Annotated in this window: 58 protein-coding genes and 1 tRNA gene (2 of these 59 running past the window's edge); 35 read left to right on the top strand and 24 right to left on the bottom strand. The window is 40.1% G+C overall.

Features of this window, described 5'->3' with window-relative positions; translation table 11 throughout:
• A protein-coding gene (locus GPM24_RS13205) for an SDR family oxidoreductase (protein ID WP_158827204.1) crosses the window boundary here: on the top strand, positions 1 to 941 show its 3' portion. Its footprint begins 52 nt before the window's first position; the window shows 941 of its 993 coding nt (coding positions 53-993); its start codon lies beyond the left edge, outside the window; its stop codon occupies positions 939 to 941.
• A gap of 451 nt (positions 942 to 1392) precedes the next feature.
• Here the strand turns inward: GPM24_RS13205 and GPM24_RS13200 are convergent, their stop codons facing one another.
• Positions 1393 to 1839 (bottom strand): hypothetical protein, encoded by a 447-nt coding sequence (locus tag GPM24_RS13200; RefSeq protein WP_158827203.1) that lies wholly within the window; start codon positions 1837 to 1839, stop codon positions 1393 to 1395.
• Positions 1840 to 2132: 293 nt separating this feature from the next.
• On the opposite strand from GPM24_RS13200, the gene GPM24_RS13195 reads away from it, so the two are divergent.
• From GPM24_RS13195 to GPM24_RS13175, 5 genes are all read left to right on the top strand, one after another.
• Positions 2133 to 2687: a hypothetical protein gene (locus tag GPM24_RS13195; RefSeq protein WP_158827202.1), complete on the top strand. Its 555-nt coding sequence runs from the start codon at positions 2133 to 2135 to the stop codon at positions 2685 to 2687.
• Positions 2688 to 2690: 3 nt separating this feature from the next.
• Positions 2691 to 3209 (top strand): DUF2199 domain-containing protein, encoded by a 519-nt coding sequence (locus GPM24_RS13190; RefSeq protein WP_158827201.1) that lies wholly within the window; start codon positions 2691 to 2693, stop codon positions 3207 to 3209.
• A gap of 117 nt (positions 3210 to 3326) precedes the next feature.
• Complete coding sequence (locus GPM24_RS13185; RefSeq protein WP_158827200.1) at positions 3327 to 3746, top strand: hypothetical protein; 420 nt, start codon at positions 3327 to 3329, stop codon at positions 3744 to 3746.
• A 118-nt stretch (positions 3747 to 3864) separates the two neighbouring features.
• The gene (locus tag GPM24_RS13180; RefSeq protein ID WP_158827199.1) at positions 3865 to 4188 is read left to right on the top strand and encodes a hypothetical protein; all 324 of its coding nucleotides are present in this window, start codon (positions 3865 to 3867) and stop codon (positions 4186 to 4188) included.
• Positions 4189 to 5066: 878 nt separating this feature from the next.
• Complete coding sequence (locus tag GPM24_RS13175) at positions 5067 to 5729, top strand: hypothetical protein (protein ID WP_158827198.1); 663 nt, start codon at positions 5067 to 5069, stop codon at positions 5727 to 5729.
• Between the two features lie 47 nt (positions 5730 to 5776).
• Here GPM24_RS13175 and GPM24_RS13170 read toward each other — a convergent pair whose 3' ends face one another.
• The gene (locus GPM24_RS13170) at positions 5777 to 6121 is read right to left on the bottom strand and encodes a hypothetical protein (RefSeq protein WP_158827197.1); all 345 of its coding nucleotides are present in this window, start codon (positions 6119 to 6121) and stop codon (positions 5777 to 5779) included.
• 53 nt (positions 6122 to 6174) lie between these two features.
• A complete protein-coding gene (locus GPM24_RS13165; protein ID WP_158827196.1) occupies positions 6175 to 6612 on the bottom strand; it encodes a hypothetical protein in 438 nt (145 codons plus the stop codon).
• A 44-nt stretch (positions 6613 to 6656) separates the two neighbouring features.
• Here GPM24_RS13165 and GPM24_RS13160 point away from each other — a divergent pair, with 44 nt between their 5' ends.
• The 10 genes from GPM24_RS13160 to GPM24_RS13120 all read left to right on the top strand — a co-directional run bounded on the left by GPM24_RS13160 (position 6657) and on the right by GPM24_RS13120 (position 18891).
• The gene (locus GPM24_RS13160) at positions 6657 to 7205 is read left to right on the top strand and encodes a DUF6438 domain-containing protein (protein WP_158827195.1); all 549 of its coding nucleotides are present in this window, start codon (positions 6657 to 6659) and stop codon (positions 7203 to 7205) included.
• A 141-nt stretch (positions 7206 to 7346) separates the two neighbouring features.
• Positions 7347 to 7532, top strand: a complete 186-nt coding sequence (locus tag GPM24_RS22430) for a DUF4304 domain-containing protein (protein ID WP_158827194.1) — start codon at positions 7347 to 7349, stop codon at positions 7530 to 7532.
• A 2-nt stretch (positions 7533 to 7534) separates the two neighbouring features.
• Positions 7535 to 7747 (top strand): hypothetical protein, encoded by a 213-nt coding sequence (locus tag GPM24_RS13150; RefSeq protein ID WP_158827193.1) that lies wholly within the window; start codon positions 7535 to 7537, stop codon positions 7745 to 7747.
• A gap of 76 nt (positions 7748 to 7823) precedes the next feature.
• Positions 7824 to 8168: a hypothetical protein gene (locus GPM24_RS13145; RefSeq protein WP_158827192.1), complete on the top strand. Its 345-nt coding sequence runs from the start codon at positions 7824 to 7826 to the stop codon at positions 8166 to 8168.
• A 131-nt stretch (positions 8169 to 8299) separates the two neighbouring features.
• Complete coding sequence (locus tag GPM24_RS22425) at positions 8300 to 8566, top strand: DUF8464 domain-containing protein (protein WP_500784476.1); 267 nt, start codon at positions 8300 to 8302, stop codon at positions 8564 to 8566.
• Between the two features lie 1171 nt (positions 8567 to 9737).
• The gene (locus tag GPM24_RS13140; protein ID WP_233268826.1) at positions 9738 to 10193 is read left to right on the top strand and encodes a discoidin domain-containing protein; all 456 of its coding nucleotides are present in this window, start codon (positions 9738 to 9740) and stop codon (positions 10191 to 10193) included.
• Between the two features lie 51 nt (positions 10194 to 10244).
• Positions 10245 to 13412 (top strand): SusC/RagA family TonB-linked outer membrane protein, encoded by a 3168-nt coding sequence (locus GPM24_RS13135; protein WP_233268825.1) that lies wholly within the window; start codon positions 10245 to 10247, stop codon positions 13410 to 13412.
• A 24-nt stretch (positions 13413 to 13436) separates the two neighbouring features.
• A complete protein-coding gene (locus GPM24_RS13130; RefSeq protein WP_158827191.1) occupies positions 13437 to 15242 on the top strand; it encodes a RagB/SusD family nutrient uptake outer membrane protein in 1806 nt (601 codons plus the stop codon).
• A 109-nt stretch (positions 15243 to 15351) separates the two neighbouring features.
• Positions 15352 to 16305: a hypothetical protein gene (locus tag GPM24_RS13125; RefSeq protein ID WP_158827190.1), complete on the top strand. Its 954-nt coding sequence runs from the start codon at positions 15352 to 15354 to the stop codon at positions 16303 to 16305.
• Between the two features lie 222 nt (positions 16306 to 16527).
• Positions 16528 to 18891, top strand: coding sequence for a TlpA family protein disulfide reductase (locus tag GPM24_RS13120; protein WP_158827189.1), 2364 nt, complete (start codon positions 16528 to 16530; stop codon positions 18889 to 18891).
• 559 nt (positions 18892 to 19450) lie between these two features.
• On the opposite strand, the gene GPM24_RS13115 is transcribed toward GPM24_RS13120, so the two are convergent.
• Positions 19451 to 19524: transfer RNA gene (locus GPM24_RS13115), tRNA-Ala, on the bottom strand.
• A 443-nt stretch (positions 19525 to 19967) separates the two neighbouring features.
• Between GPM24_RS13115 and GPM24_RS13110 the strand changes: the two genes are divergently transcribed.
• From GPM24_RS13110 to GPM24_RS13095, 4 genes are all read left to right on the top strand, one after another.
• Entirely contained in the window at positions 19968 to 21164 is a 1197-nt protein-coding gene (locus GPM24_RS13110; protein WP_199269741.1) for an MFS transporter, read from the top strand.
• A 207-nt stretch (positions 21165 to 21371) separates the two neighbouring features.
• Positions 21372 to 21557 (top strand): hypothetical protein, encoded by a 186-nt coding sequence (locus tag GPM24_RS13105; RefSeq protein WP_158827188.1) that lies wholly within the window; start codon positions 21372 to 21374, stop codon positions 21555 to 21557.
• Between the two features lie 27 nt (positions 21558 to 21584).
• Entirely contained in the window at positions 21585 to 21755 is a 171-nt protein-coding gene (locus GPM24_RS13100) for a hypothetical protein (RefSeq protein ID WP_158827187.1), read from the top strand.
• 47 nt (positions 21756 to 21802) lie between these two features.
• On the top strand, positions 21803 to 21958 hold the full coding sequence (locus GPM24_RS13095) for a hypothetical protein (protein WP_158827186.1): 156 nt from the start codon (positions 21803 to 21805) through the stop codon (positions 21956 to 21958).
• 78 nt (positions 21959 to 22036) lie between these two features.
• Here GPM24_RS13095 and lpxB read toward each other — a convergent pair whose 3' ends face one another.
• Positions 22037 to 23149, bottom strand: a complete 1113-nt coding sequence (gene lpxB / locus GPM24_RS13090) for a lipid-A-disaccharide synthase (protein ID WP_158827185.1) — start codon at positions 23147 to 23149, stop codon at positions 22037 to 22039.
• Positions 23150 to 23152: 3 nt separating this feature from the next.
• Entirely contained in the window at positions 23153 to 23416 is a 264-nt protein-coding gene (locus tag GPM24_RS13085) for a hypothetical protein (protein WP_158827184.1), read from the bottom strand.
• Positions 23417 to 23728: 312 nt separating this feature from the next.
• On the opposite strand from GPM24_RS13085, the gene GPM24_RS13080 reads away from it, so the two are divergent.
• Positions 23729 to 24379, top strand: a complete 651-nt coding sequence (locus GPM24_RS13080; protein ID WP_158827183.1) for a PAS domain-containing protein — start codon at positions 23729 to 23731, stop codon at positions 24377 to 24379.
• Between the two features lie 35 nt (positions 24380 to 24414).
• Here GPM24_RS13080 and surE read toward each other — a convergent pair whose 3' ends face one another.
• Positions 24415 to 25185 (bottom strand): 5'/3'-nucleotidase SurE, encoded by a 771-nt coding sequence (surE, locus tag GPM24_RS13075; RefSeq protein WP_158827182.1) that lies wholly within the window; start codon positions 25183 to 25185, stop codon positions 24415 to 24417.
• Between the two features lie 254 nt (positions 25186 to 25439).
• On the opposite strand from surE, the gene GPM24_RS13070 reads away from it, so the two are divergent.
• From GPM24_RS13070 to GPM24_RS13060, 3 genes are all read left to right on the top strand, one after another.
• Positions 25440 to 26243 carry a glycosyltransferase family 2 protein gene (locus GPM24_RS13070; protein ID WP_158827181.1) on the top strand — a complete coding sequence of 268 codons (804 nt, stop codon included), beginning with the start codon at positions 25440 to 25442 and terminating at the stop codon, positions 26241 to 26243.
• A gap of 73 nt (positions 26244 to 26316) precedes the next feature.
• Positions 26317 to 26763, top strand: a complete 447-nt coding sequence (locus tag GPM24_RS13065) for a response regulator transcription factor (protein WP_199269740.1) — start codon at positions 26317 to 26319, stop codon at positions 26761 to 26763.
• A 9-nt stretch (positions 26764 to 26772) separates the two neighbouring features.
• Positions 26773 to 27996, top strand: a complete 1224-nt coding sequence (locus GPM24_RS13060; RefSeq protein ID WP_158827180.1) for a sugar transferase — start codon at positions 26773 to 26775, stop codon at positions 27994 to 27996.
• 89 nt (positions 27997 to 28085) lie between these two features.
• On the opposite strand, the gene GPM24_RS13055 is transcribed toward GPM24_RS13060, so the two are convergent.
• On the bottom strand, positions 28086 to 28847 hold the full coding sequence (locus GPM24_RS13055) for a glycosyltransferase (RefSeq protein ID WP_158827179.1): 762 nt from the start codon (positions 28845 to 28847) through the stop codon (positions 28086 to 28088).
• Positions 28848 to 28855: 8 nt separating this feature from the next.
• Positions 28856 to 29662, bottom strand: coding sequence for a glycosyltransferase (locus GPM24_RS13050; protein ID WP_158827178.1), 807 nt, complete (start codon positions 29660 to 29662; stop codon positions 28856 to 28858).
• 80 nt (positions 29663 to 29742) lie between these two features.
• Between GPM24_RS13050 and GPM24_RS13045 the strand changes: the two genes are divergently transcribed.
• Positions 29743 to 31086 (top strand): lipopolysaccharide biosynthesis protein, encoded by a 1344-nt coding sequence (locus GPM24_RS13045; RefSeq protein WP_158827177.1) that lies wholly within the window; start codon positions 29743 to 29745, stop codon positions 31084 to 31086.
• 4 nt (positions 31087 to 31090) lie between these two features.
• Here the strand turns inward: GPM24_RS13045 and GPM24_RS13040 are convergent, their stop codons facing one another.
• Positions 31091 to 32203 carry an acyltransferase family protein gene (locus GPM24_RS13040; protein WP_158827176.1) on the bottom strand — a complete coding sequence of 371 codons (1113 nt, stop codon included), beginning with the start codon at positions 32201 to 32203 and terminating at the stop codon, positions 31091 to 31093.
• 159 nt (positions 32204 to 32362) lie between these two features.
• On the opposite strand from GPM24_RS13040, the gene GPM24_RS13035 reads away from it, so the two are divergent.
• On the top strand, positions 32363 to 33214 hold the full coding sequence (locus tag GPM24_RS13035; RefSeq protein ID WP_158827175.1) for a beta-1,6-N-acetylglucosaminyltransferase: 852 nt from the start codon (positions 32363 to 32365) through the stop codon (positions 33212 to 33214).
• On the opposite strand, the gene GPM24_RS13030 is transcribed toward GPM24_RS13035, so the two are convergent.
• Genes GPM24_RS13030 through GPM24_RS13015 form a run of 4 tightly spaced genes read right to left on the bottom strand, consistent with a single transcriptional unit; the run spans position 33209 to position 35758 of the window.
• Complete coding sequence (locus GPM24_RS13030; RefSeq protein WP_158827174.1) at positions 33209 to 33730, bottom strand: ATP-binding protein; 522 nt, start codon at positions 33728 to 33730, stop codon at positions 33209 to 33211. The two genes, GPM24_RS13035 and GPM24_RS13030, sit on opposite strands and share 6 nt — an antisense overlap.
• Positions 33731 to 33740: 10 nt before the next feature.
• Positions 33741 to 34064, bottom strand: a complete 324-nt coding sequence (locus GPM24_RS13025; protein WP_158827173.1) for an STAS domain-containing protein — start codon at positions 34062 to 34064, stop codon at positions 33741 to 33743.
• A gap of 3 nt (positions 34065 to 34067) precedes the next feature.
• Positions 34068 to 35210 carry a fused response regulator/phosphatase gene (locus GPM24_RS13020; protein ID WP_158827172.1) on the bottom strand — a complete coding sequence of 381 codons (1143 nt, stop codon included), beginning with the start codon at positions 35208 to 35210 and terminating at the stop codon, positions 34068 to 34070.
• Positions 35210 to 35758 carry an Asp23/Gls24 family envelope stress response protein gene (locus tag GPM24_RS13015; RefSeq protein ID WP_158827171.1) on the bottom strand — a complete coding sequence of 183 codons (549 nt, stop codon included), beginning with the start codon at positions 35756 to 35758 and terminating at the stop codon, positions 35210 to 35212. The genes GPM24_RS13020 and GPM24_RS13015 overlap by 1 nt, the downstream gene beginning before the upstream one ends.
• A 61-nt stretch (positions 35759 to 35819) precedes the next feature.
• Here GPM24_RS13015 and GPM24_RS13010 point away from each other — a divergent pair, with 61 nt between their 5' ends.
• Genes GPM24_RS13010 through GPM24_RS13000 form a run of 3 tightly spaced genes read left to right on the top strand, consistent with a single transcriptional unit; the run spans position 35820 to position 38579 of the window.
• The gene (locus tag GPM24_RS13010) at positions 35820 to 36731 is read left to right on the top strand and encodes a glycosyltransferase family 2 protein (RefSeq protein WP_158827170.1); all 912 of its coding nucleotides are present in this window, start codon (positions 35820 to 35822) and stop codon (positions 36729 to 36731) included.
• A 6-nt stretch (positions 36732 to 36737) separates the two neighbouring features.
• Positions 36738 to 37907 carry a glycosyltransferase family 2 protein gene (locus GPM24_RS13005; RefSeq protein WP_158827169.1) on the top strand — a complete coding sequence of 390 codons (1170 nt, stop codon included), beginning with the start codon at positions 36738 to 36740 and terminating at the stop codon, positions 37905 to 37907.
• 57 nt (positions 37908 to 37964) lie between these two features.
• Complete coding sequence (locus tag GPM24_RS13000) at positions 37965 to 38579, top strand: acyltransferase (protein ID WP_158827168.1); 615 nt, start codon at positions 37965 to 37967, stop codon at positions 38577 to 38579.
• 498 nt (positions 38580 to 39077) lie between these two features.
• Here GPM24_RS13000 and GPM24_RS12995 read toward each other — a convergent pair whose 3' ends face one another.
• The 6 genes from GPM24_RS12995 to GPM24_RS12970 all read right to left on the bottom strand — a co-directional run bounded on the left by GPM24_RS12995 (position 39078) and on the right by GPM24_RS12970 (position 47631).
• Entirely contained in the window at positions 39078 to 40292 is a 1215-nt protein-coding gene (locus tag GPM24_RS12995) for a glycosyltransferase (RefSeq protein ID WP_158827167.1), read from the bottom strand.
• 43 nt (positions 40293 to 40335) lie between these two features.
• A complete protein-coding gene (locus GPM24_RS12990) occupies positions 40336 to 41841 on the bottom strand; it encodes an O-antigen ligase family protein (RefSeq protein WP_158827166.1) in 1506 nt (501 codons plus the stop codon).
• 130 nt (positions 41842 to 41971) lie between these two features.
• Positions 41972 to 43180, bottom strand: coding sequence for a glycosyltransferase (locus tag GPM24_RS12985; protein WP_158827165.1), 1209 nt, complete (start codon positions 43178 to 43180; stop codon positions 41972 to 41974).
• 36 nt (positions 43181 to 43216) lie between these two features.
• Positions 43217 to 45379, bottom strand: a complete 2163-nt coding sequence (locus tag GPM24_RS12980; RefSeq protein ID WP_158827164.1) for a GumC family protein — start codon at positions 45377 to 45379, stop codon at positions 43217 to 43219.
• Positions 45379 to 46095: a TolC family protein gene (locus GPM24_RS12975; RefSeq protein WP_158827163.1), complete on the bottom strand. Its 717-nt coding sequence runs from the start codon at positions 46093 to 46095 to the stop codon at positions 45379 to 45381. Before GPM24_RS12975 ends, GPM24_RS12980 begins: the two co-directional genes overlap by 1 nt.
• A gap of 201 nt (positions 46096 to 46296) precedes the next feature.
• Complete coding sequence (locus GPM24_RS12970; RefSeq protein WP_158827162.1) at positions 46297 to 47631, bottom strand: APC family permease; 1335 nt, start codon at positions 47629 to 47631, stop codon at positions 46297 to 46299.
• 143 nt (positions 47632 to 47774) lie between these two features.
• On the opposite strand from GPM24_RS12970, the gene GPM24_RS12965 reads away from it, so the two are divergent.
• From GPM24_RS12965 to GPM24_RS12950, 4 genes are all read left to right on the top strand, one after another.
• On the top strand, positions 47775 to 48380 hold the full coding sequence (locus tag GPM24_RS12965) for a hypothetical protein (protein ID WP_158827161.1): 606 nt from the start codon (positions 47775 to 47777) through the stop codon (positions 48378 to 48380).
• Positions 48381 to 48498: 118 nt separating this feature from the next.
• Positions 48499 to 50379 (top strand): DNA topoisomerase IV subunit B, encoded by a 1881-nt coding sequence (locus GPM24_RS12960; protein ID WP_158827160.1) that lies wholly within the window; start codon positions 48499 to 48501, stop codon positions 50377 to 50379.
• A gap of 144 nt (positions 50380 to 50523) precedes the next feature.
• Positions 50524 to 51018: a cytidine deaminase gene (locus GPM24_RS12955; protein WP_158827159.1), complete on the top strand. Its 495-nt coding sequence runs from the start codon at positions 50524 to 50526 to the stop codon at positions 51016 to 51018.
• On the top strand, positions 51015 to 51674 hold the full coding sequence (locus tag GPM24_RS12950) for a GDSL-type esterase/lipase family protein (RefSeq protein ID WP_158827158.1): 660 nt from the start codon (positions 51015 to 51017) through the stop codon (positions 51672 to 51674). The genes GPM24_RS12955 and GPM24_RS12950 overlap by 4 nt, the downstream gene beginning before the upstream one ends.
• Before the next feature lie 58 nt (positions 51675 to 51732).
• On the opposite strand, the gene GPM24_RS12945 is transcribed toward GPM24_RS12950, so the two are convergent.
• A complete protein-coding gene (locus GPM24_RS12945; RefSeq protein WP_158827157.1) occupies positions 51733 to 52167 on the bottom strand; it encodes a nuclear transport factor 2 family protein in 435 nt (144 codons plus the stop codon).
• A gap of 166 nt (positions 52168 to 52333) precedes the next feature.
• Between GPM24_RS12945 and GPM24_RS12940 the strand changes: the two genes are divergently transcribed.
• On the top strand, positions 52334 to 52861 hold the full coding sequence (locus GPM24_RS12940) for a YdeI/OmpD-associated family protein (protein WP_158827156.1): 528 nt from the start codon (positions 52334 to 52336) through the stop codon (positions 52859 to 52861).
• Positions 52862 to 52973: 112 nt separating this feature from the next.
• Positions 52974 to 55640: a DNA gyrase/topoisomerase IV subunit A gene (locus GPM24_RS12935; RefSeq protein ID WP_158827155.1), complete on the top strand. Its 2667-nt coding sequence runs from the start codon at positions 52974 to 52976 to the stop codon at positions 55638 to 55640.
• Here the strand turns inward: GPM24_RS12935 and GPM24_RS12930 are convergent, their stop codons facing one another.
• The 3 genes from GPM24_RS12930 to GPM24_RS12920 all read right to left on the bottom strand — a co-directional run.
• Positions 55641 to 57071 carry a hypothetical protein gene (locus GPM24_RS12930; RefSeq protein WP_158827154.1) on the bottom strand — a complete coding sequence of 477 codons (1431 nt, stop codon included), beginning with the start codon at positions 57069 to 57071 and terminating at the stop codon, positions 55641 to 55643.
• Positions 57072 to 57180: 109 nt separating this feature from the next.
• Positions 57181 to 57522, bottom strand: a complete 342-nt coding sequence (locus GPM24_RS12925; protein WP_158827153.1) for a hypothetical protein — start codon at positions 57520 to 57522, stop codon at positions 57181 to 57183.
• 100 nt (positions 57523 to 57622) lie between these two features.
• Positions 57623 to 57671, bottom strand: partial view of an aldose 1-epimerase family protein gene (locus GPM24_RS12920; RefSeq protein ID WP_158827152.1) — the end only. It continues 818 nt past the right edge of the window; the window shows 49 of its 867 coding nt (coding positions 819-867); its start codon lies beyond the right edge, outside the window — the gene reads right to left on this strand; its stop codon occupies positions 57623 to 57625.

The following is a 57671-nucleotide window of genomic DNA, read 5'->3' as shown; positions in this document are numbered from 1 at the left end:
TAACCGGTGGAGCGGGCTTTATCGGTTCTAATATCGTAGCTTATCTGCTCAGGTACGGCGCAGGTAAAGTGCGTGTGCTGGATAACTTTTCAACCGGGTTTCGTAAAAATTTATTGGCGTTTGAGCATCATCCGGCTTTCGAGCTGCTGGAAGGCGACATTCGGGATGCGGACGTTTGTAGCAAAGCGGTGCAAGGTGTTGATTACATTAGTCATCAGGCAGCACTGGGTTCAGTACCTCGTTCGGTTAACGATCCACTTACTACCAATGCCGTAAATGTTACCGGATTTTTAAACATGCTCAGTGCTGTAAAAGAGAGTGGTAGGGTGCAGCGGCTTGTTTATGCGGCATCATCGTCAACTTATGGAGATAGTCAGGAACTGCCAAAGGTGGAAGAACGCATTGGGCGGCCTTTGTCGCCTTATGCGGTTACCAAGTATATAAATGAATTATATGCTGATGTGTTTGCCAAAACATATGGTTTAGAACTTATCGGATTGCGGTATTTCAACGTTTTTGGGCCAAAGCAAAGTCCGGCAGGTGAGTATGCTGCTGTAATTCCAATGTTTATCCAGGCCGTAAAAGAAAACAGGCCAGCATTTATCAATGGTGATGGGGAGCAAACACGTGATTTTACTTTTGTGCAAAATGCAGTTCAAGCTAACATTCGCGCTTTTTTTGTTGATAACGACGCTGCAATCAACCAGGTATATAATGTAGCTTGCGGCGAGCAGGTATCGCTTAATCAGCTTTGGTCGCTAATTACCGAAAATGAAAAAATATTCATCCAGGCACAACATCGCGCCGACCGGATTGGCGACGTACGGCACAGTATAGCCGATATTAGCAAAGCACAGCGTTTGCTTGGGTATGCACCCGATGTGATGTTTCAAAAAGGATTAGCAATTACTATGGATAGTTTTGGTGATGCTGATATTTAATTACGCTTTTACTGCTTTGGTAACTGCACCATTAGTAGCTTTCGCCAAATCATCACCTTTGGCTTTTATCATAACGACTGAATGCTGGTTTTTAACCTATAAAGCCAAATGGACACTATTGCTACTGAAACATAAGTTGCCATGTTGCAAAGGTCGGGCGGTAGATATGTTATTGTTATGCTGCTACAATAGCCAACTGTAATTATTACAAATGCAAGTAAGCTAAGTAAAGCTTTAATTTTAACCGTGGATTGTGATTTTTTAAGTAAGAGGAAGTTAACCAGCATGAAGAATAACAATCCACTAATTGCAATAATGCCAACATCCTTAATCAGGGCATAGAAGTAACTTAATATATCACTGGCGTTTAAACGAAATAGTATGATGCCTAAAACCATTGGTAGGAACAAAGTTGTCAGCTACACCTTAAAACTATATGTGAATGCTTGCTTCATGTGCCTATGTGTTCTATCGCTTCTACTGTTTGTTTATAAGGCTCAACCTTATAAAACCAAATTCCAGCAACTGTAACAGCATAATAACAGGCAAGCCAAGGTAATAAGCTTGGCCAGTAATTACTGTTGATGAGCGCGTGATAGTCCACGATAGCAAAAGACAATAGCACTATGGCCGTAGTGATAAACGTTATTGAAACCTTTAACCGCTTAACGGACTTCAGTTTTGCCAGTAGGAAATATACAATAAGACCTGTTAAAGCGTATGCGGGGCCGCATACAAAAAGTCCTGCAATGATAGTGTAAACCATGCTCGCATCAGCTAAATCAGACAGTCTGTAAATTAGAGGATCAGTAATGATAAGCACAATGCCTGTAACAAAAGGACCCAAGCAGGCGGTGGTTATCCATACTTTCAAACTATACATGAATGCTTGCTTCATAGGGTATTATAACATTTTCATTGACTTAATAAACAAATATAGAATCAAAGACCATTTTAACAGAACGCCACTGTAAAATAATATTGAGCCCAACCATCGGGGCTCAATTGGCTTTGAAAAAGGATATGCAATGACAAATAGGTAGAAGACTCCAGTTCCGATATTCATACTGAGCAACAGGATTACTAATAGTCCAAAAGCTGCTATATTGGTTTACAAGCACACGAATTTAAGTGAACCTATATATATTCATAACTTACTAATTGTTATTTTAGAGTCTTAAACTTGCTCACATGGCATTCTTACTCGGTAACTTTTTTCCCAATCAACCTTTCAACGAACCACTGTTAAGTTTAGATGATCCTAACTGGAAAAAGCTGGAAGGGGGTTATAAGGGTACAGCTTATGATGCCTCAACTGCTTTAAGGCAATTGCAACAAGCAGCTACACTGCAGCAGGCAATGCCTATTTACCAGGTACTATGGAACGAGTTACACCACCAGGGAGATATAGGTTTGGCATCGTTGTATGCGGTTCCTTATCTTGTCAGAATCGCTAAAGAAAGCGGCTTGGTAGACTGGAATGTGCTTGGTCTTGTAACGCTTATAGAGGTGCAGCGGGTTAATACCAGCACGCTCATACCTAGCAAACTGAAAAGCGATTATGATACAGCCATGCAGACTTTAAGAGGACTTGCAGCATCAGTACTGGAACAAGTATGGAAGCTGGAGTTAGCGTCAAGCGCCCTGGCTGCAATTGCGGTCTCCAAAGGGCAAGTAAAGCTTGCTAACGCCATCCTGAATCTGGATAGCGAAGATGCAATACAAGAATTTTTAGAATCTTATTGATATATGTCAGCACCCGTCACCTTTACCTGCTCGTGTTGTGGCCAAGTTTACGACGAAATGCCGTTATGCTTTGGCGGTCAGTATCCCGATTACTATTTTGATGTACCACCTGATGAACGTGAAGCACGGATTGAATTGTCAGAGAGCTTATGTGTAATTGATGACCATTACTTTCATAGAGGACGCATAACCATACCCATCATTGATTATGAAGAAGACTTAACGTTTAATGTATGGACAACGATAAGTAAAGCAAACTTCGAACTAAGGAGCGAGTTGTGGGACGATCCTAAACGCATTGAACAACAACCTTACTTCGGTTGGTTACAAACCCTGGTTCCTACTTACGGTAGTACATTAAATCTTAAAACCATTGCGCATGAAAGCGAAGTAGGTTACATACCCGCTATTAAAGTTACAGACGATCATCAGCTACGCTACGATCAGGAGCATGGTATAACATTTCAGGAAGCATTAAACAAAGTACAACAAATACTTAAAGAGTGGCACAAAGGTGGTTAATGATGCCCACAATAGTTTTGTAGCTATTTTTTTGAGGTTAGTTGGTTAAATTGTATATCACTTTCACTTTGATGTTACCAATTACTACTCTATAGTCTACAAGTAAAACAAATCAGTATGATTGAACCCATTAAAGGGAGAAACGTTGTCAGTATATATTCTAAACTTAATCGCAATGTGCATTATGGACTGCAAGTGCTATTTCAATTTGATAATGGTTTGTATTTATACTTTGACTCTGCAAGGTTTAAACTGATGCAAAATGATAACCCTGTCAAATCGAATGACTGGAATTTAATAGTTTATCATTGCTTGTCGGATGGTGTTACGATAGTTAACATTAAAGAAGATGAACTTACAAGTTATTTTTTAGAATTCTCTAACGGTGATATATTCTTCATCTTTCAAATGTTATATCATTCTGAGTTCTGGTACAACGATTTTAAAATTTTAAGCAATCACAGTAAGCAATATGATGAAGTAAGAGGGTATATGAATGAGGATTTCGTAGAAAATGCCATTATCTCTACTTGTTAAGTAAGTAATCCAAAATCTTGTTTTCTCACAAAGGTTACATGATTCATTCGCTCGCAGGTTCAGCTAACTTTAAGGTTACCTTTTTTTGCCGTTGGTATTAAAGGTAAAACCTAAACCCATGCAATTCATCCTGCGTATCATTAAAAAACATCTAGCAGCCATACTTGCTTATATAGCATATCTATGGCTACTCATCAGTCAAATAAAACTCCATTTCCGGTTTGCAGAAGCAAGTAGCCATATAGGTGAAGGAGAACGAATTGCTTGGGGTGAGGGTATAATGTATGGCTGGCTTCTGCTTATTGGCATAGGGGTTGGCACAGGAATAGTTATGTTTCTTAATGCAATGATATATAGGGATAATCGGTTATTTTATTTGTTCCTTAGCTTAGGCTTTATTGCACCTGTGGTTTTGCTTGTGGCAAATGAATTGAACCAATAATAGCAAACAGTTCAAAAAACTCGCTTCCAATTCACACATCAGATGAAAAAGTGAAAAGCGCTATTGAACATATTGCTCAAGGTAGCTGTACTCGCATTAATTAGTAGATACGTTATGCATGTAGTTGCTTGATTCTCTACTCTAGCTTCACGGTAACACATCGTTCACTTTGTCAAAAGTAGTACCTTGTAAATTATATAAAATTAGGTGTATTATTATTGAATATAACTTGTCTATTAGTAAAAGTATTTAAACTTTAAAGAGTGAAGAGTTCTATTGCATCTGATATTAAGTTAGCAGCGTTGTTTAATGTAATTTTCTGTTTGATATTTATCATCAGCTTTCTTCCATCTTTAACAGATGGAGAACAAACTACAGGAATGTTATTTTTGGCAATTATCATTATTGCCTTACTAACAACGGGCGTTTTTACATTGTTCGCATATGGCTTAAAGAACACATCATTAGCAAAAAATATATGGATGAAGGGCTTGTTGCTTTATGTGTGCTCATAACTGTCTGTATTCATTGTGATAGGCAGCATTCCAGCATTTGGATTACTTGAAGACACGACTGGCTTAACGAATTATCCGGATGTGATTATATTTAGACGTAATAAGGATTTTGCGTTGTCAGCGTCGTTCTTAATTGCGGCTTTTGCAATCATCTGTATAAAATTAGTTTCAATTTGGTTCTCTTCGAGGTCTCGCCCCCAATGTGAACAACTTGACCAATGACTTCTGAGGCTACACCTAAGTTTGATAAATCGTCTGAGCTGGTAAGAGTTAAGCAACTTATTAATTGTATTTCAAGGTAGCTTGTTTTGACATAAGCTATCTTAGTCAATTTGTGTATGTTAGTTTACTTATTTTAACTTCATGAGAGAATACAGCTTTGAATATACAAAGCAAGGTGCCGATATATTACTGTTCCTGATTTTCTTCGTAATACTAGGTTTGGGATTATGGTTGCTGCCGTTAATGTTTTTGAACAATCAGTATTCTGAAGTAATCCCGATACTACTTATCACCTTTTGTGTACTCTTTTTTTTCTTAAACAAAGGTAGGGTTAAGAGGAGTGGACTTGCGCAGCTATCTGATAGTTATGTGGAGTTAAAACTTGACAAGCTTAAACGAATACCATTTAGCGACTTAAGATACTATTCTCTTGAAAAGGGTAAGAATGGTGCGGTATTTATTTTTGGTTTCATTGATAAAACGAAGTTCAAGATTGGAGCAAATAACAACTTTTGCAATGACGATAAGTTCGAAGCCTTTCTTATGGATCTTCAATCAACCATTGAATTGTATAAACAAGCGAATGAGGTGAACATTACCCATTTGAAGTCAGTCTTTGCAAGAAAGAATATAGTTTATATATTGAGTGCGCTGAGTGTTGCTGTAGTTGCTGGATTCTGTTTTACAAACATGCCGGTAATGATATTACCGATAGTGATGGTTCTTCCATTGATTTTCGGCTGGATACAGTACTTTCAGTTCAGACAAAACAATGAACTGACAGACATAGGGATATGGGAATAATCAACTCCATACATCTAACGTCTGTGTGATGTTTAAGGTAGCCTCATTTAGAGGTTGTTGATCCTTAAGTGACGCTTAAGGCGGTTGAATGCTTGCGGGTGCTCTTTGTCATTTAACTTTAAGGTGATAGTTGGTGGTGGGACTTCATGTCCATCAGTTGTTTCATCAGACGTCGCAATTAGTTCAATACCACCAATCCAGCTTACATTTACCATCTTTTTATTGATAGCTTTATTACTGATGATATATTCTCGGTCTTTAACACTTAATAAATACACTGGAGGTACCTTGAGATGGGCTTCTGTCAACAATGAAGCGCAAATAGTATGGAATGAAGCGGTATCTGCTTGCTTTACTACCGCTTTTTGTGCTGACGCTTTACAAGTGAACAAGGCTACACAGGCTAGGATAAGAAGATGCTTCGTTACTGAATCGAATACTTTAGTTAGGATTTATTTTGAACTATCTTTAGCAGATGAGGAAAGTTGATGTACATGATAGGTTTGCCATCATCCCGGTCATTGTCCGTAAAGAGCTTGCCTGTGACAGACACTGTTTTACCCTTTAGATTTTTGGCTAACCGCTTACTATTCGCATCCATAAGAATAACCGTAAGTTGCTGAATAGGAAACGATGCACCTAGGTAAAGCAGCGTGTGCTTCTTCGTAATTTCAAGTCCATATACTTTACTCGTTACAATCACCTCCTCATATAGGTGTTGGCTAACACTATCAATGGATACTGGGTAAGGATCAAACTCGAAGATGATAGGAGGTGGAAATTTTACGTTAGTTTGTTTGACCTTTGCTTTCTTGTGATGCTGTGCCCATGACGTAGGCAGAAAGACAATCAATAAAGCTGCAATCATGATAAGGAGCTTCATGGTATGAAGATAAGGAAAGATTGCTACATTGCGGTAAGTAAACCATGAACTTACCAGCCTTCACTTTTAAAGCAAGCTTGCAGTTGTTTGCTGTGCTAACCAGCCTCTGTTTGTTAGCTGCTTGTCATCATAAAGTTCGAATAAACAAGGTTGAATTAGCAACAGGCCATTGTTACGGATATTGTCAGCCGACAGCCGTTTGCATAGATAGTGATTTTAACTACTATTATTACGGAGATACGATAACCCCTTTTTTGCAACGCCCTAATGATAAGAATCATGACCGTATAGAAGGATATTTTGTAGGTAAGATAAACAAACAACTATGGGACACACTCATTAATAAGCTTTATCAAATTGACTTCGAAAAGCTTGATGACGAATACCAACGCTCGGTTGATGACCAAAGTCTGGAGCTGATTGTTTATTACCAAAGCAAGACCAAGCATGTTAGAGCACAATCCGCCAGCCTGCCAAAAGATGTCAGAGGGGTGTTGTATTGGATTGCCAATAGCTATAAGCGCGTTAAGCTTATGCCAAGTAAAGACAATATGCGGTTTAAAACGTCTATTCACAAAGTACCTTGGTACTAACAGCTTCAAGCGTTTCTTTTGCAAACAGGTGTAAACATCTTAACTTGTAAAAGGAAAATGTGCTAACTTGAACCTTCAATGCGATTACTGGATAAAATCTTCAAAAGACACAAAAATGAGCTTTAGCAGATTCAACAAGTGATGACTTCCAAGCAATATAAGAACATCATCATCGCCAAGATTGATGAGCAACTCAGGCCGTATGGATATAAGCGCAATGGCAACACTTATGCTCGTTGTATCAACGAGCTGACCCATTTTATCAAGCTTCAAAGTAGTCAGAGTACCACAGCACAGCGACTTAAGTTAACTGTGAATCTAAGTTAATCATGAATAAATTGATAATCGGGCTGTTTCTCATTTCTGTACTGGCTTGTAACCAATTACCAGAACACTCGGTTAATCAACAGGTAAAAACAGATAGTGTAGCCATAAAGAAGATGTCACTTCAATCGCAGTCTCGGGTAACAGATACCATACCAACCTATACTGAGCAAACTTATAAACAGTATATCCCATCGACAGTTAAACATACTTCATAAAAGACTACCCGATTGGAAGCTGCCGCCGCCAAGTGTGTGGGAAAAGTTATGGTTTCATCAATATAAAAGGGGAAACATGCTAGTCAATTATGTATCTGCCGACTTTAATGGAGATCATAAATTGGATTATGCTTTGATATTGGAAGATACTAAAAACGACTTCGCCGTATGGGTGTTGCAGTCTGAAGGCAGTGCTTACCAAGCAATCAGGTTGCATGAGATTGAGGGTGCGACCTTGCCTATTGATATGGGTTTAGAACTGGTTCCAAAAGGGGAGCTCGATTATATTGACCTGGATGCTGATGATACGAAAACTATCACACTTAAATATCAGGCACTACAAGTTTCTTTCTTTGAAAGAGCAGCAGCAACATACTACTGGCAAAATGGGAAGTACAAATCCGTAACTACTGGTGATTAGTATCCTTGACTTGTGTACAAGTAAAACGAACGCCTATCTAATTCTTTAGAAGTTCACCAGTATAGTCAGGTACTTATAAAGGAAGAACCAAAACAGGCTGTCGAATCCGTAAATGAACTGGGAATACGGAACTGATACACTATCTGGCACAACGTGGCATCAGTGCCGCAATGGCTACATCTTATTTTAAGGAAGTGAGTTTTACCATAAACCACAACACTTATGAAGCGGTAGGCTTTGCGAACCTCTCTGGCGGGTACGAGCTGCGCAACAGTTGGTTCAAAGGTTCATCCTCGCCCAAGGATATGACCTTTCTGGATAACGGCTCCAAGTCGTGTTTTAGTTCCACCAAAACATCCGTGCGGAGGGCTTCGCACCGCGGCAAATTTTCCTTTTGAGACCAACGGGAGCAAAAGGAAAAATAGCAATGACTACACCAACAAAGTGAGGAGGATGCCGTAGAATCAGCACCTCAACCACAAGGACATAACCCCATTAAAAATACAGGGGGGACCTAAAGTCCGAAGCAAAAAAGACAATAATATTAAAGTAGGGGTATTGGCCCCCGACTGCTAACATTAGAATAACTTGGCGATATGAAAGTCTTAACAAGTTTGATCATGCCTGGAGGCATAAAATTAAAACGACTAATTGTTATGATGCACTTCGTTTCTTAATAAAAGCTAGTTTAATTAAATTATATAATTTAAATTTTCGACTACTACCTTTTACAGTAAGCTGATGAAGTTTACATTAATGAAACTGTTTTCGTTTACAAATACCGAATTAAGATGAAATTAATCCGCCTGTGTGTAGTTTGGTTGTGATTTTAATAGCTTTTTTGAGAAGCTCTGTGTGAAATTTGTATTTCGAAAGCATTATTTTTGAAAATATTATATTTTATATGAAATAATTCTGCAAACAGATGATTGCATAGATACGATGATACTAAATGGTAACATATTTTCTCATATAAGAACAAATCTTCCAAGTATTTACGCTTATCCATTATAGATAGAACAATATTTACTGATTTAAGAAAAAAAATTGAGTAAAACGTTTTATCATAACAATAATATTTTTAAATTTACAGAGTAACAAAAAACGCTATCATGATATATTAATGATAAAACGTTTTACCCTCTGTTTTTAAAAGCTAAATTATAATAACTAATTAATTTTTACTTGAACCCAACCTTAAACAGATATGATAAAAAACTTACATAAGAGAGTTATTTAATAACTAGTCGAACAACAAAATTTCCCTTTAAATAACGAAGCTTTTTTGTCGGTTATCGACAACATTCTGCTGTGACCAGCAAATCGCTCTACCAGTTTTAATGTAAAAGCAAAAAAAAGATCTGCCAAAGCGGACTGGAATACTATTGGGCAAACTTTTTTAAGAGGAGATGAAAAGCAAACAGCTGATTAATATACTATGACTTATAAATAACAACTAACAAACAATTTATGAACACTTTAAAACGAACCAAGCAAGTAATAGCAATGCTTTGCGTTGCTTTAATTTTTTGTTCAGGGTGTAAGAAGGACAAACAGCGAACATATGATTTGCTGCCACCCGATCCGGAAGATGTAACCAGTACCGGCACCCTATCGGTAAATTATGAAAATTCAGGAGGCCCAAATGCAGGTGAAGGATCCATACGGGTAACAGACAATGATCTAGGAACAAAATTCCTAATAAACCCTTACAATCCGGCGCTATACATGCAGCTACAATTTCGCGATGCGAAACGTGTCATTAGTTATGCACTTACATCAGGAAATGATGCCAATACCCGGGATCCAAAAAATTGGACACTCGCAGGTTCAAATGATGGAACTACCTGGACTACTGTGGATACTAAGACTGACGAAATCTTCGCATCTCGCGGGTTGACTAAAAATTACGCGATCACCAACGAAACAGCTTACACATACTACAGACTTAGTATAACAGCTAACAATGGAAGCTCCTTATTTCAGATGGCTGAATGGAGGGTAACTGCTATGCCCAAGCAATAAATTATATAATCAATCGAATAGATTTTTCAACCCACAAATCAAAAAGAAACTATGTCCCTAAATTTACTTAAGCAAATTGTGTTTAGGCGTATAGAAAATGGCAAAATGCTGTTCATATCAGCAATATGTATGCTATTGGCTATTCATGCACAAGCACAAACAAGCCAGCAAATACAAATTACAGGTACTGTAAAAGATGAACTTAATCTTACTTTGCCAGGTGTAAACGTTGTCAATTTAAATACCAAAAAAGCTACGGTTACAAATACGGATGGTAAATTTAATATACTGGCCAGCCGTGGCGACTCTATCGCTGTAACTTTTGTAGGTTACCGCCGATATGCTACAGCTGTAAAAGATGTTATTAACTTAAATATTATCCTGCAAGCTGCCACTAACAGCTTAAATGAGGTAGCGGTAGTTGGTTTCGGTCAGCAAAAAAAGAGCAGCTTAGTTGGTGCACAATCCACTGTTAAACTGGAGGATTTAAAAGTACCTGTTGCTAATCTAAGCGCTGCACTTGCCGGTCGTATTGCCGGTGTGGTAGGTGTACAACGTTCAGGCTTACCAGGGCAAAACGGTGCCGATTTATGGATTCGTGGTATATCAACCTTCAATTCACAGAATAGCGCTTCTCCGCTTATTGTGGTTGATGGTGTGCAAGGTCGTCAACTGGACAATTTGGACCCTGAGGATTTATCATCATTCACTGTATTAAAAGATGCTGCTGCTACTGCCGTTTATGGTATTGCTGGTGCCAACGGCGTAATTATCATCAATACTAAAAAAGGTAACTCTGGTAAACCTACTTTGATGTTTAATTACAATCAGGGTATTACTTCTTTTACTAAGCGTCCTGAGCTAACCGATGGCGTAACGTATATGATGCTTAGAAACGAAGCTCGTTTAGCCAGCGGGCAAAGCAAAGAATATAGCAACAACTATATCAACTCCACTATCCGCAATGACGATCCTTACTTGTATCCTAACGTAAACTGGATGGATGAATTGTTCGGTAGCACAGCTACAAACAGACGTTTTAATTTCAGTGCGCGGGGTGGCAGTGAAAATGCTACTTATTATGTATCTGGTGCCTATTATGATGAGGCAAGCTTGTTAAAAACAGATGCGCTGCAAAGCTATGATGCTGACACTAAGTTTAAACGTTACAACTTTACTTCTAACGTTTCTATGAACTGGACCAGTACTACAAAATTTGAATTAGGTGCTCAGGGAAATATATCCAACACCAATTATCCGGCTGTTAATTTGGATAATCCATACGGTAGCGTTGGTGATATTTTTACAGCAGTAATGCAAACCAACCCGGTATTATATCCAAAAATGTATCCAGGCAATTATGTACCTGGGGTAAGCAGCCAAGGTGCGCAGCCAAATCCTTGGGATTTAGCTACCCAGCGTGGATATACCAATTTGTTTAATAATCAGATTTATACAAACGCCAGGCTTACACAAGATCTTAAATTTTTAACGCCGGGATTATCATTTAATGCGCTTTATTCGTTTGATATCAATAACTCACATGGTATAAGCAGATATCGCAATCGTAACTTGTATGCTATCAATCGTGCTAATCCTTATAATGAAGACGGTACAATTAACCTGAACGTTATTAAACAAGACGGATACGATGATTTGAGATACAGGAGATACAATGGTGGCGAACGGCAGTACTATACGGAAGCTTCTTTTAACTATGACAGAAGCTTTGCTACAGATCATCACATTACAGCCTTAGCGCTTTTTAACCAGCGTGAGCGTGTTACCCAGTATGCTGGAGATGTTACAGGTTCTTTGCCTTACCGAAGCCAGGGTTTGGTTGGCCGTGCAACCTATTCTTATAAAGACACTTATTTCGCTGAAGGAAACTTTGGTTACAATGGTTCTGAAAACTTTGCACCTAATAAAAAGTTTGGCTTCTTCCCATCGTTTGGTGTGGGCTGGATTGTATCTAACGAAAAGTTCTTTGAACCGGTAAAAAATGTTTTTGATTATTTCAAAATCAGATATTCTGACGGTGTAGTAGGTGACGGCGGCGGCGGCGGCAGACGCTTCGGGTTTTTGACTTTAGTTACGTCGGGTGACGGAGATAATTCTTACAGCTTTGGTAACGGAACAACGAATAATTATTATCCAGGCACTTATATATCTAGCTATGGCACTGATATTCAATGGGCTAGATCTCACAAAAGGGATTTAGGTATAGAATTATACACCCTAAAATCTCATTTATCTTTAACAGTCGATTTATTTCATGAAAGAAGAACCGGCGTATTCCTAGCTCGTGAATCTTTACCAGATTTAGTAGGTCTTGCCAACAATCCATCAGGCAACTTAGGTATTATCACCAACAAAGGTATTGATGCAACCCTACAGCTTAACCCAGTTAAAATAGGAGCGTTTACCTTAGATATGCGCGGAACCTTTACTTATAACCGTGATAAGGTTATCGAAAACGATCAGCCAACTCAACCATATGCCTATATGGAAACCAGAGGTACAAATTACTTGGCTAGGTTTGGTTATATAGCTACAGGTTTGTTCCAAAGTCAGGATGAGATCAATAGCGCAGCTGATCAATCGGCGCTTGGTCCAAGCATTACCAACCCATTACGTCCGGGCGATATTCGTTACAAAGACTTGAATGGAGATGGTAAAATTGACGCTAATGACAGAACTCGCATCGGCAATGGCGATGTACCTACCACCATTTTTGGTTATGGTTTCAATTTGCAGTATAAACGATTCTATTTTGGCGTATTCTTTCAGGGTGTTGGTGGTGCTGATAGGCTGCTTACTGGCGATGGCATATTGCCATTTAATAACAGTACCGGTGCCGAGCGTAGTAACCTTTTTGCAATTGCTGAAAACAGGTGGACGCCTGAAAACCCTGACCCGAATGCTTTTTATCCACGTTTAGCTTACGGTAACACAGCAAATAAGAACAACGCGGTTGCCTCTACATGGTGGGTAAAAGATATTGATTTTATTCGCCTTAAAACTGCTGACTTAGGTTATAACTTGCCAAAAGGAACTTTAAAAAGTATAGGTCTTAAAAATGCACGTATATATATGCAGGGGCTTAACCTTGTTTATTGGAGTTCATTTAAACTTTGGGATCCGGAACTTAACACAAGCAATGGTACCGCTTACCCTAACGTAAGAACCGTTACCCTTGGCTTGCAAGCAAACTTTTAATGGTGTATAAGCAAATAGAAAAAGATGAAAAAGATTACATATATATACTTAGGACTAGCGTTATTAACATTAGGTTCATGTAAGAAGTATTTGAACCAAATTCCGGATGATGTATTGACGGAAGAAAAGATTTTTACCTCAAGAGTAAATACAGAAGCTTTTTTGGCAAACGTATATCGTTCATTACCCAATGAATTTAATCAGCGATTTACTGGCAACGAAAACTCTGGGCCTTGGACAGCATCATCAGATGAGGCAAAATATACTTGGGATTTCAATTACAGCAATAACATGAACGCCGGAACCTGGACAAAAAACGATGGTGAGGTGGCTAATTACTGGCGGGAATATTATAAGGCTATACGTAATGCTACTTATTTTATGAAGCATATTGATGGCGCCACTCCCGAAATATCGCAAGCTAACAAGGCTGTAGCCAAAGCAGAAGCAAGAGGTTTGAGAGCTTTATACTATTTGTTTTTATTAAAAATTTATGGTCCGGTACCTCTTATTGGAGATGATGTTTTAGATATTAATGCTCCGGTAGCCGATTTAAGGCTTGCACGTACACCATTTGATCAGGGAATTGACTTTGTGGTGAGCGAACTTGACGCTGCAGCTCAGGATCTTCAAACTACAACGGACACCCGTGATTTGGGAAGGCTTACCAAAGGCGTATGCAAAGCTTACAAAGCCGAAGCCTTGTTGTTAAAAGCTAGTCCATTATTCAATGGTAACAGTGATTTAGCTTCTTTAAAAAATAGCGATGGCACAGCTTTAGTAAGTCAAAACAATGACCCTGCTAAATGGACAGCTGCAGCTACGGCCGCTAAAGAATTTATTGACCAATTTGCACCCGGCACTTATGATTTATACAGAGTAAATAATGCCGATCCATTTATAGCGGCTTACCAGGCTTGCCGTTATGTAATGACGGATACCTGGAATAAAGAGTGGATATTTGCCCGGTCTAACAGCAACAACTATCTGCAGTACGATCGTACGCCAAGACATGTGGGCGCACCAAGCTCAGACCAAGCCTATCAGGGTGCGGGTTCTAACGGTGCTACCCAAACCATGGTAGATGCTTACTTCACAGCTAATGGCCGGTCAATTGACGATCCGGCATCTGGTTATGTAAGTTCAGGTTTCTCTGATTTCAAAGCTCCGTTTGATGTTACAACACGAAGCACTTACAACCAGTGGGTAAACCGTGAACCTCGTTTTTATGTAGGTATTACCTATAATAACAGTTACTGGTTAAACCAGGTTAATAACAGTAATATTATTACTAACTTTTTCTTTAACGGTAACTCGGGCCGTTCACAAAGTACATCAGACGTTTCACCTACAGGTTATTCAGTACGTAAAAACGTTGCCGGTGGCGGTGGTGGAAGAGGAATTTTACTGTTGCGTTTAGCTAATATTTACCTGGATTATGCTGAGGCGCTTAATGAGTCGCAACCCGGAAACGCAGATATTTTGAAATATCTGAATATTATTCGTGAACGCGCTGGCGTACCGCAGTATGGATCTGCATCATTACCTGTACCAGGTACTAAAGAGGCTATGCGCGAGGCTATTCGTAAAGAGCGCCGTGTAGAGTTGGCTTTTGAAAACGTGCGTTATTTTGATACCCGCCGTTGGAAAATCGCGGAAACTACGGATAACGGTCCTTTTTATGGGATGGACATGAGTAAAAGTGATAACAGCTTTTATAATAAAACCTTACTGGAAACACGTCAATTCAAAAAACGTGATTACTTGTTTCCTATACCTAATGATGAAGTACTGAAAAACAATAACCTGGTACAAAATCCAGGCTGGTAATTTAGTCAGATACAGCAGCCCGATATCAGGCTGCTGTATCTATTAATTGCACATTTGCTTTAAAAAGCAGATAAGCACAAACTCAATTATTAATCTAAACCTCATTAACATGAAGAATTTGGTGCTTTTTACCGGGTTGCTGCTTTTGATGGCAAGCTGTAGTAAAAAAACTACTGAAGCAACAACTCAAAAAAACACAGCCAAGGTTGAGTACGATGCGCCAGTGGCTACCTGGAAAGAACATTGGTTTGAGCACGTACAAAGCCTTAAACGGGTTTTTTACGATACCAGCGTAGTGGTATATTATGATTCAGACGTTCGTGCTGATATTACCTGGCCCAAAACCTATATGGCTCAGGCTTGGAACTATACTAAAAAAACTTATGGTGCTTTTGGCAAAGATTCGCGTTTGTATATAATTTACCATGCTGGTAAATACAGCGGTGGCCACCCATCCACCTATATGGATGCCAGTCATGATTATCACAACGTAACTGATTGTGGAGCCAGCGACATGAACGCCTGGGTATCTGGTACAGGTAACGATATCGATTTATCTACGCACGAAATTGGGCATATTGTGGAAGGCGCATCTAAAGGGGTACACAATTCACCAGCTTTCAGTATATGGCATGACAGTAAGTGGATGGAAATTTATCAATACGATGTTTACCTGGGATTGGGTCGTAGTGATGATGCCGTACGCTGGCACAATATGAAATTATCTACTACAGATAACTTTCCGCGTGCTAATACACACTGGTACCGCGACTGGTTCTATCCAATTTACAACGATCATGGTAAAACGGCTGCGTTAAACGGATTCTTTACGTTATTAGCTAAGTATTTTCCTAAGCGTACTTACAACAACGGTGTAACTACTTATCCTGAATATGCAAGAGACCTGAACTTTGGAGAGTTTATTCACTTTTGGAGCGGTGCTGCACATGCCGATTTAAAACAACTCGCTTTAACCGCTTTTGGTGATAAAGACGAACAAGGCAACGATTGGGTTGCACAGTTAAACAAAGCCCGCACTGATTTTCCGGGTATTACCTACTAGAAAAAATACACAATAAATATTGAGTATCTAAAGCAACATAATATGGGTTGCTTAAATTAAAAATCTTCATTCTGTTCTTTATTTGAGTTAATGATTAATTACAAGGCATCTGTTTGAAGCGGATGCCTTTTTTATTTTAAATAGTGATATTGAACACCTAATTATTTGCAATTTGATTGTATATTAACAAGCAGGTAAATACACCACCTAAACCTAATTCACATGAAAAAACTGTTTGCGCTATTATTACACCTGGGCCTACTTTCAGTACTTTATGCCCAGCCCATTAATCTTCCAAAAAACACCCAGTTTGAATATGAAGCACAGCTGAAGGTCATAAATTCTAATGGCAAGTCTGATTATAAAGTTACATATCAATTTAAAGCACTGGGCAAAGAAGGTGACAATACATTGCTGGAATGTAAACTGGTGAGGTTTCGGATCATTAACCAATACAACGACGGTACAGCTAATTGGTATAATACCGATAGCATTCGTAAAGCCAAGTTTAATTCTCCGGAAGTATATATGCAACTTACGCTGTTACAAGTGCCCTTAAAAATAACGCTTAGCCCTAAAAATGAAATTTTAAATATTGATGGTGTAAATGAAGCAATTGATGCCGCTGTTGTAAAATGGGGAATTAGTGCCGGCATACAAAATTTGCTCAGGCAAATGTCGCTCACTATGCCTAAAATAGATATCAGCAATATGCTCTTTGTATTACCAGCCCAAAAGCTGCAATATGGCTATACCTGGAAAGGCGGCGATAGCCTTTATCATAAAGTTACCGCTGTTAAAGGCGCATTATTGTATATTAACAGTGCCGAAAAACCAATTGGTGACAAGCCTGAAAACACTTGGCTGCGGGTGTATAACGAAACAACCGGCTTAATAGAGCAAGGATATATACAAACTCAACCAAACAACGCACCTACTGCACAAAGTGTATCATATAGCTATAATCTAAAACTAAGCCATGCATTAGGTAAATATTTTATTGATACGGCTTGGTTAAATATGGCTCTTACAACCAGTCCTGGTTTTAGCGAAGCTTTCAAAATCGGGCCGAGCATTGATTCTGCAAAACTATTTACTTATCTAAAAGCACACGATGCTGTTTATAAAAATGATAGTACTTATTTGGTTAACAAACTAAGTTTAGCACAACAGGTTTTCATGAGCGCCGAAAAGTATCAGGAGTATGGTAAGCTGTTGAGGCAAACACCTACAAAATACCTGAAAGGCCAATCATCTCATTTATATAATAAGATGGATGAGATGATGCCTGTTTCGGTTGATTCAGCTTACGAGATAGGTAGATACATGTTTAAGCTAGATCCAGGTTATTTTAAAAGCTGGTTGCAAGAAAACTTCGCACAAAAATTTCTTCCTTTTTCAGAAAAAGAACATTTAGAAGATGAAGACTTCAAAAAATACGTAAAAGCAAAAGGTATCACACCTGATAGTGTTAATCGGCTCATGACAAAATTTAGGTTGGAGCGTAGTAACGCAGCAACTTTGCTCAATATGTTTCACACAGATAAAGACCTGTTGATGCGACAATATATTGATGCTTTATATTTATGGGTAGATGCGAAAAAGCACAAGCAAGATGGAATATATTTAGTTAAAAGCAGCAAACAGCTCATGCAAATGAACGACTTATACCTGCAGCGAGGCAATGGCGGACGTTACGCACTTTTAGTTTATAAAATGCTGTTAAACGCCAACCAAAAACCAGATGCTGATGTTTTATTGCAAAAAACCATATCCCGCCTGGAAGGGTTTGTTGCCGATACGTTGAACAGAAACCACTATGCTGATCAAAATATACTGGCCTACGCCTGGTATTTGAAGTATACAGCAGCCAAAGGTGCTGACTCGGTTAAAGCGCTGCAATATTTGTCGAAGGCAGCGCAGTATTCGCCAAAGGCTGAAAAAGAAAAAGCTTATACCAGCTTTTACGACCGGTACTTTTTAGAGTCAAAAGAAAGCTACCGCGATGAGTTTATAAAAAGCTTGTTCAACAGCGGCGATGATGAACAAGCATTAAAGGTTTTTGCCGAACACGTTACAGCAGAACCCGCAAGCCTGGACGATATGCAAAAACTTTATCAAACTAATTACCCCGAAAAAGATTTTAAGCAGTTTTTTACCAACAATATAGTTTCTACATGGAAAACAGCGCCCAACTTTACCTTGAAAGGAGTGGATGGCATAGAGCATTCGTTAAACGATTTTAAAAACACATGGCTGGTTATAGATTTTTGGGGTACATGGTGCCCACCTTGTCGCAAAGAAATGCCTGATTTAAATACGTTTAATGACGAAATAGATAAAGGCAAGCATAAAGGTATTGCATTTTTAAGTATAGCCTGCCGTGACAAAGAAGATAATGTAAAAGCTTTTTTGGCAACAAATAAATACAGTTTGCCAGCAGTGATATCAAACCAGCTTGTTGAGCAGCAATATGGCATTCCCTACTATCCGTCAAAAGTTATTGTATCGCCCAATGGTAAAATGCTGTTGTTAAAATATGGAGATGATTGGCGGGCGATTATTAAAAAATTTAGTACACTTTAAAGCCGCAGGATTTGCCAGCCTTTTTAGAAAATGAGTTATGTGAACAAAATTTTCAGATTTAATAATAGATATTGGCCAGATGCTCACTGAATTTATAATATTTACTAAACGGTAATTGACACATGAAACAAATGCAACCCGTTTGAGATAGACGAATTTTAAATTATTGGTTGATCAACGTATTATAGCGGTTTTAGATAATTAGAATAGTCTGTTCTTAAATTCTAAATGCATTAATTATGTATTAAAAATCAACACTTAGGCTATTTTTAATTCGGGCTGCCAATAAGATGATGTACGTTGAAAAAAAGACAATAAAAATTATTGATCATATAAAAGGCTTTGGATATGTAATCTCAAGCCCAAAGTAATTAATAAAGGAAAGATTTTTAGCATTATTAGGTCAACCGCATTTTTGCGCATAAAAACTAAGCCAAATCGGTTTTTATGCGCCTTTTGTACAAGAAAACTTAACTATACCAACCAAAAGGGTTTTGCTTATGTTGTACCCAAAAAAAGAAGGCCTCTAGAAGTTAATCTAAAAGCCTGATTCATTATGTGGAGGATAACGGATTCGAACCGATGACCTCTTGCATGCCATGCAAGCGCTCTAGCCAGCTGAGCTAAACCCCCGCGTTGTGGTTGGCAAAAGTAATAAAAAGTTGAATACTGCCAAATATTTAAATGCATTTCTTAATTAGTTTAAAATAACCGGAATAAATATTAAATGAATAGTTGTAAAAAAAGTAAAGCTTCCTGATGGGCAGGAAGCTTTTACTAACCAATTATAAACCTAAATTATGAGAAGACTTTTTTGTGTGTATTTTTTGAATACGGTGTAAAAGTAACACTATTGTTTTTTAATTCATAATTTTTTTTCAAAAAAAATGTGAATTAGCTATTTATGCTTTATAGTTATTGATAAAATTTAACAAAATATGTCGTTTTGTTGTTAAATGTTAATTTAATATTAAGCTAGCTTGCAAATAATGAAACCGGTTTCATTATTAAATAGATAACATAATAATGATGCAATTTGGTTAAACCTTTACCATTTTTGCGACTTTATCAATTCTATGGCAACAACTCAGGCAAAAATACACCATTTGCAGCTTACACCTGTTATATTATGGGTAATGACAATAGCTACCGGACTAGTGGTAGCAAATATCTATTATAATCAGCCTTTATTGGGTGATATCGCACACACTTTTCATATCAGTAATGGGCAGGCCGGGCAAATAGCCATGTACACCCAAGTGGGTTATGCTACAGGTTTGTTGTTTATCATTCCATTAGCTGATATGTTTAAGCGAAAGCGATTAATGCTTATTGATTTTGCTTTTGTAATAGCAGCTTTACTGCTGGCTGGAAGTGCTCCAAATATAGTAGTGCTGGGTGTAGCTAGTTTTTTAGTAGGCATTGCATCTGTTATCCCACAAATACTGGTACCTATGGCGGCGCATTTGGCTAAGCCGGAAGAACGGGGGAAAAAGATCGGATTTGTGATGAGTGGACTGCTAATCGGTATTTTATTATCACGTACCATTAGTGGGTTTATTGGCGAGCACTTGGGCTGGCGCAGTATGTTTTATATAGCCGCTGGGCTAATGGTGATCATGGCTGCTTTGGTAACTTTTTTTGTGCCCGAAGTTGAACCCGATTATAAAGGGAGTTACGGCAGCCTCATGAAATCATTACTGGAAATTGCCCGGCAAGAACCTGAATTGCGAATTTCGGCCATACGTGGTGCATTGTGCTTTGCCGGCTTTAGCGCCTTTTGGACAACGCTGGTGTTTTTATTGCAGGCACCGCCGTTTAATGAAGGTAGCGCCGTAGCCGGTGCATTTGGTTTAGTGGGTGCTTTTGGTGCGCTGGCGGCATCAATGGTAGGGCGGTTAAGCGACCGAACGGACACCAATAAGTTAATTACCTATACGCTTATTCTGGTACTGGTATCATTTATTGTATTTTGGTTTTCAGCAAGCAGTTTAATTGGATTAGTGGTTGGCGTTATACTGCTGGATATGGGGGTGCAGGCAACACATATATCTAATCAGGCTATTATCTTTTCTTTAAATCCGGCGGCTCGCAATCGTATCAATACCGTTTATATGGTTACTTATTTTATAGGCGGCTCGTTAGGAACTTTTTTAGCAGCTAAGGTATGGGGTAGTTATGGATGGAGTGGCGTATGTGCTATAGGCGTAGGCTTGTCTGTACTTGCACTTATTATACATTGGCTAAATTCCCAGAAAAAGAACAGCATTTGATGTGTTTTGATACAGTGTTGTATGTGCTGTACAGTATTTAGATAGCTGGTTTTGCTCGTCGCCAAAAAAATATTTTGATGATAAAAAAAAGTTTATTGCAATGGAATACAAGGTTTTAAACAAAATATTGAAACGGTACAGTGGTTTTTTGACCGCTTGTTGAAACTTTGGCATTAGATTGGAATAAGTCTTATCAAAATAACTGATATGGTAGTTGTTAAAAAGACAGTAACAGACGAAGGCGAAAAGGAGTGGGAAAACCCAGCAGAGCCGGAAAATGCTTCAGACATCCGCGATCAGGAACAACTGGAGCGGCAAAAAAAAGAGGCTGAACTTCGCAAGGAGAACCTTACTGAAACAGATCATATTGACAAACCAACAAAAACAGAGTAAAAACTTTTAACCTAACATCTGAAGGCTATGAAAACTTACCGCAAACCATCAATCAGCAAACTGGTAAACCGTTTTGATAATGAATTGAAACAATTGTTGATGGACGACCTCAAAACAGTAAGATCTGCTAAAAATCAGTTACTGGAAAGCATTAAACAAAGCATTAATACAACAAACAACGGTCTTTCGGCCGCATAACATAAAGCATCTACATCATCTACCTATATTTTACCGATCATCTACCTATGAAAAACTTTAACAAACCAGCAACCAGCAAATTGGTAAACCAGTTCGATAAACAATTGATGGAATTACTAGCTGAAGATTTAAAAGCTTATAAAACTAAAAATCAATTTGTAGGCAAGCCGTTGCAGGTAACAGCTACTTTATCGGCAGCATAACAATATCGCATCTATATCTACCTATATAAATTCTTAAACATCACCTATGTAAAACGATAAAGCCCTGCACGCAGGGCTTTATTTTTTGGTAGCGTATTTAATAATCAGATCGGCCGTTTGTGCCGAGGCACCTGCTTTTCCCATCAATGTATCCAGATCATTATACCTATCAAGCATTTGCTGGCGGTAGTTAATGTTATGTAACAGCATGTCCAGCTCTTCGCTGATGGTGTCTGAATTACAATCTTCCTGAATCAATTCCTTAACAACTGGCTGGTTCATAATTAAGTTCACCAGCGTAATGTATTTTATCTTTAAAAACATCCGTCCGGCAGCAACCATTAGCCAGTTGGCTTTATATACAGCTACTTGTGGTACGTCAAACAACGCCGTTTCTAAAACAGCTGTACCGGATGCTACAATAGCGGCCTGTGCATGATGTAACAAGTCATAAGTAGCTTGAAATACAACAGGGATATCTGACCCGGCTAAATATTGTTGGTAGTAACCCGCATCAAAAGATGGTGCGCCAGCTATTACGAACTGATATTCCGGAAAGCGGGATGCTACTTTTTCCATTTCGGGCAGTAACCGGCTAATTTCTTGCTTACGGCTTCCGGGTAGCAAGGCTACCAGTTTTTTACGGGTCAGTTGATGTTTTTGCAAGAAATCAGGGTTGGGTTCAAAAGCCGATACGGCATCCAGCAGTGGGTTGCCTACATAATCTACCTTCATATCCCATTTTTTATAAAAATCAACTTCAAAGGGCAGAATACAAAACAGGTGATCAACCACGCGCTTAATTTTCAAAACCCTTTTTTGATTCCAGGCCCATACTTTTGGCGATATGTAAAAGCACACCAGCAAACCCTGAGCTTTGGCATACTCTGCAATTTTTAAATTAAAGCCTGGAAAATCAATAAGTATTAAAGCATCTGGCTGCCAGGCATTGATGTCTTGCTTACAAAACTTCATGTTGGCCAAAATGGTGCGCAGGTTGGCGGCTACTTCAACAAAACCCATGTAGGCCATGGTGCTGTAATGTTTCACCAGCGTGCCACCTTCTGCCACCATCAGGTCGCCACCAAAAAAGCGAAACTCGGCCTGTGGGTCTTTAGCTTTAAGAGCCTTCATCAAATTGGCGCCATGTAAATCGCCCGAGGCCTCGCCGGCTACCAGATAGTATTTCATGAACTACAGCTTAATTTTTAAAACAAATACCATAAAAAGCAGAAAGGCAAAAGTAGCTATCACCAGACCAATAGCGGTTTGGTAAGCATCTTTTTTTACCGATATCTTCATGAACACCAGGTTTACGCCCATGGCAATGAGGTACGGAACAGCAGGCTTACCCAACCAAAACCGATTCGGGTATAATAAATAAAATACAATATAGCTGGCTGTAGGTAAAATTAAAGCAATAACAAAGCCGGTAAGCCAGTGATTTTTATTGAGCATAATTTGTAAAGGTACAACAGTGCTGCATTCTAACGTAATGGCACATGTACATTATTATCCAGTACTTAAAGTTTTTGCTGGTAGCTGCTATATTATGTAAGGCAATTAGTTAATACTATAGGTTTAAATATTAGCAAATAGTCAATAATTTAAAGCTTTATGCAACAATGCTTCTTATATATAGTATTTTTGATGAAATTTGAACTGACATAAGAACAAGGTCTGCTTTTTACTTCCGTTTTCACTATTTATACTTAGCCGTTTAGCAAGTTAGGCTGTTCTAATTTTATTTAATTTGATCATACTTAGAATATGCCTGGTCCTAATCCGCTTATGCTGACTACTCACAACTCTTTTGACCATATTGTTGCTTTGCTGCACAATTCTAATAACTATTATCTGGTATTGGTAGACAATTATGGTAACTATGCCTACATCAACTCTTATTTTGCCGAAAAATATGCAGATTTTTATCAGGATAACCGTACGCGCTTTGCCGGTGCTGCATTACACCCCGACGATCATCAGGTAAGCTACGAAACCGCCCAAAAATGTATTCAAAATCCTAACCAGTGCTTTGAAGTAACGCTACGCAAGTTAGACGGGCAGGGTGGCTACATTATCACCCACTGGGATTTTAAAGCCAATGTAACTGATAATGGTATTGAGGGTGTGATAGGAATAGGGTACGATATAACCGATTTTACATCACGGCAAGAGCATATCCGCTTTTTAACCTCAACGTTAAGGGATGTGGCTTTTAAACAGTCGCATGTTATTCGCAGGCCGCTAGCCAACATCGTAGGTCTAATTGATATTTTAGAACAGAGCGAACTGAACGAATCTGCTCAGGCCATTGTGCAAATGCTTAAAAAAAGCTGTAAAGATTTAGACACAGAATTTAACGGCTTTCTGATAAAAGACAGCCATGAAATGCTGGACGATTATGAACAGGCAGGATAGTAGCTTGATTAGCTACCATCCAAAATCCAATTCTTTTATTCAAACTTCCAACTGTTTAGGAGCGGTATGGCATGGTGTGCGGTCATGTCAAATTGTACTGGTACCACTGATACATAATCATGATCCAGTGCCCACACATCCGTATCTTCGCCCTGGTCGTTTAATTCAAACTCGCCGGTTAGCCAGTAATAAGGGCGCTTGTGCGGGTCCATTCGTTTGTCAAACTCTTCGGCCCATTTCCCCTGTGCCTGCCGGCATACTTTAATGCCTTTTAAAGTTTTAGTATTCGGGAAATTTACATTGAGCAAAGTGCCTGCAGGAAGGCCGTTTTGCAACAACATTTGGGCAATTTGTTTTACGTAAGGTAAAGTAGGTGCAAAATCGGCCTGTAAAGTATAATCATCTAGCGAAAACCCTACCGACGGTATACCCTCGATAGCGCCTTCAACCGCAGCCGACATGGTGCCCGAGTATAAAACGTTGATGGAATGATTTAATCCATGGTTAATGCCCGATACGCATAAATCAGGCTTTTTTCCTTCAAAAACGCAGTTTACTGCCAGTTTTACGCAATCAACCGGTGTGCCCGAGCAGCGGTACATTTCTACGCCTTCATAAATTTCAACCTGATCGAGCCGCAGGGGTTTACCAATGGTAATGGCATGGCCCATGCCCGATTGCGGACTATCAGGCGCTACCACTACAACACGGCCTAGCTCTTGGATAGCTTCAAGTAAAGCTTTAATGCCGGGCGCGGTAATGCCATCGTCATTTACAACTAATATGGTGGGTTTATCCTTTTTCATAGTGCGGCTAAATTAGCCATATTTTATCAAGGCTGAGTAGTTGATGTGCGAGTGTAATGGTAACCACATATCGTGTCAGAAAAATAAATGAAAATAAATGCAAATTTTTTGCGCTAAGTCTCGTACAAAGGGAACCGGTAGGATGCTGCGTTTTGATAAATTAATGTCATCAGTTTATTAAATAATCATGAAAGCTGTTATCGTTTAGGAAAAACTGGGAATGTTTATATGAAAATCTATATTTTGCTAGCTTTATGAGGCCCATCACAATACCCGCGTATATTCGTAATTATATTAACGAGCAAAGCAGCCCTCAGCCTGCAACTGTTAAACAGGCTTACCAGCAGCTCTATAAAGGTAGTCCGGAAGTATCCATTGTGATGCCGGCTTATAACGAAGAAACTACTATTGTACCTACGCTGGCATCGTTATGCAATAATATAACCAAATGGTCGGTAGAAATTATTGTAGTAAACAATAACTCAAAAGATAATACCGAAGCTTTGGTAAAAGCATGCGGCGTAAACTGCATATTGGAAACCACGCAAGGTATTACCCCGGCCCGTAATGCCGGCCTGGCACAGGCCAGGGGTAAATATATATTAAATGCCGACGCTGATACCATTTACCCTAAAGACTGGATTGAGGAAATGGTTAAACCGCTAGCCGATGATAAAGCAAACGCGGCTATCACTTATGGGCGCTTTTCCTTTATACCGGTTGGAAGCACCGGCAGGGTTACCTACTTTTTTTACGAGTACCTGTCAGACTTTACCCGTTATTATAATACCTTATTTAAAACCGAAGCGGTAAACGTATATGGGTTTAATTCCGGCTTCCGGCGCGAGCAAGGTTTACAGGTAGATGGCTTTAACCATCCGCCCGGTACTAATGAAGATGGTTACCTGGCGTTAAAGCTAAGCAATAAAGGTTTTGGTAAAATACACCAGGTTACTAACCCCAAGGCAATTGTGTGGACAACCGACCGTCGCCTGCAAATAGACGGCGGCCTTAAAAAAGCGGTTATCAAACGCTTTAAGAGGGTATTCATGTCGTAATATTAATACATTTGAGAACTTTTGTGAGCGAGGTTACGTAATAAGCAGTATACATCGAAAGATAACATACCCTATGATCAACAACCTTTTTAACAACACTACAACTAGAAACACAGAAAACAACATGGGATTTTCAGATACCGCCCAAACCAAGATATTGGTTATTGAGGATGATAACTATATGCAGCTTATACTTAAGAAATTTTTAAGCAAAGCATATGAAATTGAAATTTGCCCTACAGCTTTAGATGCCCTGGCATTTTTGCAAAATGGTAACATCCCCGATTTGGTGATATCAGATTTAAATACGCCTAAACTGAGCGGTTTGGATTTTATTACCCAACTGCAAAGCAGCGACTTTTTTAAATCAATCCCTGTGATCATCGTGTCGGGCGAAGACAGCTCTGAAGTAAGAGTAAGATGCCTGAACACCGGCGCCGACGATTTTATAGTTAAGCCGTTTAACCCGGCCGAACTGGAAGCGCGTGTGAGGGCTATTTTAAGAAGAATTGGTAAGTAATATTGATAGATGAGTGCTGAAAACTTTACTCCACAACGGGAGATTATTGCGTTAATCAACCTGGATGATAATTTGACATTATCCATTAACAACTGTAATTTTAAAGACAGGCAACTGATGCATTTTAAAAATGGCATCCAGATGTTTTCGGCCTGGCAAGCAGAAAAATTAAACATTGTTGCTGTTATTTCTCAGGACGAAGTACTGGCCTCATCGGGTATAACACTGCTTGAAACATTAAAAAAGAATGGTATGGGCGACGTGCCTTTCTTTTTAATTGTTAACCATTTTAACAGCAACCTGCGCCGCCTGGCTTTAAACGCCGGTGTAGCCGATGTATTTAAGTTTCCGGTTAAGGAAGTAAATATTGAAACGCGCGTGAATTTTTTGGTTGAATATTGGCATACCCTTAAAGATAATCAGCAGCAGCAGCAAAAAGGACCGGCATCTTATAAAATTCCTATCGGGAAAAGATTGTTCGATATGTTTTTCTCGGGCCTAGCGCTTTTAATGTTGTCGCCATTCTTTTTAATTATTTACATCATGATTAAGCTGGAATCGAAAGGTCCGGCTTTTTATTATTCACTTAGGGTGGGTACCGGTTACCAGGTATTTAAGTTTTATAAGTTCCGCTCGATGTATGTAAATGCCGATCAGCGCCTGAAAGACCTGAAACACCTGAACCAGTATGATGTAGACGCTGCTAAAGACAAAGAAAAAGATAAAGTCGAAAAGCAGGTAGTAGAAAACACATCGCATTTATGTGCGGAATGTATGTCGGCCGGCAAATGCCAGTTCCCTATTTATGCTGATAAGGTGCACTGGTGCGAAAAAGAGTATATGGATAATAAGAAGTCCAGCTCAGGTTCGGCCTTCTTTAAAATTAAAAACGATCCGCGTATTACCAAAATAGGCAACTTCATTCGTAATACCAGTATTGACGAGTTGCCTCAGCTATGGAACGTATTTATTGGCGACATGAGCATTGTAGGCAATCGCCCGTTGCCGTTGTATGAGGCCGAAAAGCTGACTACCGATAAATATGCGCTGCGCTTTCACGCTCCGGCCGGCATTACCGGTTTATGGCAGGTAGAAAAACGCGGTAAGGGCGACATGAGCGAAGAAGAGCGCTTAATGCTGGACAACGTTTATGCACAAAATCACAGCTTAACTAACGACGTTAAATTGATTTTGAAAACCATCCCTGCGTTGCTGCAAAAAGAAAACGTTTAAGCTAAAAAAGTGCATTTATAAAAAAAAGCCTCAGTAAGTCAATTACTGAGGCTTTTTTGGGTTATATAATTTCGTTAATGGATGTTGGCCTAAAATAGTACCTCCCAAGTGTGTTTTACGTTGCGGTAAATAGCGCGGGCAAAGGCTATCAGCGGGTTGTTACTTTGGCGCATGTCGCTGCGGGTCATGGTACTAGGTTCATCTTCTGAATTCACCTGGTCAAACAAGCCTTTATAGTCTTCATAAAACATAGCTTTACCTTTATTTTTTAAGAATGATATAGCCATTAAAAATTCGGTGCGGTCGCCTTTCAAACCCTCGGCATAGCGGCCAAATTTTTGAAAGAATGTAGTACGGCGCAAATGCGGATGGTCGCTATAGCAATGGAATTTGCGATAGCCTGGATACCAGATTTTAAATATCATCTCCGAAAAGCCGTTGCGATATGGCTTTAAGTAAGGATATTTAAAATAGGCGTAAAAGCGAATCATATCTATTTCGGCCCTTTCATCCATGATAGATAGGGCATCCTGTAAATGTTTTGCATAGCCAGGTTTTGGGTCAAAATCTTCCTGCACATACAGGGTATAGGGCATCGAAACGGCATCCTGCCCTTTGTTAATATTGTTACCTAAGCCCTTGTTTACCGGAGTAGTAACCAGTTTAAAGTTGTATTGCTGCTGCAAACTTTGCAAAGCGGCAATATGCTCGGGCTTGCTGCCATCATCAGATACCACAATTTCGCCAAAACTGATTTGCTGGTTTTGAAAAGCTTGTAATAAACGGGCTAATGATTGGCTGCGGTTATAATGGGTAACCAGTAAGGTAACGGTGTTGAATTGACTATTCATGAAATAACTTATCCGTTTTTAGTTTTACCCATGGCTACATCCATTGTGCATTTCAGCAGCTTTACTTTTACATATACAGCACGTAATGCCAGCACCAGCGGATTTTTTTGTGCCCGCCAGTTAGCGCGATGCACGGCTGTGCTGGGTTCGTTTGATGAATTTTTCTGATCGAACAGTTCGGTGAATTTATCATAAAACAAACCCCGTCCTTTATGTTTGATGAACGACAGCGCCATGTTATACTCTATCTGGTCCATATTAATGTTTTCGGCATAGCGGCCAAATTTTTGTAAAAACGTACTGCGGCGCAAATGCGGATGATCGCTGTATACATAAAATTTAATGTGGTTGGTATAAAGCGGATTTAAGTGAAATACCATTTCCGAAAAGCCTTTGCCGTAGGGTTTTGTGTATGGGTATTTAAAATAGGCATAAAAGCGAACAATGTCTAACCCTTTATCCGTATCCATAAAGCCCAGCGCATCTTTTAAATGCTCGCCAAAACCGGGTTTCGGGTCAAAATCTTCTTGTACGTATAAAGTATATGGTGTAGTAACGGCGTCTTGTCCTTTATTGATGTTGTTGCCCAAACCACCATTTTTAGGAGGTGTTAGCAATTTAAAATCATACTGATTATGCAGTGCCTTGATATAGTCTAAGTGCTCGGGCTTACTGCAGTCATCTGATACCACGATGCCGCCAAATTCAAAGCCCAAATCTTTAAACGACTTCAATAAACGCTCGAGCGAACGGCTGCGGTTATAATGTGTAATTAATAGGGTAACTTCTTTAAAAGTATTTTCGTTTACATCCATAATTTGGGCTAATATGCCAATTATTACCTTTTGAACCAGGTAATATTGCTTATTCTTGCGCTTTGTAATTTTACGAAAACATGCTGACAAAAGTTATCAATCTCATTCGGAACAAGTATTTTTTATCGCTGGCGGGAAACGTGATTATGTCCGGATTGGGGCTGGTTACTATGACACTGATTTACCGTTCTTTAAGTTTATCTGAGGCCGGTACCTGGGTGTTTTTCCAATCAACCTTACTAGTAGTAGATACTGTCAGATCGGGCTTTTTAACTACCGCGTTTATTAAATTCTATGCCGGTGCCAGCAAAGAGCGTACGGCTGAGGTGGCTGGTTCAGCATGGTTTCTGGGGCTATGTATTACGGCCTTACTGGTATCTATCAGTGTGGTAGCACTACCATTTAGCAATGATATTAAAGATGAAGGCTGGATGATGTTCTTTAAATACTCTGGGTTGTACTATGCCTTTTCATTGCCGTGGTTTTTGGCTACCTGCGTAATACAAGGTGAGCAGCAGTTTGACCGTTTGCTGTACATCAGGCTAAGCAATCAAGGTAGTTTTATTGTATTTATTGTACTGCTGATTGTGTTTGGCCACATGAGCATTTTGAATGTGTTGTTTGCTTACTTAACATCCAATTTAATTACCAGCATATTTGCGTTGGCTAAAAGCTGGTCGCGTATTACCACACTTAAGCATCGTACCACACAGAGTATTAAAGACCTGTTCAACTTTGGTAAGTACAGTGTAGGCACAGCATTAAGTGCCAACATGTTCGGAATATCCGATAACATTATCATCAACCAAACGTTGGGTAAAGCAGCTTTGGCCATATATAACTTAGGGCAAACGTTAATGCAGTTGGTAGAAATCCCACTGCGCAGTTTTGCGCTAACCGGCATGCCCGAGCTGGCAGCGGCCTACAACCAAAACAGCCGTGTTGAGGTAATCCGCATCATGAAAAAATATACCGGTATGCTATCGGTAATGCTGATCCCCGCTGCATTAATTGGTTGTGCGCTGGCCGATTTGCCTATTTACATCATCGGCGGTGGCAAGTATGCCGGTACCGAGGCAGCTAACGTGTTCCGTTTGTTCCTAACTTTCTCTATATTATACCCATCCGATCGTTTCTTTGCCTTAACGCTGGATGTGATCCACAAACCAAAAATTAACTTTTACAAAGTACTGGTGATGCTGGCTGTTAACGTTGGGTCCGACTTTTTGGGGTATCATTTAACGCACAGTGTATATGGTATAGCTTTTGCCACCATCATGCCGGTAGCTACAGGAGCCCTTATTGGTTTCTGGGCGTTGAACCAATATAGCAGCTTCTCTTTCCTGAGCATATTTAAAGTAGGCTATCAGGAAACAATTGCTTTAATACAACAAGCGCTGGGTAAGCGCAAGCTGCAAGGCTAAGCGCTCACCAAAGCCACCACGTTTTTTTACCGTTATGCTGGGGCACTTGGTTAAAACGCATTTCAATATTTTTAAACGTCCAGCTGGATACCCAGTATATAAGCAGAAAATTAGGGACAAACAAGTAAGCATAAGCTGATGGTGGAAACTTTAACACCCGGAAAAATACGATGTTAAATAAGCTCAGCATCATCGTATGTGTCATGTAAATGGAGTAAGAATATTTGCCGGTTTGATGTAATATGGCCGGTCGTTTAAGTAGGTGTGAAATCCAGCCACGCTCAAAAGCAAAAATAAGGATGGTTATAAAAAACAGTATTTCGTACAATAGGCCATAAGGTTTAAGTTGATCACCATACCACACACTAATGATGATAATGGCTATAAACAGCGTTTCGGCTATGTGAAATACAGCACTACTTTGCCGACTTACAACCTGCTTTGTTTTTGCATAAGTGTTATAGCAAAGCACGCCAGTAAAAAAGCCGGTGATGCCGCGTAAAAAACCAAAATCGAAATTGTAAACCAATTTTAACCCGCCGGTAAAAATATATAGTGCCGTAATTGCTGCCATCACAACCGCACCATATACAAATGATTTAACCTGCTTTAAACCGCTTCGGTTAATGAACATCACGGTGACGCCAAAAACAAAATAAGCAATCATCTCGGCACTGATAGACCAGCTGGCAATGTTCCAGCTTACATCATGTATGCCCGGAAATTTTATGGAGTTAACTAAAAACAGGTTGGTTAAGGCTGTATAGATGTTATTGCTCTCATTGGTCAGTTTGTTTACATGTGCGTATTGCGCCGCATAACTTTTCAAAAATTCAATGGCAACAAAACAAATAAACACAACAAAATGCAAGGGATACAAGCGGTAAAAGCGCTTTTTATAAAATTTTCCTAGATCGGCACTGGTCGTGATAAACTGGTAGCTGTAAGCAATAACAAAACCACTCAAAAGAAAAAAGAAGTCAACAAACAAATCGGCATTCCGTATAAATTGATTGTTGATGAGGGGAGTGGCAGAAAAAGCGCTTAAGTGAAACAATATAATCAAGCTTGCAAAGATGCCTCTGAATACATCCAAAACCTCAAACCTTTCTTTCATTATGCGATATTTTATTTGCGATGAGCGTTTAATAACATACAACAATCTCATACGAATGGCAGATGGCTGTGGTTTTGCTAATCTTTTAAAACATAGCGGTGGTTTAGCTTTTTGTATTTAACAATGTATATTTAGCTATTTAAATTGAAGGCAGCGTATATGAAAGTGGCCCATTTAATACTGGCACATGAAAATCCCCGGCAACTGGAGCGTTTAATAACCCGCTTAAGTTACGATGGGGATGCTGTATTTATTCATTTGGATAAAAAGACCGATATCATACCATTTTTGCCTTTACAGCAATTGCCCGGTGTTTTTTTTATAAACAACAGGGTAAAGGTATATTGGGGTACCTATAGTATAGTTGAAGCCACCGTTAACAGTTTTGAAGAAATTATGAATGCAGGCGTTAGCTATGACTATATCAATCTACTGAGCGGTGCTGACTATCCATTGCAGCCCATTCACAAATTTCGCAGCTTTTTGGCCCAACATCCGGGTAAGGCTTTTATGAGCTTTATGGATATTCAGGAATCATGGACTGAGGCGGTAACACGCATAACCCAGTATCATTTAAACAACTTCAACTTTCCGGGGCAATATCTTTTACAAAGGTTTATCAATCTAACCATGCCCGAACGCGCCATACCCGATAACCTGATACCGGTGGGCCGGTCGCAATGGTTTACCGCTTCGGCAGCATGTATCAATTATATATTGGACTATTGGCATCAAAACCCAAGGCTTCGTCGCTTTTTGCAGTTCACGTGGGGGTGCGATGAATTTATTTTTCAAACCATTCTATACAATTCTCCCTTTTATGGCCATATGGTTAATAATAACCTGCGGCATATCGATTGGTCGGCCCAACGCGTAAGCCCTAAAGTACTTACCCTGGCCGACCAAGAAGTGTTATTAAACAGTGACGCGTTTTTTGCCCGTAAGTTTGATATACACCAGCCCCAAATTTTAGACATTATTGATGAACGGCTTTTGGCGCAAAGCTTATAAAACCAGCTTTGCACAAAAAACGTTTACCGGCTCATCATACCAGTACATAAACTCGTCGGCTGTTTTGGTTATAATCAGTAAGCCAAAATGCTCATTAATCTGGTTAATATCGGGTGTATCAAAAGATGTTTCTTCGCAAAAAAAGCTGATAGCTCCGTTGGATAAAGGCATTGCATACAACCGGTGCATAAAATCCTGACTGATGGCTGTTTTAACATCAACAGGTAAATCTGTTTGGTTAATGAGCGGCAGTGGCTGACCTGTATCCGTTTTAATAATCTCTAAATGGGTGTCGGTAATAATAATATCCAACGAGGCATTGCTTACGGCCGAGTGTTTTAAAGCATTGGTTAATAACTCGGTAACAATAAACTTAGCTTTAAACAAAATACCGGAAGCGGCTTGCTGAGGTGTTAATAAGCCCGTTAGGTAATTAACCACCTGCTGTGTTAAAGGTGTTAAGCTGCTGGTACGGTTATCAAAATTAAATTGTTGTTTGCTGATGATGTTTTTCACAAGAGCGTTATTACTGTACCTGGCTGTTATCGTTATAAATTTTAAAAACTTTGTCTAAGCGAATTAGCTTAATTAAGTCATGAATATCGGGCTGTAAGCCAACTAATATAATATCAAATTGCATGCTGATGGCGTGTTTTAAACCGGCTACTAATGCGCCTAAAAAAGAACTGTCGATATAAGTAACTTGAGTCATGTTAAGTACAATGCTTTTTTGCTTTTGGTTTAACAAATCAATCAGCAGAGCCTTGAATTCATTGGCATTGCTTAGGTTGGCCTCGGTAAGGTTTACATCGGCCCATAGGTACTTATCTTCGTTAATAATACTAATCATGTTTTACTGTGGGTATTTGTGAATCTGGATGATGCTGCAGTCGTCTACCAATGCATCAGGTTGTGGTATTAAGTTTTGTTTTAAAGTTTCAAAATCAGGGTTGTGGGTTAGCTGTTGCTGTAAATGCAATGCAAACCGGTTATAATCGCTTTTGCTTCCTTTTTCGGTGGCAAAATCTGTCATGCCATCGGTAAAAATAAACAGGCGGTCGTGCGGGGCCAATGTGATCTCCTGCTCATCATAACTGCCATCTGCGAACAGGCCAAGCAACAAGCCCGATGAGCTAACCTGGTTCAGTTGTGCGGCAGCATAATTGTAGTGCAGCAAAGGTATATCACCAGCACCCGAATAAAATAGCTGCCCGGTTTGCCGGTTTATACGCACTAACGACAGGCTTGATAGTACATCGCGCAACATATCGTCCTGGCAAATAATTAGGTTAACCTTTTGCAAAATAACCGCTATTGAGTGTTCGCCGCTTAAGATGCTGAAACGTATGGCGGCACGGATATAGCTTAAAAAAGTAAAGGTGAAAAACCAGGCGTTCCATCGCTTTCCCATTATATCGCCCAGCAGGATAAAGGTATAATTATTATCGGTTTCTATAAAATCAATAAAATCACCACCGGGAATATCCTGGTAACTTTTGTGCCAAAAATGTATGCCTATATTGGTAAGCTGCGGAGCTTTATCGGGCACTGCTTTGATGTTTAAGGCAGCTGCAGCGCGTTTTATTTCCATTTCCGACAATTCGCGCTGCTTTTGCACCGTGTGCAGTAAGTTGTTCAGTTTAGCGATAATTACTTTGAATGGTGTGTCTTTAATTACGTAGTCAACCGCTTGTAAATCCAAACCTGTACTCATCAGGTTGGTATCGTTGTTACCCGTTAAAAAAATAAACGGGATATCGCGGTGTGCCGGCTGCTGCATCAAGTACTGCCTAAATTCTACACCATTCATGTCGGGCATCTCATAATCCGATAATATCGCATCGGGTGTATAAGTAGCTAACTTATCGATGCCTTCCTGTGCCGATAACGCGGTTTGGCAAGTAAAGCCGGCCTTGTCAAACGCCTGATTCAGCATCTTTAGGTATAGCGGATTATCATCCACCAGCAAGATATGTTTTTGCGTTTGGGCCATCATTATTTTTCGGGTGTCAGCTTGTTATATATAGATCGGATAAGCAAATATATACCACATAAAATAATAAGCAGCGATATAAGGTCCATCAATGTTACACCATCATCGGGCGTGAAGTAAAAGATGGTAAACATTTCAAAATAGGGCGGGGCCGGCATAATAATCATGGCAAAGCCCAATGCAATTAAAACCAAACTGATAATTATCATCAGCACACGCGAAAAGCGTTCGGCCCGGATATACTTCTTAGAAACCTCGCTGTCTATTTGATGGCCCGAAAGCAGCACGCTAAATTCATCAAGCAAGTCAGTCCGCGATGTATTTTCGTTGATGTCAATTTTTTGAAACGCTGTAATTTGTTCTTTGTAGGTAACAGAATTATCTAACGCCTGGTTAAAGCGCTGCTTTACATTTTTTACCTTTTCGCTATCAATATCACTTTGCGCCAGCAACGCTACTAGTTCATCCAGCTTCGCATCAATGGCTGCCTGTTTATCGGCAGATTGCTGCAAGCGGGCAACGTCTTTTTTTATATTTTCGTGGCTGGTCAAAGTTTTTATTATAATATTAATTCCATAACCTTTACGGAGAATTTACCGTAAAATCAGGCAAATGAAAAGTGTTTCCATCATTACGGTAAATTACAATCAAAGTTTCGTTACCGAGCAACTTTTATCTTCTATAGCTAAAACCAATACTTATTTCAACATTGAGATAATAGTGGTAGATAATGCCAGTAAAGATAATCCGGTACCTGCATGGAAACAGCAATATCCTGATATTACTTTCATCGCGTCTGACAAAAACCTCGGTTTTGCAGGCGGAAACAATCTGGGGGTTAAAGCTGCTAAAGGCGATTATTTGTTTTTTGTGAACAATGATACCGAGTTTACCGAAAACCTGACTACCCAATTGGTAAGAATATTGGATGAACATCCGAAAGTGGGCATGGTATCACCCAAAATACGATACTTTGACCAGCCCGAGATGTTGCAATATGTAGGTTTTACGCCTATGAATTATTACACCATGCGTAACAGCTGCATCGGCCAGTTTGAGCCCGACAAGGGCCAGTACGATAAACCCGCCGGACCAACCGGCTATATACACGGCGCTGCCATGATGGTGCGCCGCGAAGCCATTGAAAAAGCCGGCGTGATGGCCGAAAACTTCTTTTTGTATTATGAAGAGATGGACTGGTGCGACCATGTTAAACGCGCCGGTTACGAAATATGGATTGAGCCTAATGCACTCATCTATCATAAAGAATCGGTATCGGTAGGGCGTGTTAGCGGTTTAAAGGAATATTTTATGAATCGTAACCGTATCCTGTTCATCCGCCGTAATGCACCTTTGCAGGCACGCTTGTTTTTTTACGTATACTTTGTGGCGCTTGTGGTGCCCCGTAATATCATTAATTACTTGCGCCATGGATACAAAGGTTTTACCGGCCTTTTATTTAAAGCCATTTGGTGGAATGTAACCCAATCTAAAAACAGCACTCGTCTCGGATACCCGTTTTAAACTTATATGGAAATAGTTCTTTGGCTTAGCCTGTTCATTGTTTTTTATGCCTTTTTTGGTTATGGCATACTGCTTTTTATTATCATCAAAATAAAACGGTTACTGCGTGGCAAACCGGTATTGCCGGTTGTTGATGCAGATAACCTGCCTACTTGTACTTTAGTGGTTGCTGCCTTCAATGAAGAAAGTTTTATGGCTGAAAAAATCAGTAATACTTTAGCGCTAAATTATCCTCCCGGTAAACTGCAGTTTGTTTTCATCACCGATGGCTCAACCGATCGTACGCCCGATATTATTGCCCGGTACCCGCAAATCAAATTAATGCACTCGCCCGAGCGCCGGGGCAAAATTGCTGCGGTACACCGTGCCATGACGGCCGTTACCAGCGAAGTAGTGGTATTTACAGATGCTAACACTTACCTGAACAAGGATGCCCTGATGCTAATTTGCCGACACTATGCCGATCCTAAAGTAGGTGCCGTGGCCGGCGAGAAACGTGTACAGGTTGATGAAACTGCTGATGCTACCGCAGGTGAAGGCTTTTACTGGAAATATGAATCGAAACTTAAAACCTGGGATTCGGAGTTATACTCAGTAGTTGGCGCTGCTGGTGAGTTGTTTAGTATCCGTAAATCGCTTTACCGGCCGGTGCCACCAAATACTATTCTGGATGATTTTATGATTTCGTTACTGGTAGCTAAAGATGGTTACCGGGTATTGTATGAACCGGAGGCCTATGCTACCGAAACATCGTCCGAAAACGTAAAAGAGGAACTGAAGCGTAAAATACGTATTGCGGCTGGTGGCATTCAATCTATCATTTGGCTAAAGGCTTTGTTAAACATTTTCAAATATCCGGTTTTATCGTTCCAATATATTAGTCACCGTGTGTTGCGGTGGACGGTGACGCCATTTCTGATGATATTGGCCCTGATTCTGAATGCTGTAATCGTAGCAGCTGGTGGCGGCATGCTATATCACTTGTTACTGATAGGACAAGTGATTTTCTACTTGGCGTCGCTGGCTGGCTGGCTGTTGGAGCGCCGCGAGGTAAAAGTGAAGTTGCTGTTCATTCCATACTATTTTTGTATGATGAATTATGCTGTTGTACGCGGTATATTCCGCTATGCAGCGGGCCGGCAAAGTGCGGTTTGGGAAAAATCCAAAAGGAAGTAAGCCCTATCCAACCCGATTTAGGAGGGGTTTATATTTAAAGTTATAATATAATAAAGCATGTCGCTTAAAGATTCTATAAAAAGTAATCCGTCGCTTAAAAAGCTAGTTCATTGGCTGCTTATTCCTTCGGGTGAAGCTCGCCCTAGGATATGGGTAAAATGGTTTGTGAATCCGTTTATCCACAAACGTGGTTCCGGCTCTAAGATACGCACCCGTACACGGGTGGACGTTTTGCCTTTTAACCGTTTCGAACTGGGTAAAAACTCAACCATCGAAGATTTTTGTACCATTAATAACGGGGTAGGGGATGTACTTATAGGCGAACAATCGCTGGTGGGGATGAGCAATGTGGTGATTGGTCCGGTTACTATTGGTAATCACGTCATCATGGCGCAAAACATAGTCATCAGTGCCTTAAATCATGAATACCGGGATGTTAACCTGCCTATACATGCCCAGCCGGTAATCACCTCGCCGGTTGTTATTGAAGATGAATGCTGGATTGCTGCTAATGCTGTCATCACCTCGGGTGTTACCATAGGCAAGCATAGTGTGGTAGCTGCAGGTGCGGTTGTTACCAAGAGTATTCCACCTTATTCATTAGCGGTAGGTAATCCGGCAAGGGTTATTAAACGGTATGATTTTGAGGTGAAGGATTGGGTAAGGGTATAAGTTAGCTTGTACTAGTTGGGCTTTTGCTCTTAATGTTGGTTTTCTGCGTTTAGAACTTAGTGTTAGTGCTGTTGAACTTACTTCGTCTGCTCATTGCCGCAGGGGCTAGATACTTTTGTCATAGCCACAAAAGTATTTAAAAAGGCCTAGCTCTCGCGATCCCCTGTCTGCCCACATCACCCAGCGCTGGCCCGGGCGCGATAGCAGGCCTTTGCGCTTCTTGGGTTTTTTTATCCTCTTCGTTTTCATTTAACGTACAGCACTGCCAGAACAGCCAAACAAAAAAGAATCGGCATTCAGCTTCTTTCGGTAGCTACTACACAGAGTATCTGCACTACATTAAGTAGAAAGAAGGTGCGGCCGAGAGCTTTTTCTTTGGTTACTTTTTTTTTTGCGGTAAAAAAGAAAGTAACTTCCACAGGCGGTGGTAAAATTACTTTACCTATCCTAATGAAATGCAGCAGTAACAGAAAGCACTAACGAAGAAAATCCAATACCTTACAAAGCACCCACTACTTCTTTAATAGCACTATAAATACATTCCACATTATTTTCCCAGGTGTGGGTAGCGGCAAAGGCAATGCGTTGCTGTTGTATGGCTTCAGTGTTTTCGGTTAAGGCCTTTTGGATGAGTTGCAGGTAATCTTCAGCGTTGTTGCCCAGATATACATGGTCTTCAAAGGCACTCATGGCTTCGGTACGGGTTGCAACAGTGGGTTTACCCATGGCCAGGTACTCGTCAATTTTACGTGGGTAATTGCCGATGGTAACATCATTGACAATTTGCGGGTTAATGCAAACGTCGAATGAATTAATATAAGCCGGTAACAGATCCGGATTTTTAGGCCCTAAAAAATGCACATTTTTAATTTGATGCAGGTCGCTTACCTTGAACTCATTGTCTTCAGGCCCAACCAGCACAATGCTCCAGTCGGGGCGTTGCAAAGCAATATGTTTAAGTAAATTCATATCCAACCGGATACTTTGCAGTGCGCCTACATAGCCAATGATAGGGCCCGGTATAGAAGCTACATCTGCAGGCGGAGGCGAATTACGGTTAAAACCGGTAAACAAATCCAAATCACAACCCTGGCCTACATAGTAAGAGTTTGGATTGTACTGTCGGCAATAATTAGCCAGATAGGTAGAATTAGCTACGCATAAATCGCTTTTGCGAATCAACTGCGGTTCCATCTTAACACCATGTACTTTCCAGTAATCTACAGCCAACATATAATCGCGCGAGTAATAAATGCTTACTGCTGGTTTTAGCAGATCTTTCAGGTAAAAGCTCCGGAACATATCATTGTCGTTAAACAAGATGAAATTTTTGAAGCCCAGCTGCTGAATTGCCTTTTGAATGGAATGTGCAAATAACTTGTTGTTCCGTTTATTTAAAAAGCCGTAGATCAGCTCGTTTTTTATCCAGTTGACTGATTCGATCATTTCATCAGGATAATAATTCCACAAATTATCCTGAATTTGCACCAAGCTGGCCGCATTGCCTTTAATAACATCCAGGCGCTTTTGAACGTTGGACTGGTCTTTGTGCTTCATCAGCGTAATCCTGTCCAGCGGCGAGTTTACATACAATACACGGTTGTGGCGCGCAAATTCTGCTGCAATATTTTTGCAATTACTGCCAATTTCAACATCCCAGGGTTGCTGCCCTACAATGATAATATCTCGTCCGGTAATAGTATGGTTAGTCATGTGTTTTTACAGCCTGTGCGGTTGCTATCTTAATTTGGGTGTTTTACGTATTTTGTTGCTGCAGGGTTTGCTGTTCATCTAGTCTTCGTAAAATAATAATCAGCGCTACATCCAAATAAAAGAATATGTTCGATGGATATTGCACCAAAGCCTCTTGCGGAAAGTTGGCCAGATTGTAAGCAAACACCACCAGCGTCATGGCCAGGCAATACGTTTTCAGTTCCGGGTCTTTAATAGCATAATAATTTTCGATTCCCGTTTTGACGATCACAAATATCAACGAGCAAAAAATAAGCAAGCCTATCCAGCCATCTTCAACGGCTACACGCATATAACCGCTATCGGGTGGAAAGCCTGCCAGGTATGATCCCGGCGCAAATCGCTTGCCCCAAACCCCTGTTGCACCTAAACCACCGCCCATAGGGTGAGCTAGTATGTAAGGCTGTATGCGTTTTTGATTGTTTTTACGCACTTTGTAAGACGCATCATTATTGGGTTGAAATGCCGTTTGGAAACGTACTATATTAGGATTGCTGGTAGGCACGTTGATTAGAAATACCAGGAATGCAGCTGCAATACAGGTAAATATTAACACCTTCCGGTTGTAATTTATTATAGCGTATAATACTAAAGCGCCCGGTAACAGCACGTTTGCTCCACGTGTTCCTGAAAATAGCATAGAGTGCAGGCACAAGAACATGATAACCCCCACAATAATTTTTGTACGCGGTTTGAACTTGCCTGCAATTACGCAAATACATAAAATAGTGGGCATCACCATGTTGTAGGCGAAGGACACAGGGTCAGAAAAAATAGAATATTTACGCCAGTGCCCGGCGATGAAGAGCAAAGAAATAATTTCAGGATTGGAATGGAGATAAGCATCTTCACTAGCCGAAAAGCCAATATATTCTTGCTTGTAGCCGTATAAAGCACCAATAAGGCATAATGCAAGCCATAACTTTAATAACAGCTTTACATATTTAACCGACCGGATATTATACAAAAAAATAAAGTAGCTGAGCGTTACTACCGCTACACTTCTTACAGTGTATACCCAAGCCAATCTTGATTCGGCTGTGGGATTGCCTACTTCCAATATGTTGTAAATTAACCATATTAATAGAACCGTTGTAATTGGGTTTTTAAATATTGCCCAGTCGTTATTGCGTTTAAGTTGTATGAGCAAGCCAAGCATCAGCAATACTTGCAACCCGTCCATAACTGTACCAATAGGTAAAAACGGTACTAAAGCTGCTACTTGCCATAGCATATAAGCCATAACCAGCAAAACAATAATGCCAAATTTTGGATAAGCGACTATGCTGTATAAAAAAGGCAAAGCTGCTACTGCGCCAATCATTAAAGCGCCAAACACTACACCTATTACGGCAGTGCCAACACCAATAAGCACAGCAAAAGCCAACAGGATAAATAAACCTGTTTTGTTGTACAGCTTCTCTATCAGGAAAGTTTGATTAAGCCAGGCCAAAAAGCCCATACCTGATTTTGCTGCACTGCCTTTAACCGTTATTGGGTAATCTGTCAACGCTTAAAAAAATAATATTTTAAGAAAAAGACCAAATGTACAAGCACCTAAAAACACCAGCGCTATAATATATTTGATACGCTGCGCTTTTGCCTGGGCAACCGGATCAACTGTGTTGCCCCGCATAATTTTAGCGGATGGATTCACTCTCATGGTCGGTCATGTTAACGTTGCCTGATGCACTGTTGTAAGTATGCTGCGTAGCCACCGAATGCTGGTTAGCCCGGCGCGCTTTCAGTAATGATAGAATTTGAAAATAGATAAACTTCGGAATATTAACCAGCGATTGCCAAATGCGCTGATCGGTATCAGATTTAACCAGTGCAATATAAAAGCCCAAAACAAACAGGATAAAACCACTCATCCATACGGCTACACCGGTCCAACTGATAAAAATGTTGGCTAGCATGCAAAACACCGACAATATCAAAAATATAAACAGCGGCGGACGCAAAAGTATCAAACCAAACACAAATTGGTTTAAGCTAAAATTTTTGATGGATTTGCCCAGCATGGTAAAGCCATATTTAAAGTACTTAAACCAGGTGTTAATCCAGCGGGCGCGTTGTTTAACCAACTGGTCCGACTGGGTGGTCTTTTCGTCGTACACAATAGCTTTGTCAGTAAAGGCAATACGTTTGTTACTGCTTAAAATAGCAGCTTGCAAAACCTTGTCAAATCCGGCACCGCTTACATCATTATGCTCCAAGCAATCTCGATACAGCTGTGTAGTAAAGGCCATGCCCGAACCAGCCAGGGTTGCCGATGAGCCAATGTTGAACAGTACTTTACCATCGTAAAAATGATAGTAAATGTCTCGCGCTGCATCCAAACAGGCGTAAGTGGTGTTCATATTTTTAGCTTCGCGAATGCCTTGCACAGCTTCAAATCCCTGGTTAAAGTACTTGTTAAGTTCGTTTAGATATTCAGGCTCAACTAGGTTGTCGCTATCAATAATCGTTAGCCTTTCATGCGGGCGTTTAAAGCGGTTGATGGCATAGAAATGCGAGCGGGTATTGCTGGCCAGAGTTTCTTCCGGACGTAAAATAATTACCCGCGGATCGGTAAAGTGCAGGCTGCTTACATCGCATTTATCGGCTACTATATAAATTAAATAGTTAGTGTAATTCAATTTTAGTAAAGAGGCAACCACATCGGGAATGGAAGTAACCTGTTCATAAGCAGTTACAATAATACCATAGTCAGCTTCGGCAGGTGCCGAAATAAGTGCCTTGCTGCGTTTGCGCAACTGATAAAATAAAAACAGTACTATCGGCAAAACGAGGTTATACCCAATCAGCACCTGAAATACAATCCATATCCACTTTAAAACCGGCATTTTGATATCAAGTTAAGCTTTTACAATCTTAAATAACTATTCTGTTGGCGGCACTTGGCCTTTATCTACTTCATTTAATACCCAGCCAATAAACTTTCCGTTTAAGTTTTTCAGGTATTCAATATGTTGTTTCTTTTGATCTTTTAAAGTTTGACCAGCCTTAAATACAGTTACAATTTTATTTGCAAAGGCTGCCCATTCTTTCGATTTGTTTAAACTACTTAGTGGCGAAGCTTTGACAATGATAATGTCGAACTGATTTTTTAATAATGCAATCCTGTTTTCAATAACCTCGGCAGTGCTGGCTTCCAACACAGAAATATCGCCGCCTTTGTTGCCCAGTACGGCTATTTTGGCACCCGGTGCAAAATCTGTTAAAGACAGAGTCCCCGCTAAATAATCTTCCAGGTAAGTTTTCGGTTTAACGGCTTCTGTAATATCCGGTTTTGTGAAATCACCATCAATCAGCAATACCTTTTTATTTACGTGCGAGTAAGCATAAGCCAAATTAAGGGCTAAAAAGGTTTTGCCCTCGCCGGCGTTAATACTGTTAACCAGTAATATTTTTTCATCCTTCAGGTCGTGGTCAATCTCATAACGGATGGATTGCACCAGGTTTTTGAACTGCCGTATTTCAGCATCCGGGTTGGCGTTGCTCCAAATCTGGCGCAAATCCAGCGTAGCACCACTCAAGCGGTGCAGGTAACCCAGCACCGGGATTTTGGTAGCGTTAGCCATCTCGCGCGGATTTTTGATGCTGTTGTCCATATAAAACAATACAAACAACACCACAATGCAAAAGGTAAAGCTCACAATACCGCTGATGATAACCAGCAGCATTTTTTTAGACGGCTGTGCCGCCCCGGGCATGGCTGTTTGTATCTGGCGCAGTTGTGTGGAAAAGCTAGATTCTAAACTGGTTTGGTTATACCGGTTCAAAATATCCATGTACTCATCACGGGCAATTTGAATAGCGCTTTCATTGGCCTGTACTACAGCTTCGTGCGGTGTTAAAGTGGTTAACCGGCTGTTTAGCTTATTTAATTCATTTTGTATAGAATTAATGCCGTTTTTAGCCAAATCGTAATTCACCTGCAGCGTAAGCTTTTGCTGAATCAGGTTCTGTTTATTATTAAGCGGATTAACGATGTATCGGTCTGACGATTGTACAATCTGCAAATTCAATATCCGCTGCAATGAATCAATGCGCGATTGGTAAGCCGCATCAAATCCGCTTTGAATGTAGGCATCATTAGCCGCCTGCAAATGCGTACGGGTGCGTACAATTTGCTGGTTGATGCGCATCATCGAACTTTCAACATACTTGCGGTCGGCAGGATCAAACTGGCGGTCAATATCATTGATGGCAGCTGCATTAGCTACAGCATCTTTTTTAGCTTCCTGTAATTTTGATTCGTAATTAGATATCTGATCGTATGTAGTGCTGGCCAGCTCGTCTAAACTTAATATGCGGTTTTTAATTTTATAATTTTTCAGCTGATCCATCCGCTTGTTCAGCGTATCTTCCTTGGCCTTTAACAGCCGGCCATAAAAGGTAACAGCCTTGTGCTGGTTTTCTTTAACCAGCAAAGTATAATAATTAATAAATTCTGAACACAACGTGTTCACCACTTTTGCTGATAAGTTCGGGTCGGCCGACTCAAAGCTTACCGTAACATAATCGCTGTTATCAGTCCGGTAAACGCCCAGTTTTTGCAGTAACGACTGGTCGTCGTATTTCATCGAAACCAATACGTCGTGCAGCCCTTTCTGATCTTTGTCAAACAGCGATAATGCTTGGCGTTTGTTGTACAAATCGGTATAAACGTCAACCGCGTGTTTGCGGGCGGCCGGAACCAGCTGCTGAACCAGTTTGCTGGGCTTGTTATAAGGGTCTTTACTGGTCAGATCATGAATCATGATTTGATAAGACACCTGATCCAGCATTTTTTTAGATTTCAGCATCGTAATCAGGTTGCTGAATTGCTGGGCAATTTTATTATCGCTGGCGGCATCACTGTTTGGGTTCAATGCAGCCTGTGTATCATCTACAATACCTGTTGCAATCTGCGCTTCGGATGGGTAGTTATCAGGCTGATTACGAACTAAGAAGAAGGTGATAACAATAGTAACTAACGGAACTATAACCAGCGTGTATTTGTGTTTTCGTAGTACTTTAATAAAGCTGCTTAATTCCATTATTTAATATTTTCTAATTTGTCGCCCAATAGTTCTTCCAAATCTGCCTTAGCTGAAAACAGGTTTGCTTCGGCGGTTATTTTTGTTTCGTTGGCTTGTGCCAGGGCCAGGCGGGCCCTGCTGTAATTATCAAAAGTTTCTTCGCCTTTTTCAAATTTGTGTCTTACTTCTTTAAGCGCATTATCAGCATCCAGGGCGCTTTGCGACTGAATTTTAAGTGAAGCCACGCGTTGCAGATACACATAATAGCGTTTCCTAACGTTAGTACTTATCGTAATTATATACTCCTGCTGCTCGCTGCTGGCTTGGCTAAGTTCACGTTTGGCTTGTTTTACGAGGTAGGGTTTCTGGAAAAAAGCCCCCAAACTAAAAAATATGCCTAATTGTGTACCAGTAAATAAGCTTTGCCGGTTGTTAACCGTACCTGTTGCCGCATCAACCGATTGATATAAGTTCAAAGTAGAGTTGGGCTGATAGATATAGGATACCGTAAATGGATCCAGGTAAGATACCTTAGCCTTGCTGATGTTATTTTGCGCTGCTTCTACACGGGCACCATAAAATTTTACGCGCGGGTAATAGTCTTTAGCAACGTTAATCAGCTTTTGTATATAAGCCTCAGATATATCGGGTACAATGCTGCTGCTTTGCGCATGGGTAGCTGTTGCAGCAAACAACAGAATACCTGTAACAGCGGTTAAAAATTTCTTATTCATTAAACAGTTAAATATGCGGGGCATACAAACGTATACAGCTTTAAACAGGTTAAAGTACTTAATTGCCCTTATACGGCAAAAATATGTTGTGGTTGTTGATTTTGTTATAATAATGGGCAAATAAATTCTAGTACAATGAATAAATATGCCTGTAAACAACTATACTATGTTTCGTGGCAATTGTTCATTATAAGCATCAAATTATAGCTTATTTATTTTAGTAACTGATTTTCTACCATGTGTAGCGTAATAAATAAACAATCCTAATGCAAAAGCAATCAGGCAAACCGACGTGGCTTTTGGATTGCTCACAAATATACTGAAGGTAACAAACCAATACACTGCAATAAACAGTAAAGGTACTAAAGGGTACCATTTAATGGTATAAATGCCGCTCTCATTTAAATGCTGGGTGCGTTTACGCAAAATAAAAATAGCCATGGCTGCCGTTGAGAGCCCTATGGTTTCAAAAAACATGGCATAGTTCAGGATGTCGCCAAACGATTTTACAACAAGCAGAATAAGCAGTACCATGCCTACAAAAAAACTCATTCCAAACTCTTGCGTTTGCGTGCGTGGGTTTATGCGTTTAAAAATCGCCGGTAAAATACCGTCTTCGGCCATAGCATAGTATACGCGTGGAACTGACATAATATTAACGTTTACATAAGCTAATACCGAAACGAACATCAATACCGATGTTACTTTTTCGCCTACTGCACCAAATACAACGGAAGCCATTTTAGCAGCGAGTGCCTGATTTTGCTGTAAACCGCTTATGCCCAGTACATAGTAGTATGCATAATTGATAGCTAAATAAACTGTTATGACCACAGCAATACCTATAAAAATCGCTTTTGGCGTATTTTTTTTGGCCTCAACAATATCGCCACCAAAATTAATAGTTTGCTGATAGCCGGTATAAGTAAAAAATACAGCCACCAAGCTTAATCCAAAAGCCGAAATTGGGTTATCAGGGTGGGTGATGGTATGCGTAATAGCAGTTGCCCCATCGCTTTTAAATATAGCCAGGCACAACACTACAATCATCCCTACTTTAAAAGCCGTTAGTAAATTTTGTACACGAGCACTTAATTTAATTCCTAAAAAATTAATAAGGTACACCAGTAGTACTAGGCCAATAGTGGTTATCTTGGTGCCGGTATCATTTTGCAAGCTACTGGGTAACACAATAGGATTTAAATACTCCGCACCAATTAAGGCTACTGCTGCTACCGAGGCTGTAGTGGCCAGTATGGCTGCCCAGTTAATCATAAAGGCGAAGGCTGGGTGGTAGCAGTATGAAAACAATTTGTAAAAGCCGCCAGTTGCAGGGTAGCGGGCACCTATTTCGGCAAAGGTAAGGGCACCACATAAAGTAACCACGCCGCCTACTATCCAGGCTGTAAAAAACAAGGTAGGGTTACCCGAGCGGAGTGCAACTTCGCCCGGTGATTTAAATATACCGGTACCAATAATCAGGCTGATAACGATCATGGTTAGGTCTAACCGGGTAAGCTTAGGCTTTATATGCATTGAATACTTTGTTACGAGTTTTGATTTTTCTGTTACTTTTGTTGTAACTGATCTGTGTATTTGTTAATTTAAGAACGCCAACAGGCGACCTGTCACAAATCGTAATGAAACACACAAAAAAGCGACTAAATATAGCATTTGTTATGGCAGCAGGTTTGATGTTGCTCAACATTGCCGTATTAGCGCAAAGTAAAGCTCGCAACGCAAAGCATGCAGAAAGCGCACAGTTTATTTCTTTTAAAAGAATGGCTGATGATGCGGGTATTGGTTTTTGTATTCCTGATGGTTTTAAAGAGATAAAACCAGTTAATAATGAAAACTTTGATGCCGATTATGCTATGGCTTTGCCGGGTGAAGATTTTGAAGTTTGGATTCAGGTAAGATCATTAAAACAGAGCTGGAACAGCTATGAGCAGCTGAAGGATATCCGCAGCCGGCAACTGGAAAATCCTGACTCATTATATAAAGCTACGAGCCGGGCACTTGCTTTACAATTAAGTTTTGACAATAAATATTTTAGCCGCAACCTGCAGCCCGATATTCTGGAGCAATATAATGCCGATGCGGGTAAAACCTATCTAGTCAATCTTTCCGATTCCCCCGAAACACACCGTTTCAAATATGCTATGCTCATCGCTTTGCAAAAAGACCACACGGGCATGGTAATGGCACTTTGCCTGGCTAATGAAAAGGGGCCCGAGCTTTTTAAAAACATCAACAAAGCACGCGATTGCCTAAGGTTTAAGTAGTACATTTGTTTGGCTAATGCCAACTTTTTTAGTATATTTGAAGGTTAACAAATGGCGTTTGTGTAGCGTTTAATCGCTTAAAATGGCTTTTGTTTATTTTATTTCCTGATTCTGAAACATGGCAGATCAAATTAATTATAGTGAAGACAGTATCCGTTCGCTCGATTGGAAAGAGCACATCCGCCTGCGGCCGGGTATGTATATTGGTAAGCTGGGTGATGGTTCGGCCTATGACGACGGTATTTACGTATTGTTGAAAGAGATTGTGGATAACTCGATAGACGAGTTTGTGATGGGGGCCGGGCGTACCATCGACATTAACATGAGCGATCATAAAGTAGCCGTGCGCGATTACGGTCGTGGTATCCCGCTGGGTAAGGTGATCGATTGCGTTTCCAAGATCAACACCGGTGGTAAATATGATAGCAAAGCCTTTCAAAAATCAGTTGGTTTAAATGGTGTAGGTACAAAGGCCGTAAATGCCTTATCAACATCGTTTACTGTGCAATCATACCGTGACGGCCGTACCAAGCTGGCCGAGTTTTCAAAAGGTGAGTTGGTAAGAGACGAAGCCGAAAAAGAAACCACACAACGTAACGGTACCGCTATTAACTTTTTCCCGGACGAGACTATTTTTCGTAACTACCGATTTATACCGGAGTTTGTACAAAACATGATTTGGAACTACGTGTTCCTGAACGCCGGATTGACCGTAAATTTTAACGGGCAGAAGTTCTTTTCGCAAAACGGGTTGCGCGACTTGTTAGAGCGTAATACAGATGCTGAGAACTTGCGTTATCCTATCATTCACCTAAAAGGGGAGGATATTGAGATAGCCATGACGCATGGTCAGCAATACGGTGAAGAATATTATTCTTTTGTTAACGGTCAGCACACTACCCAGGGCGGTACGCACCAAGCCGCATTTCGCGAAGCGGTAGTACGTACGCTGCGCGAGTTCTATAAAAAAGAGTATGATGCTTCAGATATTCGGGCTTCTATTGTAGGCGCTATTGCCATTAAAGTACAAGAACCGGTTTTTGAATCGCAAACCAAAACCAAACTGGGTTCGCAAAACGTAGGACCAGAAGGCCCAACCGTGCGTGGTTTTATCAACGATTTTGTGAAGACCGAGTTGGATAACTACCTGCATAAAAATCCGGCGACGGCTGATGCACTTTTAAAACGCATTTTGCAATCGGAACGTGAGCGAAAGGATATTGCCGGTATTAAAAAGCTAGCTAATGAACGCGCTAAGAAAGCATCATTACATAACCGTAAGTTGCGCGACTGTAAACTGCATTTTGATGACAATCACGAGCGCAAGCAAGATACTACACTGTTCATCACCGAGGGTGACTCGGCCAGTGGTTCTATTACCAAATCGCGCGATGTGCAAACACAGGCGGTATTTAGCTTAAAGGGTAAGCCATTAAACTGTTTTGGTTTAACTAAAAAGGTTGTTTACGAAAACGAAGAGTTTAACCTGTTGCAGCACGCCTTAAATATTGAAGACGGTTTAGATGGCTTGCGTTACAACAATATCGTTATCGCTACCGATGCCGACGTAGATGGGATGCACATTCGTTTGCTGATGATGACGTTCTTTTTGCAGTTTTTTCCCGATTTGGTAAAAGCTGGTCATGTATCTATTCTGCAAACACCCCTTTTTCGGGTACGCAATAAAAAAGAAACCATTTATTGCTACAGCGATGAAGAACGCCGTAACGCAATAGCCAAACTGGGCAACAAGCCCGAAATAACCCGATTTAAAGGTTTAGGTGAAATATCACCCGATGAGTTTGGTTTATTCATTGGTAAAGACATGCGCCTGGATCCGGTGATTTTAAAAGATGCCAACATTAAAGGTTTGCTGGAATACTTTATGGGTAAAAACACCCCAACACGTCAGCAGCACATCGTGCAAAATCTACGTGTCGAGAAAGATGATGAAAGCGTAAATCCACTAGTTGCTGAAGAAAACATGGCCGTAGCGTAAAAAAATTATAATGAATAAGCTTAGGGCTTATAGGTTACTATTGTTTTTTAAATAAAATATAGTAACTTATAGGCCCTTTTTAATTGGATGTTAAATTTTTAGAAAAAGCGCTCTTTGAGTTAGTTAAAGAGCCACGTTACGTCAATGATTGACCATGAAATTAAAATAGCTTTTAAAGAGTACAGTTCACTCGATGAACTGAATAATCAAGATAAGCAACTTTGCCAGGAAGCCGAAAAGGCCATGACGCAATCTCACTCGCCATATTCACGCTTTAAAGTAGGAGCGGCGTTGCGTTTGCAAAGCGGTAAAATAATTTACGGCAGTAACCAGGAAAATGTGGCTTATCCATCCGGCCTTTGTGCCGAGCGTGTAGCACTGTTTTATTGGGGAGCCAACTATAGTGATGATCCGGTCGAAAGTATTGCCATTACTGCACATACCCACGAGTTTACAATTACCAAGCCCATTACACCTTGCGGCTCCTGCCTGCAAGTGCTGGCCGAGTATGAAAAGAAGCAGGGTGGTAAAATAAAAATCATATTATACTGTTTGGATGGCCCTGTATGGATTACTAATGGTATTGAAAGCTTTTTACCATTTATGTTTTTTGAAGATAGATTAGCTTTGACGGTATGAAAAAGTTATTAGGTTTATGTTTACTATTAGTGGCTTTCTACCTGCCGGTGTCTGCACAATACAGTTTCCCGTTTGGTAACGAAATCAAGGTTTTTAAACAGCAGGATAGCGTTAACTTCCCAAAGCCGAAAGGTGTTTTGTTTGTAGGTAGTTCGTCGATACGGTTGTGGGATGATTTGGAACATCGATTTGCAGCTTATCCGGTTATCAAAAGAGGGGTAGGTGGTTCAAAATTACACGAGTGGGTGCAGTACTATATGCCTTACATTCTGTACCCATATAAACCGGCTAAGATATTTATATATGCCGGCGAAAACGATATTGCAGATGGCATCCCTGCTTCGCAAGTAGCGCAGGATTTCGCCGCCCTTTGTCAAATGATCAGAAAAAAGCTGCCTAAGGCTAATGTTTACTTTCTATCTATCAAGCAAAGCCCAAGCAGGGCCAAGTATTATAGCGAGGTAACACTGGCAAACCAGCAAATCAAGCAATTTATTAAGGGTAAGCGTCGTACTTATTTTATTGATGTCAATACACCGTTGTTTAATAGTCAAACGCAACAACCCGATTCTGCATATTTTAAATCGGATTATCTGCACTTAAAACCAAATGGTTATGACCGGTGGGAAGAAGTATTGAGAAACTATATAAAATAAGAAAAGCCGCTTACTCGCTAAGCGGCTTTTCAGTTGAAAAACTATTTAATTAACCAAACTATATTTTGTTGAATACAGAGTGCACGTTGGTGATTTTCCAGCCATTACCAGTATTGGCTAGGGTTACATAATTGCTACGAACAAAATGGCTGTACTGCATGTCAACTTTTACAACGGTAATGTCGGCGTTGGCTTCAACTACCGAAGTTGATGTGGTGCAGTCTTGGCGTACGTTAGCATTTTCTTTCATAAATTTTATCATTTGCTCTTTATCACAACTGACAACTTTGTTGCCACGCAGTATACTGAACTTGGCGCAATCCTCAATTACATCGCCCAGGCCGGCAAGTTTACCTTGGCATATAGCGCTCACATAAGTGTTTATGGCGTAGTTTTTTGATAATTTAGCTGCATCTGGTTTGTCTGATGCTTTAGCGGCAAAAGTTGAAATGAATAACAATGCTGCGAATAAGAATGAGTTTAATGTTTTCATGATATTTAAAGTTTAAGATTACTAATTGAATTTATACTCATAAGACACTAGTAAATATCAATACGTTACAACATTTCGAGTTTAAATTGAACTTTTAACAAAAATTTAACATATTACCTTAACTAATACAATCAGCCTTAGCAAGAAAGCTGTTTTGTTAACAAACATGGTAGCATTTAACGCACTTATTTTTAAGATGGGGCAGCAGGGCGAAAAAACCGGGTGGACCTGCATTGATATTCCTGCCGATGTTGCGCAACAATTAAAGCCCAATAATCGTAAATCTTTCAGGGTCAGGGGTATGTTAGATAATTTTCCTATAGCTGGTGTTGCTCTGATGCCTATGGGCGAAGGTAATTTCATACTAACACTCAATGCCGATATGCGCAAAGGTGTACGCAAAAGTGCGGGCGCTATAGTGCAAGCACAATTAGAAGTTGACCATGATTTTAAATTGGTAGTACCTGATGATTTGCAGGAATGCCTAGCCGATGACCCTGAAACATTATCATACTTTGAGGGTTTGCTTGAATCGCATAGGCGGTACTTTGTTAACTGGATTAACAGCGCTAAAACCGAACCCACTCGGGCCAAACGTATTGTGCTTACCTGTAACGCCATGGCTCATAAATGGGATTACAGCCAAATGATTCGCGCGTCTAAACAGCAGGATTCTGACCATTTATTGCGGTAAAACGCCGGTTTTTACCTATATTTTATGTATATTTGTCTAAGAAAATTAGCATTTTAAGTGTGCAGTTCTTGGCGCATTTAAGTTGGTCTTTTGAACTTTTCTATTGATTAAAATGTCAGATACTTTAGATTCAAACGATAAGTTGCATAATGTTACCGCACTAGACGGTTTGTATGAGAACTGGTTTTTGGACTATGCTTCTTATGTAATCCTCGATCGTGCGGTACCACATATATACGATGGCCTAAAGCCCGTGCAACGCCGTATCCTTCATTCCTTAAAAGAAATGGACGACGGGCGTTTTAATAAAGCAGCCAACGTAATTGGTAACACCATGAAATATCACCCGCACGGTGATGCTTCCATTGGTGATGCCATGGTACAGATTGGTCAAAAAAACCTATTGATAGATTGCCAGGGTAACTGGGGACACCCCATAACGGGTGATTCAGCTGCGGCTCCCCGTTACATTGAAGCACGTTTATCTAAATTTGCGCTTGATGTAGTATTTAACCCTGATACCACACAATGGCAGGCTAGTTATGATGGTCGTAATCGCGAGCCGATTACACTGCCTGTTAAGTTTCCATTATTGCTGGCGCAGGGGGTTGAAGGTATAGCGGTGGGCCTGGCTACCAAAATTTTACCACACAACTTTATAGAACTGCTGGATGCCTCAATGGAGGTATTACGCGGCGTTCGACCCAACATTTTACCAGATTTCCCGACAGGAGGTATGGCCGATTGTTCAAACTATAACGAAGGTCAACGTGGTGGTAAAGTACGTGTGCGAGCAAAAATTTTGGAGCGTGATAAAAAGACTCTGGTAATTACAGAAATACCTTTCACAACCACGTCTGGAAGCTTGATTGATAGTATTATTACCGCGAATGAAAAAGGTAAAATCAAAATTAAGAAAATTGAGGATAATACTACTTGGGAACCGGAAATCATAATTCACCTGGCACCGGGTATATCACCCGATGTCACCATCGATGCATTGTATGCCTTTACCGATTGCGAAGTATCTATATCGCCCAATACCTGTATCATTTTAGATGATAAGCCACACTTTATGAGTGTGAACGACATTTTGATGCAGAGCACACAGCACACGAAAAACCTGTTGCAAAAAGAACTGGAAATACGTTTGCTGGAATTAAAAGAAAAGATATTCTTCAGCTCCCTCCTGAAAATCTTTATTCAGGAAGGCATGTACAAGCACCCGGAGTATGAAAGCTCCGGTAATTTTGAGGTGGTGGTTGCCGTATTGAACCGGTTGTTTGAACCATTCTTCCCTAAATTCTACCGCACTATTCTGCCCGACGATTATAAGCGACTGATTGATAAACCAATGAGCAGCATCACCCGCTTTGACGTTAAAAAAGCGGACGAGCAGATGAAAGCTTTAGAGGCCGAGATTAAAGAGGTAAATCATAATTTGAAACACCTTACCGACTATGCCATTGCCTGGTTCCAGAAACTGAAAGACAAATACGGTAAAGGACGCGAGCGCAAAACAGAGTTACGTACGTTTGATAGGGTAGAGGCAGCGCAAGTAGCATTGGCCAACGTAAAATTATACGTAAACCGTGATGATGGTTTTGTGGGCAGTGGCTTAAAGAAAGACGAGTTTGTGTGCGATTGTTCGGATATCGACGAAATCATCGTATTCCGGTCAGACGGGCGTTGTATTATTACCAAAGTGCAGGATAAGGTGTTTGTGGGTAAAGACATTATCCATGTAGCCGTATTTAAGAAGAACGACGAGCGTACCGTTTACAACCTGATCTACAAAGATGGTGAAAGCGGTATTGCCTATATCAAACGTTTCTCGGTAATGGGCGTAACCCGTGATAAGGAATACGACCTAACCAAGGGGACCAAAGGCACCAGAGTGCTTTACTTTAGTGCTAACCCTAACGGCGAAGCCGAGGTGGTAAACATTCAACTCAAACCGCATTCTAAATTAAAGAAACTGCAGTTTGATGAGGACTTTGCCAATATCGCTATCAAAGGCCGCAACTCTATTGGTAACCAGGTAACTAAATATCCGGTTAAAAAGGTACTGTTTAAAAGCAAAGGTGTATCTACGCTGGCTGGCCGTAAAATATGGTATGATGATGTGCTGAAGCGCCTTAATGTAGATGGACGTGGCAAATACTTAGGCGAGTTTGACGGTGATGATAAGATATTAACCGTAATGAGCAACGGTGTATATGAGCTCAGTAGCTTTGACTTAAACAATCACTTTGATGATAAAATGATGGTGATTGAAAAGTACGAGCCCGAAAAAGTTTACTCGGTAGTGCACTATGATGGTAAATCAAAAAATTACCTGGTTAAGCGCTTCTTATTCGAAAACCTGGCTGTTGGTAAACAAACCAGCTTCATCAGCGAAGAACCGGGCTCTAAACTCATACTCATATCGGGCGCAGCTCAGCCTGTAGTAAAAGTAGAGCAACTAAAAGGCAAGGCACAGCTACTGGAATTGGTTGAACTGAACCTGACTGATTTGATTGACGTAAAAGGTATGAAAGCTATGGGTAACCGTTTATCGGCCCATGTGGTGCAAACCGTGCAACTGATAGCTGAACATGATGATGCTGAAGATGTACCCGACCCTGCACCAGAATCGGTAGCAGACACGCAACTAGATGCTGATACTGAGAAACCGCAGCCTGATACCAACCCCGAGCTTGCTGCCAAAATTATCGACTTGGAAATAACCAACCCCGATGATGTGGAACTAGGCAAAGGGCAACTAGGACTGTTTTAATTATAATTTATGATCCCGAATCTTTTCTAATTCCTTTTTTAAATTAGAAACTTGATTGGATGCCGTTGGACTATGCGCCGCTAGTTCAACGGCTTTTTTTTGCCTGCTAATGGCCTCATCATAAAAACCTAATCGGTATAAAATATGTGCAAGTGTATCATAAAACGCATATACATCAGGGCTTAAGTCGATAGATCTTTTGCTCCATAGCATGGCTTTGGTTAAATGGTCAGGATTGCGTGTGCCCAATACGTAAAAGTTATATGCCGCATTGTTTAATACGGTAGCTACATCCGAGGTGCCGCCACTGCTTACAGCCGTTATAGTTTGCGTTATTTTACCGGACGTCGGCGTAGTACGGACTATTTTAGCATCACTGATTACCGCATTAGGGTGAATCTGTTTAATCCGTTCGGCATTGGCCTTTTTCATGTTATCAAGCGCTTGCTGCTTTAGTTTTTGTATAGAGTCAGCACTCAAACGCATGTAATAGTTGTCATAATGAAAGCTGGCTTGCCTGTAGTAATTAGCGGTATCTTTTACTGCATAATAGTAATAAATCAACTCATCAGACGCTGCCTTAGAACCTTGGTTATAATTCGTGTACCAAGTATTACGAATAAAGTTAGACACTTGTTGGGCAAGCACAGCGTTTTTGGTACGGATGGCCTCATTACGAGTGTTCACAATAATTCGGTTATTGATAGCTTTCCTTATTTCAACAGGTTCATGTTTATATACGCTATCTGCTACTTTACGATTGCTGTAAGCAAAGTTGTAAGCTTTGCCAAAGGCTAAGGGGCCGGCTTTCAGAATAAATAATACTTCCTGATAATCATCAAATGCTTTAACAGGTAAGTTGTTCAGGTATTCGTCAATCAGCTGTGCATTATTATATAAGCCTAATTCCTGTTTTAAGGATATATAATCTTTAAACTGTGCTGTTGTTAATTTGCCTTGTTGACGAAGACTTTCATAATTGCTGATGGTTCTGTCAGATCTGGCTGTTTTCAAAGCATTTTCGGCCATCTTTAAATAAAAATCTGGCTGGGTTGACATCATTGCTATGCCTTTATATAAAAGGTTGCCTTGTTCATCTAAAAAGAAATAAGCAGGATAGGCATTTATTTGAAGTGAATATTTCTTAATAAAAGCGATATAGTTAGAATCTGAAGAAAAAGCTTTTATATTAATGAAGTTGTTGTTGTATAGATTAACAACCGCTTTGTCTTCAATACCGTATTTTAAAGCTGGTAAATTGGGCGGTCTGTTGCTGGTCATGCCTAGTACTTCAATGTTAACAAATATCAGCTTATGACTTTGCCGGGCAGATAAAAGCGCACTTTGAAAGCTTTTTTGATATTTGATTGACTGTGCTTGAGTGTTGAAACTAACAATACAAGCTAATAGGTAGAACCAGAATAATCTCATTTTCTTATGATAAGGCAAGGTTAATGAGCGAAATATAAGATTATTAAATAAAAAAGAAAAGCCCTTCGAGTACTCGAAGGGCTTTTCTTTTTTATGATTGCTGCTGTTATTACAGAATCAGGATTAATACTAATATGATGATGATGATAGCACCTACTGAAAGGTAAACACCGCCACCGCCTAAAGCGTTAGCTTCTTTTTTTAAACCTTTCAGCTCAGCTTTCAACTCTTTACGCTCAGCTTTGTTCAGGTGCGATTTGTCCATCGCTTTAATTTCGTCAACGCGGGTTTTAATTTCTTCAATACGAGCGTTTTTCTCTTCAACAGTCATGTTGGCTACAGCCTCTTTGCTGTATACATTGTTGTCGTTGCTAACTGTTGCTGCTTTTGATGTGAAAGCGGCAAAGCTTAACATCAGCATGGTAACAAATAGATAGATTTTCTTTTTCATACGGCTTTAGATTAAAATTTTCTATTAAACAAACCTCTGCTTTGTACAGAATGTTTTCAGAATATCAATTTTACGGCCAGTATAGTGTGAAAAAGTGTGCTTATATACTGATGTAATAAGGCGCTTCAAATACATGCCCTTTATCCAAT

The organism is Mucilaginibacter lacusdianchii (assembly GCF_009770985.1).
GTDB classification, from domain to species: domain Bacteria; phylum Bacteroidota; class Bacteroidia; order Sphingobacteriales; family Sphingobacteriaceae; genus Mucilaginibacter; species Mucilaginibacter lacusdianchii.
This window is presented reverse-complemented; position numbering and strand designations above follow the sequence as displayed.

Coding starts and splice junctions, on each gene's coding strand:
- GPM24_RS13005 (WP_158827169.1), top strand. CDS start 36,738: ATGGAAATAGTTCTTTGGCTTAGCCTGTTCATTGTTTTTTATGCCTTT.
- GPM24_RS13095 (WP_158827186.1), top strand. CDS start 21,803: ATGAAAAACTTTAACAAACCAGCAACCAGCAAATTGGTAAACCAGTTC.
- GPM24_RS12940 (WP_158827156.1), top strand. CDS start 52,334: ATGGTAGCATTTAACGCACTTATTTTTAAGATGGGGCAGCAGGGCGAA.
- GPM24_RS13070 (WP_158827181.1), top strand. CDS start 25,440: ATGAGGCCCATCACAATACCCGCGTATATTCGTAATTATATTAACGAG.
- GPM24_RS22430 (WP_158827194.1), top strand. CDS start 7,347: ATGACTTCCAAGCAATATAAGAACATCATCATCGCCAAGATTGATGAG.
- GPM24_RS13100 (WP_158827187.1), top strand. CDS start 21,585: ATGAAAACTTACCGCAAACCATCAATCAGCAAACTGGTAAACCGTTTT.
- GPM24_RS13105 (WP_158827188.1), top strand. CDS start 21,372: ATGGTAGTTGTTAAAAAGACAGTAACAGACGAAGGCGAAAAGGAGTGG.
- GPM24_RS13060 (WP_158827180.1), top strand. CDS start 26,773: ATGAGTGCTGAAAACTTTACTCCACAACGGGAGATTATTGCGTTAATC.
- GPM24_RS13165 (WP_158827196.1), bottom strand. CDS start 6,612: ATGAAGCTCCTTATCATGATTGCAGCTTTATTGATTGTCTTTCTGCCT.
- GPM24_RS13150 (WP_158827193.1), top strand. CDS start 7,535: ATGAATAAATTGATAATCGGGCTGTTTCTCATTTCTGTACTGGCTTGT.
- GPM24_RS12950 (WP_158827158.1), top strand. CDS start 51,015: ATGAAAAAGTTATTAGGTTTATGTTTACTATTAGTGGCTTTCTACCTG.
- GPM24_RS12960 (WP_158827160.1), top strand. CDS start 48,499: ATGGCAGATCAAATTAATTATAGTGAAGACAGTATCCGTTCGCTCGAT.
- GPM24_RS12970 (WP_158827162.1), bottom strand. CDS start 47,631: ATGCATATAAAGCCTAAGCTTACCCGGTTAGACCTAACCATGATCGTT.
- GPM24_RS12935 (WP_158827155.1), top strand. CDS start 52,974: ATGTCAGATACTTTAGATTCAAACGATAAGTTGCATAATGTTACCGCA.
- GPM24_RS13200 (WP_158827203.1), bottom strand. CDS start 1,839: ATGAAGCAAGCATTCATGTATAGTTTGAAAGTATGGATAACCACCGCC.
- GPM24_RS13125 (WP_158827190.1), top strand. CDS start 15,352: ATGAAGAATTTGGTGCTTTTTACCGGGTTGCTGCTTTTGATGGCAAGC.
- GPM24_RS12955 (WP_158827159.1), top strand. CDS start 50,524: ATGATTGACCATGAAATTAAAATAGCTTTTAAAGAGTACAGTTCACTC.
- GPM24_RS13135 (WP_233268825.1), top strand. CDS start 10,245: ATGTCCCTAAATTTACTTAAGCAAATTGTGTTTAGGCGTATAGAAAAT.
- GPM24_RS13085 (WP_158827184.1), bottom strand. CDS start 23,416: ATGCTCAATAAAAATCACTGGCTTACCGGCTTTGTTATTGCTTTAATT.
- GPM24_RS12925 (WP_158827153.1), bottom strand. CDS start 57,522: ATGAAAAAGAAAATCTATCTATTTGTTACCATGCTGATGTTAAGCTTT.
- GPM24_RS13185 (WP_158827200.1), top strand. CDS start 3,327: ATGATTGAACCCATTAAAGGGAGAAACGTTGTCAGTATATATTCTAAA.
- lpxB (WP_158827185.1), bottom strand. CDS start 23,149: ATGAAATACTATCTGGTAGCCGGCGAGGCCTCGGGCGATTTACATGGC.
- GPM24_RS13050 (WP_158827178.1), bottom strand. CDS start 29,662: ATGGATGTAAACGAAAATACTTTTAAAGAAGTTACCCTATTAATTACA.
- GPM24_RS12930 (WP_158827154.1), bottom strand. CDS start 57,071: ATGAGATTATTCTGGTTCTACCTATTAGCTTGTATTGTTAGTTTCAAC.
- GPM24_RS13055 (WP_158827179.1), bottom strand. CDS start 28,847: ATGAATAGTCAATTCAACACCGTTACCTTACTGGTTACCCATTATAAC.
- GPM24_RS12980 (WP_158827164.1), bottom strand. CDS start 45,379: ATGGAATTAAGCAGCTTTATTAAAGTACTACGAAAACACAAATACACG.
- GPM24_RS13000 (WP_158827168.1), top strand. CDS start 37,965: ATGTCGCTTAAAGATTCTATAAAAAGTAATCCGTCGCTTAAAAAGCTA.
- GPM24_RS13130 (WP_158827191.1), top strand. CDS start 13,437: ATGAAAAAGATTACATATATATACTTAGGACTAGCGTTATTAACATTA.
- GPM24_RS12965 (WP_158827161.1), top strand. CDS start 47,775: ATGGCAGCAGGTTTGATGTTGCTCAACATTGCCGTATTAGCGCAAAGT.
- GPM24_RS13145 (WP_158827192.1), top strand. CDS start 7,824: ATGCTAGTCAATTATGTATCTGCCGACTTTAATGGAGATCATAAATTG.
- GPM24_RS12975 (WP_158827163.1), bottom strand. CDS start 46,095: ATGAATAAGAAATTTTTAACCGCTGTTACAGGTATTCTGTTGTTTGCT.
- GPM24_RS13160 (WP_158827195.1), top strand. CDS start 6,657: ATGAACTTACCAGCCTTCACTTTTAAAGCAAGCTTGCAGTTGTTTGCT.
- GPM24_RS13190 (WP_158827201.1), top strand. CDS start 2,691: ATGTCAGCACCCGTCACCTTTACCTGCTCGTGTTGTGGCCAAGTTTAC.
- GPM24_RS13195 (WP_158827202.1), top strand. CDS start 2,133: ATGGCATTCTTACTCGGTAACTTTTTTCCCAATCAACCTTTCAACGAA.
- GPM24_RS13110 (WP_199269741.1), top strand. CDS start 19,968: ATGGCAACAACTCAGGCAAAAATACACCATTTGCAGCTTACACCTGTT.
- GPM24_RS13040 (WP_158827176.1), bottom strand. CDS start 32,203: ATGAAAGAAAGGTTTGAGGTTTTGGATGTATTCAGAGGCATCTTTGCA.
- GPM24_RS13080 (WP_158827183.1), top strand. CDS start 23,729: ATGCCTGGTCCTAATCCGCTTATGCTGACTACTCACAACTCTTTTGAC.
- GPM24_RS13025 (WP_158827173.1), bottom strand. CDS start 34,064: ATGATTAGTATTATTAACGAAGATAAGTACCTATGGGCCGATGTAAAC.
- GPM24_RS13180 (WP_158827199.1), top strand. CDS start 3,865: ATGCAATTCATCCTGCGTATCATTAAAAAACATCTAGCAGCCATACTT.
- GPM24_RS12985 (WP_158827165.1), bottom strand. CDS start 43,180: ATGCCGGTTTTAAAGTGGATATGGATTGTATTTCAGGTGCTGATTGGG.
- GPM24_RS13035 (WP_158827175.1), top strand. CDS start 32,363: ATGAAAGTGGCCCATTTAATACTGGCACATGAAAATCCCCGGCAACTG.
- GPM24_RS13010 (WP_158827170.1), top strand. CDS start 35,820: ATGAAAAGTGTTTCCATCATTACGGTAAATTACAATCAAAGTTTCGTT.
- GPM24_RS13175 (WP_158827198.1), top strand. CDS start 5,067: ATGAGAGAATACAGCTTTGAATATACAAAGCAAGGTGCCGATATATTA.
- GPM24_RS12995 (WP_158827167.1), bottom strand. CDS start 40,292: ATGACTAACCATACTATTACCGGACGAGATATTATCATTGTAGGGCAG.
- GPM24_RS12945 (WP_158827157.1), bottom strand. CDS start 52,167: ATGAAAACATTAAACTCATTCTTATTCGCAGCATTGTTATTCATTTCA.
- GPM24_RS13065 (WP_199269740.1), top strand. CDS start 26,317: ATGATCAACAACCTTTTTAACAACACTACAACTAGAAACACAGAAAAC.
- GPM24_RS13045 (WP_158827177.1), top strand. CDS start 29,743: ATGCTGACAAAAGTTATCAATCTCATTCGGAACAAGTATTTTTTATCG.
- GPM24_RS13120 (WP_158827189.1), top strand. CDS start 16,528: ATGAAAAAACTGTTTGCGCTATTATTACACCTGGGCCTACTTTCAGTA.
- surE (WP_158827182.1), bottom strand. CDS start 25,185: ATGAAAAAGGATAAACCCACCATATTAGTTGTAAATGACGATGGCATT.
- GPM24_RS13020 (WP_158827172.1), bottom strand. CDS start 35,210: ATGATGGCCCAAACGCAAAAACATATCTTGCTGGTGGATGATAATCCG.